The 57,671-nt window shown below is 67.1% G+C and carries 43 protein-coding genes and 5 pseudogenes (2 of these 48 only partly in view); 25 read left to right on the forward strand and 23 right to left on the reverse strand.

Annotation, left to right across the window (positions count from 1 at the left end):
* The 3 genes from grpE to dnaJ all read left to right on the forward strand — a co-directional run.
* A protein-coding gene (gene grpE, locus N4G47_RS06935; RefSeq protein WP_008267012.1) for a nucleotide exchange factor GrpE crosses the window boundary here: on the forward strand, window positions 1-227 show its 3' end. The gene continues 289 nt to the left of window position 1, outside the view; only the last 227 of its 516 coding nucleotides appear in the window; the start codon falls outside the window, past its left edge; the stop codon is at window positions 225-227.
* A gap of 181 nt (window positions 228-408) precedes the next feature.
* The gene (gene dnaK / locus N4G47_RS06940) at window positions 409-2,331 is read left to right on the forward strand and encodes a molecular chaperone DnaK (protein WP_107232718.1); all 1,923 of its coding nucleotides are present in this window, start codon (window positions 409-411) and stop codon (window positions 2,329-2,331) included.
* 154 nt (window positions 2,332-2,485) lie between these two features.
* Window positions 2,486-3,610: a molecular chaperone DnaJ gene (gene dnaJ, locus N4G47_RS06945; protein WP_107232717.1), complete on the forward strand. Its 1,125-nt coding sequence runs from the start codon at window positions 2,486-2,488 to the stop codon at window positions 3,608-3,610.
* A 59-nt stretch (window positions 3,611-3,669) separates the two neighbouring features.
* Here dnaJ and N4G47_RS06950 read toward each other — a convergent pair.
* Window positions 3,670-4,466, reverse strand: a pseudogene (locus tag N4G47_RS06950) (AraC family transcriptional regulator).
* 71 nt (window positions 4,467-4,537) lie between these two features.
* Between N4G47_RS06950 and N4G47_RS06955 the strand changes: the two are divergent.
* From N4G47_RS06955 to N4G47_RS06965, 3 genes are all read left to right on the forward strand, one after another.
* Window positions 4,538-5,737, forward strand: a complete 1,200-nt coding sequence (locus N4G47_RS06955; RefSeq protein ID WP_475286055.1) for an MFS transporter — start codon at window positions 4,538-4,540, stop codon at window positions 5,735-5,737.
* Between the two features lie 509 nt (window positions 5,738-6,246).
* Window positions 6,247-7,155 (forward strand): pyridoxal kinase, encoded by a 909-nt coding sequence (pdxY, locus tag N4G47_RS06960; RefSeq protein WP_475286057.1) that lies wholly within the window; start codon window positions 6,247-6,249, stop codon window positions 7,153-7,155.
* Window positions 7,152-8,276 (forward strand): prephenate dehydrogenase, encoded by a 1,125-nt coding sequence (locus N4G47_RS06965; protein ID WP_475286059.1) that lies wholly within the window; start codon window positions 7,152-7,154, stop codon window positions 8,274-8,276. The genes pdxY and N4G47_RS06965 overlap by 4 nt, the downstream gene beginning before the upstream one ends.
* Before the next feature lie 322 nt (window positions 8,277-8,598).
* Here the strand turns inward: N4G47_RS06965 and N4G47_RS06970 are convergent, their stop codons facing one another.
* The 5 genes and pseudogenes from N4G47_RS06970 to N4G47_RS06990 form a co-directional block, all read right to left on the reverse strand.
* On the reverse strand, window positions 8,599-8,793 hold the full coding sequence (locus N4G47_RS06970; protein WP_100441541.1) for a hypothetical protein: 195 nt from the start codon (window positions 8,791-8,793) through the stop codon (window positions 8,599-8,601).
* A 70-nt stretch (window positions 8,794-8,863) separates the two neighbouring features.
* A complete protein-coding gene (locus N4G47_RS06975) occupies window positions 8,864-10,636 on the reverse strand; it encodes an ABC transporter transmembrane domain-containing protein (RefSeq protein ID WP_475286061.1) in 1,773 nt (590 codons plus the stop codon).
* A complete protein-coding gene (locus N4G47_RS06980) occupies window positions 10,629-11,225 on the reverse strand; it encodes an IMPACT family protein (protein ID WP_249844293.1) in 597 nt (198 codons plus the stop codon). The genes N4G47_RS06975 and N4G47_RS06980 overlap by 8 nt, the downstream gene beginning before the upstream one ends.
* Before the next feature lie 40 nt (window positions 11,226-11,265).
* Window positions 11,266-12,236: pseudogene (locus N4G47_RS06985) on the reverse strand (hypothetical protein).
* Window positions 12,233-12,751, reverse strand: coding sequence for an RNA polymerase sigma factor (locus N4G47_RS06990; protein ID WP_475289903.1), 519 nt, complete (start codon window positions 12,749-12,751; stop codon window positions 12,233-12,235). The pseudogene N4G47_RS06985 and the gene N4G47_RS06990 overlap by 4 nt, the downstream one beginning before the upstream one ends.
* A 247-nt stretch (window positions 12,752-12,998) precedes the next feature.
* On the opposite strand from N4G47_RS06990, the gene N4G47_RS06995 reads away from it, so the two are divergent.
* Complete coding sequence (locus tag N4G47_RS06995) at window positions 12,999-15,839, forward strand: bifunctional diguanylate cyclase/phosphodiesterase (RefSeq protein WP_475286064.1); 2,841 nt, start codon at window positions 12,999-13,001, stop codon at window positions 15,837-15,839.
* Between the two features lie 19 nt (window positions 15,840-15,858).
* Here the strand turns inward: N4G47_RS06995 and N4G47_RS07000 are convergent, their stop codons facing one another.
* Together N4G47_RS07000 and N4G47_RS07005 are read right to left on the reverse strand one after the other, a co-directional pair.
* Window positions 15,859-16,452, reverse strand: a complete 594-nt coding sequence (locus N4G47_RS07000; RefSeq protein ID WP_057498086.1) for an LOG family protein — start codon at window positions 16,450-16,452, stop codon at window positions 15,859-15,861.
* A 178-nt stretch (window positions 16,453-16,630) separates the two neighbouring features.
* Window positions 16,631-18,133, reverse strand: coding sequence for an aminotransferase class III-fold pyridoxal phosphate-dependent enzyme (locus N4G47_RS07005; RefSeq protein WP_475289904.1), 1,503 nt, complete (start codon window positions 18,131-18,133; stop codon window positions 16,631-16,633).
* 203 nt (window positions 18,134-18,336) lie between these two features.
* On the opposite strand from N4G47_RS07005, the gene queA reads away from it, so the two are divergent.
* From queA to fabV, 6 genes are all read left to right on the forward strand, one after another.
* On the forward strand, window positions 18,337-19,404 hold the full coding sequence (gene queA / locus N4G47_RS07010) for a tRNA preQ1(34) S-adenosylmethionine ribosyltransferase-isomerase QueA (RefSeq protein ID WP_475286066.1): 1,068 nt from the start codon (window positions 18,337-18,339) through the stop codon (window positions 19,402-19,404).
* Between the two features lie 230 nt (window positions 19,405-19,634).
* Window positions 19,635-20,765, forward strand: a complete 1,131-nt coding sequence (gene tgt / locus N4G47_RS07015) for a tRNA guanosine(34) transglycosylase Tgt (protein WP_006434331.1) — start codon at window positions 19,635-19,637, stop codon at window positions 20,763-20,765.
* Between the two features lie 134 nt (window positions 20,766-20,899).
* Window positions 20,900-21,244: a preprotein translocase subunit YajC gene (gene yajC / locus N4G47_RS07020; RefSeq protein ID WP_006434333.1), complete on the forward strand. Its 345-nt coding sequence runs from the start codon at window positions 20,900-20,902 to the stop codon at window positions 21,242-21,244.
* Window positions 21,245-21,305: 61 nt separating this feature from the next.
* Window positions 21,306-23,162 carry a protein translocase subunit SecD gene (gene secD, locus N4G47_RS07025; protein ID WP_249844288.1) on the forward strand — a complete coding sequence of 619 codons (1,857 nt, stop codon included), beginning with the start codon at window positions 21,306-21,308 and terminating at the stop codon, window positions 23,160-23,162.
* Between the two features lie 16 nt (window positions 23,163-23,178).
* Window positions 23,179-24,159: a protein translocase subunit SecF gene (secF, locus tag N4G47_RS07030; RefSeq protein ID WP_107232703.1), complete on the forward strand. Its 981-nt coding sequence runs from the start codon at window positions 23,179-23,181 to the stop codon at window positions 24,157-24,159.
* 695 nt (window positions 24,160-24,854) lie between these two features.
* Window positions 24,855-26,114 carry an enoyl-ACP reductase FabV gene (gene fabV, locus N4G47_RS07035; protein WP_475286069.1) on the forward strand — a complete coding sequence of 420 codons (1,260 nt, stop codon included), beginning with the start codon at window positions 24,855-24,857 and terminating at the stop codon, window positions 26,112-26,114.
* Window positions 26,115-26,228: 114 nt separating this feature from the next.
* Here fabV and N4G47_RS07040 read toward each other — a convergent pair whose 3' ends face one another.
* From N4G47_RS07040 to N4G47_RS07050, 3 genes are all read right to left on the reverse strand, one after another.
* Window positions 26,229-28,298 carry an EAL domain-containing response regulator gene (locus N4G47_RS07040; RefSeq protein WP_475286071.1) on the reverse strand — a complete coding sequence of 690 codons (2,070 nt, stop codon included), beginning with the start codon at window positions 28,296-28,298 and terminating at the stop codon, window positions 26,229-26,231.
* A gap of 91 nt (window positions 28,299-28,389) precedes the next feature.
* A complete protein-coding gene (locus N4G47_RS07045; protein ID WP_475286073.1) occupies window positions 28,390-29,574 on the reverse strand; it encodes a BaiN/RdsA family NAD(P)/FAD-dependent oxidoreductase in 1,185 nt (394 codons plus the stop codon).
* Window positions 29,571-30,119, reverse strand: coding sequence for a YaeQ family protein (locus N4G47_RS07050; protein WP_475286075.1), 549 nt, complete (start codon window positions 30,117-30,119; stop codon window positions 29,571-29,573). Before N4G47_RS07050 ends, N4G47_RS07045 begins: the two co-directional genes overlap by 4 nt.
* 124 nt (window positions 30,120-30,243) lie before the next feature.
* Between N4G47_RS07050 and N4G47_RS07055 the strand changes: the two are divergent.
* Window positions 30,244-31,120, forward strand: a pseudogene (locus N4G47_RS07055) (pseudouridine synthase).
* Window positions 31,121-31,126: 6 nt separating this feature from the next.
* Here the strand turns inward: N4G47_RS07055 and N4G47_RS07060 are convergent.
* Window positions 31,127-31,567, reverse strand: coding sequence for a YaiI/YqxD family protein (locus N4G47_RS07060; protein WP_253146067.1), 441 nt, complete (start codon window positions 31,565-31,567; stop codon window positions 31,127-31,129).
* Between the two features lie 349 nt (window positions 31,568-31,916).
* On the opposite strand from N4G47_RS07060, the gene N4G47_RS07065 reads away from it, so the two are divergent.
* The 4 genes and pseudogenes from N4G47_RS07065 to N4G47_RS07080 all read left to right on the forward strand — a co-directional run bounded on the left by N4G47_RS07065 (window position 31,917) and on the right by N4G47_RS07080 (window position 35,717).
* Complete coding sequence (locus N4G47_RS07065; protein ID WP_005416210.1) at window positions 31,917-32,126, forward strand: cold-shock protein; 210 nt, start codon at window positions 31,917-31,919, stop codon at window positions 32,124-32,126.
* Window positions 32,127-32,296: 170 nt separating this feature from the next.
* Window positions 32,297-32,986, forward strand: coding sequence for a glutathione S-transferase family protein (locus N4G47_RS07070; protein ID WP_475286078.1), 690 nt, complete (start codon window positions 32,297-32,299; stop codon window positions 32,984-32,986).
* Between the two features lie 31 nt (window positions 32,987-33,017).
* Window positions 33,018-34,582 (forward strand): annotated as a pseudogene (locus N4G47_RS07075) (protein adenylyltransferase SelO).
* Window positions 34,583-35,180: 598 nt separating this feature from the next.
* Complete coding sequence (locus N4G47_RS07080) at window positions 35,181-35,717, forward strand: adenine phosphoribosyltransferase (protein WP_107232694.1); 537 nt, start codon at window positions 35,181-35,183, stop codon at window positions 35,715-35,717.
* 78 nt (window positions 35,718-35,795) lie between these two features.
* Here the strand turns inward: N4G47_RS07080 and dbpA are convergent, their stop codons facing one another.
* Entirely contained in the window at window positions 35,796-37,172 is a 1,377-nt protein-coding gene (gene dbpA / locus N4G47_RS07085; RefSeq protein WP_309340158.1) for an ATP-dependent RNA helicase DbpA, read from the reverse strand.
* Between the two features lie 135 nt (window positions 37,173-37,307).
* On the reverse strand, window positions 37,308-38,387 hold the full coding sequence (locus N4G47_RS07090) for a YeiH family protein (RefSeq protein WP_475286081.1): 1,080 nt from the start codon (window positions 38,385-38,387) through the stop codon (window positions 37,308-37,310).
* Window positions 38,388-38,489: 102 nt separating this feature from the next.
* Here N4G47_RS07090 and N4G47_RS07095 point away from each other — a divergent pair.
* Window positions 38,490-39,361, forward strand: a pseudogene (locus tag N4G47_RS07095) (LysR family transcriptional regulator); the annotation flags it as partial.
* A 148-nt stretch (window positions 39,362-39,509) separates the two neighbouring features.
* The gene (locus N4G47_RS07100) at window positions 39,510-41,393 is read left to right on the forward strand and encodes an ATP-binding cassette domain-containing protein (protein ID WP_475286083.1); all 1,884 of its coding nucleotides are present in this window, start codon (window positions 39,510-39,512) and stop codon (window positions 41,391-41,393) included.
* A gap of 214 nt (window positions 41,394-41,607) precedes the next feature.
* Here the strand turns inward: N4G47_RS07100 and N4G47_RS07105 are convergent, their stop codons facing one another.
* Both N4G47_RS07105 and N4G47_RS07110 read right to left on the reverse strand, forming a co-directional pair.
* Window positions 41,608-42,069 (reverse strand): c-type cytochrome, encoded by a 462-nt coding sequence (locus N4G47_RS07105; protein WP_019661289.1) that lies wholly within the window; start codon window positions 42,067-42,069, stop codon window positions 41,608-41,610.
* Between the two features lie 9 nt (window positions 42,070-42,078).
* The gene (locus N4G47_RS07110; RefSeq protein WP_475286086.1) at window positions 42,079-42,468 is read right to left on the reverse strand and encodes a c-type cytochrome; all 390 of its coding nucleotides are present in this window, start codon (window positions 42,466-42,468) and stop codon (window positions 42,079-42,081) included.
* 205 nt (window positions 42,469-42,673) lie between these two features.
* Here N4G47_RS07110 and N4G47_RS07115 point away from each other — a divergent pair, with 205 nt between their 5' ends.
* Genes N4G47_RS07115 through N4G47_RS07125 form a run of 3 tightly spaced genes read left to right on the forward strand, consistent with a single transcriptional unit; the run spans window position 42,674 to window position 50,426 of the window.
* On the forward strand, window positions 42,674-43,831 hold the full coding sequence (locus N4G47_RS07115) for an efflux RND transporter periplasmic adaptor subunit (RefSeq protein WP_475286088.1): 1,158 nt from the start codon (window positions 42,674-42,676) through the stop codon (window positions 43,829-43,831).
* 56 nt (window positions 43,832-43,887) lie between these two features.
* On the forward strand, window positions 43,888-47,349 hold the full coding sequence (locus N4G47_RS07120; protein WP_475289905.1) for an efflux RND transporter permease subunit: 3,462 nt from the start codon (window positions 43,888-43,890) through the stop codon (window positions 47,347-47,349).
* On the forward strand, window positions 47,346-50,426 hold the full coding sequence (locus N4G47_RS07125) for an efflux RND transporter permease subunit (protein ID WP_475286090.1): 3,081 nt from the start codon (window positions 47,346-47,348) through the stop codon (window positions 50,424-50,426). The genes N4G47_RS07120 and N4G47_RS07125 overlap by 4 nt, the downstream gene beginning before the upstream one ends.
* 81 nt (window positions 50,427-50,507) lie before the next feature.
* Here N4G47_RS07125 and N4G47_RS07130 read toward each other — a convergent pair whose 3' ends face one another.
* From N4G47_RS07130 to ykgO, 7 genes are all read right to left on the reverse strand, one after another.
* The gene (locus tag N4G47_RS07130; protein WP_475286092.1) at window positions 50,508-51,353 is read right to left on the reverse strand and encodes a phytanoyl-CoA dioxygenase family protein; all 846 of its coding nucleotides are present in this window, start codon (window positions 51,351-51,353) and stop codon (window positions 50,508-50,510) included.
* Window positions 51,354-51,441: 88 nt separating this feature from the next.
* Entirely contained in the window at window positions 51,442-52,674 is a 1,233-nt protein-coding gene (locus tag N4G47_RS07135; RefSeq protein WP_475286094.1) for a TraB/GumN family protein, read from the reverse strand.
* A complete protein-coding gene (locus N4G47_RS07140; RefSeq protein ID WP_249844269.1) occupies window positions 52,667-53,197 on the reverse strand; it encodes a GNAT family N-acetyltransferase in 531 nt (176 codons plus the stop codon). Before N4G47_RS07140 ends, N4G47_RS07135 begins: the two co-directional genes overlap by 8 nt.
* A 14-nt stretch (window positions 53,198-53,211) precedes the next feature.
* Window positions 53,212-54,099, reverse strand: a complete 888-nt coding sequence (locus N4G47_RS07145; protein WP_006430958.1) for a carbon-nitrogen hydrolase — start codon at window positions 54,097-54,099, stop codon at window positions 53,212-53,214.
* A 246-nt stretch (window positions 54,100-54,345) separates the two neighbouring features.
* A complete protein-coding gene (locus tag N4G47_RS07150; RefSeq protein ID WP_475286098.1) occupies window positions 54,346-55,383 on the reverse strand; it encodes an agmatine deiminase family protein in 1,038 nt (345 codons plus the stop codon).
* A 39-nt stretch (window positions 55,384-55,422) separates the two neighbouring features.
* Window positions 55,423-55,752 carry a hypothetical protein gene (locus N4G47_RS07155; protein WP_475286100.1) on the reverse strand — a complete coding sequence of 110 codons (330 nt, stop codon included), beginning with the start codon at window positions 55,750-55,752 and terminating at the stop codon, window positions 55,423-55,425.
* A 145-nt stretch (window positions 55,753-55,897) separates the two neighbouring features.
* The gene (gene ykgO, locus N4G47_RS07160) at window positions 55,898-56,023 is read right to left on the reverse strand and encodes a type B 50S ribosomal protein L36 (protein WP_005409283.1); all 126 of its coding nucleotides are present in this window, start codon (window positions 56,021-56,023) and stop codon (window positions 55,898-55,900) included.
* A gap of 197 nt (window positions 56,024-56,220) precedes the next feature.
* Between ykgO and cmk the strand changes: the two genes are divergently transcribed.
* Both cmk and rpsA read left to right on the forward strand, forming a co-directional pair.
* A complete protein-coding gene (gene cmk, locus N4G47_RS07165; protein ID WP_475286102.1) occupies window positions 56,221-56,898 on the forward strand; it encodes a (d)CMP kinase in 678 nt (225 codons plus the stop codon).
* Window positions 56,899-57,096: 198 nt separating this feature from the next.
* Window positions 57,097-57,671, forward strand: partial view of a 30S ribosomal protein S1 gene (gene rpsA, locus N4G47_RS07170; RefSeq protein WP_057498113.1) — the 5' end (the start) only. It continues 1,111 nt past the right edge of the window; only the first 575 of its 1,686 coding nucleotides appear in the window; its start codon is at window positions 57,097-57,099; its stop codon lies beyond the right edge, outside the window.

Here is a 57,671-nt window from a genome sequence, read left to right on the forward strand (position 1 = left end):
AGGGCCTGGAGCTGACCTACAAGCAGCTGCTGAAGGTCGCCGCCGACAATGGGCTGGTCCTGCTCGACCCGACCGGCCAGCCGTTCAACCCGGAACACCACCAGGCGATCAGCCAGGTGCCGACCCCGGGTGCGGCTCCGGGCACCGTGGTGACCGTGTTCCAGAAGGGCTACCTGCTCAACGAGCGCCTGCTGCGGCCGGCGCTGGTGGTGGTGGCCGCCGACTGACCCCGCCGGGCCGGGCGGCGGGAAGGACCCGCGACCCGGCCCGACGCTGAACGCGCCGGGCGACCGGAAACACAGCGTTCGGGAGATGGCTTGAATGTTCCACGAGCCTCCCCCACATCGTATTCATCCACCGGCCGAACGGCCGGACTGACCCCAACAAGCATCCTCAGGAGTCTCCCCCATGGGCAAGATCATTGGTATCGACCTCGGCACCACCAACTCGTGCGTGGCGATCATGGACGGCGGCAAGGCCCGCGTCATCGAGAATTCGGAAGGCGATCGCACCACCCCGTCGATCGTCGCCTACACCAAGGACGGCGAAGTCCTGGTCGGCGCCTCGGCCAAGCGCCAGGCCGTGACCAACCCGAAGAACACCTTCTACGCGGTGAAGCGCCTGATCGGCCGCAAGTTCACCGACGCCGAAGTGCAGAAGGACATCGCGCACGTCCCGTACAGCATCCTGGCCCATGACAATGGCGACGCCTGGGTGGCCACCAGCGACGGCAAGAAGATGGCGCCGCAGGAAATCTCGGCCAAGGTGCTGGAGAAGATGAAGAAGACCGCCGAGGACTTCCTCGGTGAGAAGGTCACCGAAGCGGTCATCACCGTGCCGGCCTACTTCAACGACAGCCAGCGCCAGGCCACCAAGGACGCCGGCCGCATCGCCGGCCTGGACGTCAAGCGCATCATCAACGAGCCGACCGCGGCCGCGCTGGCCTATGGCCTGGACAAGGGTGACAACAAGGATCGCAAGATCGTGGTGTACGACCTGGGCGGCGGCACCTTCGACGTCTCGGTGATCGAGATCGCCAACGTCGATGGTGAAAAGCAGTTCGAAGTGCTGGCCACCAACGGCGACACCTTCCTGGGCGGCGAAGACTTCGACAACCGCGTCATCGAGTACCTGGTTGAAGAGTTCAACAAGGACCAGGGCATCGACCTGCGCAAGGATCCGCTGGCCCTGCAGCGCCTGAAGGACGCCGCCGAGCGCGCCAAGATCGAGCTGTCCAGCGCCCAGCAGACCGAAGTGAACCTGCCGTACGTCACGGCCGACGCCTCGGGTCCGAAGCACCTGAACATCAAGCTGACCCGCGCCAAGCTGGAAGCGCTGGTGGAAGACCTGATCAAGAAGTCGATCGAGCCGTGCCGCGTGGCCCTGAACGATGCCGGCCTGCGTTCGAGCGACATCAGCGAAGTGATCCTGGTCGGTGGCCAGACCCGCATGCCGAAGGTGCAGCAGGCGGTGACCGAGTTCTTCGGCAAGGAACCGCGCAAGGACGTCAACCCGGACGAAGCCGTGGCACTGGGTGCGGCGATCCAGGGCGGCGTGCTGGGCGGCGACGTGAAGGACGTGCTGCTGCTGGACGTGACCCCGCTGTCGCTGGGCATCGAAACCATGGGCGGCGTGTTCACCAAGATCATCGAAAAGAACACCACCATTCCGACCAAGGCTTCGCAGGTGTTCTCCACCGCCGAAGACAACCAGTCGGCCGTGACCGTGCACGTGCTGCAGGGTGAGCGCGAGCAGGCCCGCTTCAACAAGTCGCTGGCCAAGTTCGACCTGTCCGGCATCGAGCCGGCCCCGCGCGGCCTGCCGCAGGTGGAAGTGTCCTTCGACATCGACGCCAACGGCATCCTGCACGTGTCGGCCAAGGACAAGAAGACCAACAAGGAACAGAAGGTCGAGATCAAGGCCGGTTCGGGTCTGTCCGAGGAAGAAATCGCGCGCATGGTGGCGGACGCCGAAGCCAACCGCGAAGAAGACAAGAAGTTCCAGGAGCTGGTGCAGGCCCGCAACCAGGCCGACGCTCTGATCCACGGCACCCGCAGCGCCATCACCGAGCACGGCAGCAAGGTCGGCGGCGACGTCATCGGCAAGGTCGAAGCGGCCCTGGCCGATCTGGAAACCGCGATGAAGGGTGACGACAAGGCACAGATCGAAGCCAAGTCGAAGGTGCTGGAAGAAGCCGGCCAGTCGCTGTTCGCTGCCGCCTCGGCCGACCAGGGCGGTGCCCCGGGTGCCGACGCCGGCAACGCTGGCAAGGGCAACGACGACGTGGTGGATGCCGAGTTCACCGAAGTCAAGGACGACAAGAAGTCCTGATCCGGACCGACGCGGGACGCTGCCTGGCAGCGTCCCGTTGTCGCATCAGGGTCCTGACCGCCACCCGGCGTGTCGGGGCGCCCGACGCAAGAGCGGACCTGGTTCCGCTCTTCCGCTTTGACGAATCCCGACTTTCCGGAATGCGATCCACGATATGAGCAAGCGCGATTACTACGAAGTGCTGGGCGTTGCCCGCACCGCCAACGACGAAGAACTGAAGAAGGCCTACCGTCGCTGCGCGATGAAGTTCCACCCGGACCGCAACCCGGGCGATACGGCCGCCGAAGCCTCCTTCAAGGAGTGCAAGGAAGCCTACGAAGTGCTGTCCGACGGCAACAAGCGCCGCATGTACGACAGCCATGGCCACGCCGCGTTCGAGCACGGCATGGGCGGTGGCGGTCCGGGCGGCCCGGACATGAACGATATCTTCGGCGATATCTTCGGCAACATCTTTGGCGGTGCCGGCGGCGGTCCGCGCCAGGCGCGCCGTGGTGCCGACATCGGTTACGTGATGGAGCTGGACCTGGAAGAAGCGGTGCGTGGCGTCGAGCGCCGCATCGAGATTCCAACCCTGGCCGAGTGCGGCGACTGCGATGGCAGTGGCTCGGAAGACGGCAAGGTCGAGACCTGCAATGTGTGCCATGGCCGTGGCCAGGTGCGCATCCAGCGCGGCATCTTCGCCATGCAGCAGGCCTGCCACAACTGCAACGGCCGTGGCCAGATCATCGCCAAGCCCTGCAAGACCTGCCACGGCAATGGCCGTGTCGAGGAAGACAAGGTGCTGTCGGTGAAGGTGCCGGCCGGCGTCGATACCGGCGACCGCATCCGCCTGCAGGGCGAGGGCGAAGCCGGTCCGGCCGGTACGCCGCCGGGTGACCTGTACGTGGAAGTGCGCGTGCGCGAGCACGCCATCTTCCAGCGCGATGGCGACGACCTGCACTGCGAAGTGCCGATCCGCATCTCGCAGGCGGCATTGGGAGACACCGTGCGCGTGGCCACGCTCGGCGGCGAAGCGGAGATCCGCATCCCGGCCGAAACCCAGACCGGCAAGCTGTTCCGCCTGCGCGGCAAGGGCGTGCGTTCGGTGCGCAGCCGCAGCGAAGGCGACCTGTACTGCCGCGTGGTGGTGGAGACCCCGGTCAACCTCACCAACGAGCAGCGCAAGCTGCTGGAGCAGTTCGAAGCCACCTTCGTCGGCGAGGAAGCGCGCAAGCATTCGCCGAAGTCGGCGACCTTCATGGATGGCGTGAAGGGCTTCTGGGACCGGATGACGTCCTGAGTTTTCAACGCAAGCGTTGAACGGTAGCGCCGGGCCATGCCCGGCGTTTTCGTATGCGCTCAGCGGAAAAACGCCGCCGGCGTCTGCCCCAGCTGACGTTTGAACATGCTGGTGAACGCACTCGGGCTGTCATACCCCATCGCCAACGCGACATCGATGACCTTGTCGCCGACCGCCAGCCGTTCCAGCGCGGCCAGCAACCGTGCCTGCTGCCGCCACTGGCCGAAGGTCATGCCCAGTTCGCTGCCGAAATGCCGCTGGATGGTCTTCACGTCCACCTCCAGTGCCTGCGCCCAGTCCTGCAGCGTGGCGTCATCGCCAGGGTGCTTCTGGATGTGCTGGCAGATCCGCTGCAGGCGCGGGTCGGTGGCGGCGGGCAGATGCAGCGGCAGTACATCCATCCGATGCAGCTCGTCCAGCAGCAGGCGCACCACGCGGCCATCGCGGCTGTCTTCGATGTGCTCGCCCTTGATCAGCGTGGCGGCCTGCAACAGCTCGCGCAGCAGGGGGCCACCTGTACCGCGAACGGTTCGGCCGGCAACTGCGGCGCGAACGACGGATCGATGTACAGGCTGCGCATGTGCACGGCGGCAATGCAGTCCACCGCGTGCACCATGCCGGCCGGCATCCAGATCGCACGGGTGGAGGGCACGACCCAGCGACCGACTTCCGAGCGCACCACCATCAGCCCCGAGATGGCGTAGACCAGCTGGTGGCGCTGATGCTTGTGGCCTGCGATGTGGGTGCCGGCCGGGTATTGGGTAACCCGGTAGGTGACCGGGCGGTGCAGCGGCACCTCCCGCCACGGTGCGGCCGGGTCGACATCGCTGGCAATGTCCTTTTTGCGATAGGCCATGACCCGAACGCGGCAGAAGGGAGGGAGGGCAACCGTAGCATGCGGGGCTCGCCCCCAACCTGACTGCGTCCATGTCCGCCCTGGCTTCTCCTGCAATGACCTCACGCCCGGTGGCTCCCGGCGTGCTGGCTGCCATTTCCACCTCGCACGTGGTCAACGACATGATGCAGTCGTTGATCCTGGCCATCTATCCGGTGATCAAGGGCGGCTTCAACCTCAGCTTCACCCAGATCGGCCTGATCACGCTGACCTACCAGCTCACCGCGTCGATCTTCCAGCCGTTGGTCGGCATGGCCACCGATCGGCGCCCGGCGCCGTACTCGCTGCCGATCGGCATGGCTTCGACCCTGTGCGGCATGCTGCTGCTCGGCTTCGCGTCGAGTTATGCCGTGGTCCTTCTGGCCGCGGCGATGGTCGGTATTGGTTCGGCGATCTTCCATCCGGAGGCCTCGCGCATCGCGCGGCTGGCCTCGGGCGGCCGCCATGGCTTCGCGCAGTCGGTGTTCCAGGTCGGCGGCAACTTCGGTACCGCGCTCGGCCCGCTGATTGCTGCAGCGGTGATCGTGCCGTATGGCCAGCATGCCGCGTCGTGGTTTGCTGGCGCCGCACTGATCGGCATCGCGTTGTTGACCTATGTCGGCCGCTGGTATGCACTGCACCTGGGTACGCCGCGTCCGGCCAGCACTGCATCGATGGCGCCGCGTCATCCGCCGCGCACCGTCGCCAAGGTATTGGCGATCCTGCTGGTGCTGATCTTCAGCAAGTACTTCTACATGGCCAGCATCGGCAGCTACTTCACCTTCTACCTGATCCACCATTTCGGCATTCCGGTGGCGCAGGCGCAGCTGCACCTGTTCGCGTTCCTGGTGGCGTCCGCTGCCGGCGGCTTCCTGGGTGGCCCGTTGGGCGATCGCATCGGCCGCAAGCCGATCATCTGGACTTCGATCCTGGGTGTGGCGCCATTCGCGCTGATGCTGCCGCATGCCGATCTGCTGTGGACCACGGTGCTGGCGGTGCTGATCGGCTTCGTGTTGTCCTCGGCGTTCTCGGCCATCGTGGTGTATGCGCAGGAAATGATGCCGCACCGCATCGGCATGGTCTCCGGTCTGTTCTTCGGCTTTGCCTTCGGCATGGGCGGGTTGGGTGCAGCCGTGCTCGGCCTGCTGGCGGACAAGACCAGCATCGAGTACGTGTACCACCTGACCGCGTTCCTGCCGCTGCTGGGCATCGTGGCGGCCTGGCTGCCGCCGTCGCGGCCTGCCGTTCACTGAGGGAGGGTGGGTTTGCAGGGCTGGTAGTGCCGGCCGCTGGCCGGCAACTTCAACAGCAACAGCAACAGCAACAGCTGGCTATCCGTGGCATGGCGGGCTGGCTCCGATTGCGGACACCCCCGCAACCGGCCCCGCCCCGCCTTCGACAGTTTTTCGCGATCTGTTCGGACAGCTCGCGGGGTCAGATCCGTTTTCCGAAGGAAAACGGATCTGACCCCATTTTTGTGTATCGATATCTGACAGATTTCATCCACGCATGGCGTGGATCTACCAACCGTCATTGGAAGTCTGTCAGGGGTGGGGCGGCGTGGGATGGCAGGACCGTTGGCGCCATGGATGGCGCCATCGAGCCCCCATGGATGGGTTTACGGCGTGTCCTGCCATCCCACACCGCCCCGCCAAGCACACAGACAACCCAGAGCCGGCTGTTGCCTTTGACGTTGATCTGGCCTGCAAGCAGGTGCAGGGCTGCAAGCCCTGCCGACCCCCACCGGGCGTAGAATGCGGGCATGAGCGAATCCCTTGACAACCACCTGGTCCACGGCCGCCGCCAGCGCCCCGATGGCCCATCGCCGATCGATGTCATCTCCGTCCAGTCGCAGCTTGTCTATGGCCATGCCGGCAACAGCGCCGCCGTGCCGCCGATGCGCGCATTGGGCGTGCGCGTGGCCGAAATCCCGACCGTGCTGCTCAGCAACGCGCCGTTCTACGACACCACGCGCGGCCGCGTGCTTCCCGCCGACTGGTTCGCCGACCTGCTGCTCGGCAGCCGCGAACGTGGCCTGCCGCAACGGGCGAAGATGCTGGTGTCCGGCTATTTCGGCAGTACCGCCAACGGTGCCGCCTTCGCCGACTGGCTGGACGAGATCCTGCCGGGCTGCCCGCAGCTGCGCTACTGCCTGGACCCGGTGATCGGCGATACCCACACCGGCCCCTATGTGGAGCCGGGCCTGGAAGCGATCTTCGCCCAGCGTCTGCTGCCGCATGCGTGGCTGGTCACGCCGAATGCATTCGAACTCAATCGCCTCACCGGCATGCCGGCGTTGGCTGAAGCCGATGCCATTGCTGCCGCACGTACGTTGCTCGATCGTGGCCCGCACTGGGTGATCGCGCACAGCGTCGGCGGCAATCCGGGCGAACTGGTGACGCTGGCGGTCGGTCGCGAGGAAACCTGGCGCTGGACCTCGCCGCTGCTGCCGGTGGACGTGGCCGGCACCGGCGATGTGCTGATGTCGCTGGTGGTGTCGTTCCTGCTGCGTGGTGAATCGATGCAGCAGGCAATCTCGCGCGCGATCGCGGGCACGCATGCGGCATTGGAAGCGACCCTGGAGAGCGGGTTCGAAGAGTTCGATGTGATCGTCGCAGCACCTGCTGCGCTGGCCGATGGCGCACGCTTCCGCGCCGAACGCGTGGCATGAGCAATCTGCACACGCGCACGCCACGCACGGTTGGCATCGTTGGCAGTGCCGGCGCCTACGGGCGCTGGTTGACCCGCTTCTTCGAGCTGCACATGCAGCTGCAGGTGATCGGCCATGATCCGGCCGATCCGAACTCGCATGCGCCCGAACAGCTGCTGGCGCAGGCCGACGTGCTGGTGTTCTCGGCACCGATCCGGCACACGCCGGCGCTGATTGCCGGGTACGTACGGCAGTCCGCCGGCCGTGAACACGGGCGGCTGTGGCTGGACGTGACCTCGGTGAAGGAAGCGCCGGTGCAGGCGATGCTGGCCTCGCAGGCTGAAGTGGTCGGCCTGCATCCGATGACCGCGCCGCCGAAAGCACCGACGCTGAAGGGGCGGGTGATGGTGGTCTGCGAAGCGCGGCTGCGGCACTGGCAGCCGTGGGTCGATACGCTGTGCGCGGCGTTGCAGGCCGAATGCGTGCGGGCCACGCCGCAGCACCACGACCAGATGATGGCGCTGGTGCAGGCGATGGTGCACGCCACCCATCTGGCCCAGGCCGGCGTGCTGCGCCAGTACCAGCCACACCTGGGCGATCTGGCCGCGATGATGCCGTACCGCTCGGCGTCGTTCGAGCTGGACACCGCGATCATCTCGCGGATCCTGTCGCTGAACCCGGCGATCTACGAGGACATCCAGTTCGGCAACCCGTATGTGGCGCCGATGCTGGAGCGCCTGGTCGGCCAACTGCAGGCATTGCAGGCCCAGGTCGGGCAGGGCGACGACAGCGCGCGCGACGCGTTCCGTGAGCAGCTGTTGTCGGCCAACCGCAGTGCCTTCGGCGAACGCGCACTGGCCGAGGGCAACTACACCTTCGAGCGGGTGGGGTACCTGCTGGCCGACCTGACCGAGCGCAACGCGTTGTCGGTGCATCTGCCGGAAGACCGGCCGGGTTCGCTGCGCGAGCTGCTGAACGTGTTCGAGCAGCATCGTATCAGCCTGGCCTCGATCCATTCTTCGCGCACGCCGGGCGGCGAAGTGCATTTCCGTATCGGTTTCGTCGCCGGCAGCGACCGGGCCGCGATTGCGCTGGCGGCGGCCGAGGTCGATGCCAGCGGCATCGGGCGTGTGCTTGGCTGAGAACATTCATCCACAGGTGGTGTGGATGGCTTCTGCGCAAACATGTGGATAACCGCGCGCAGGCCTTGGCAGCCAAGGCTGTCAAGATGGTTGGTCAAAAATTGACCATGCCATTCCTGTAGAGCCGAGCCATGCTCGGCTGCTTTTGGCCAAGGCGAGTGTCGACCAAGGTCGACAGCTACCAGAAGCGCTTCGGTGAGCCACCTTGTAGAGCCGAGCCATGCTCGGCTGCTTTTGGCCAAAGCGTGTGTCGACCAAGGTCGACACCTACCAGAGCGGGGCGATCAGGAATCCGGTAGCACCGGGCCATGCCCGGCAAACCTCAGATCGTCAGCCTCAACTCGCCACCGCTGGTGGTGAACTCGCGGCCATTGCGCACCAGTAGGCGCCCATCGTCCAGCTCATAGCGCGGGGTGGCTTCGGAATGATGCCCGCTGCCATTCGCCTCGGGCTTGAACTCGATGATGATGTGGCTTTCGCCCTGGCTGTCGACGGCGGGGAACTGACGGAACGACATCGTGCACCTCCTCCAATGGATGCTGTTGATGCGCCGCCAGCTTCGCCCCGCCGATGTTAGGTGGCCGTCATCAATCGATGAACTGCAGTCGTGCCAGTTCAGCGTACAGACCGCCTTCGGCCAGCAGCTGTGCATGCGTGCCTTCGGCCACGATGCGGCCCTGGTCCATCACCACGATGCGGTCGGCCTTGAGCACGGTGGCCAGGCGGTGGGCGATGACCAGCGTGGTGCGACCGGCCATCAGCCGCTCCAGCGCCTGCTGCACGCCGTATTCACTCTGCGCATCCAGTGCACTGGTGGCTTCGTCCAGCAGCAGGATCGGTGCGTCCTTCAAGAGTGCGCGGGCAATCGCCACGCGCTGCTGCTGCCCGCCGGACAGGCGCGCGCCGCGCTCGCCCAGTTCGCTGTCATAGCCGTGCGGCAACGCGCGCAGGAAGCCATCGGCCTCGGCGGCACGTGCGGCGTCTTCGACCTCGGCGTCGCTGGCCTGCAGGCGGCCATAGCGGATGTTGTCACGCGCGCTGGCGGCGAACAGCGTCGGCTGCTGCGGCACCAGTGCCAGCTGCGCGCGCAGCTCGGCCGGGTCGACCTGGCGCACGTCGATGCCATCCACGCAGATGCGGCCGCCGGCCGGATCGTGGAAGCGCAGCAGCATCGACAGCACCGTGCTCTTGCCCGCGCCCGACGGGCCGACCAGGGCCACGGTCTCGCCCGGGCGCACGTGCAGGTTGAAGTGGTCCAGCGCGGCCTGGTCCGGTCGCTGCGGATAGTGGAACACCACATCCTCGAACTGGATCTCGCCCCGCAGCGGCTGCGGCAGCACGTGCGGCTGCGCCGGCGCGCGGATCTCGATGTCTTCCTGCAGCAGTTCACCGATGCGGCCCATGCCGCCGGCCGCGCGCTGCAGTTCGTTCCAGACTTCCGCCAGCGCACCGACCGAGCCGCCGCCAATGAGCGCGTACAGCACGAACTGGCCCAGGGTGCCGGCGCTGAGGCGGCCATCGATGACATCGTGCGCGCCCAGCCACAGCACGCCGACGATGGCGCCGAATACCAGCAGGATGGCGCTGGCGGTGACCAGCGACTGCGCGCCGATGCGACGGCGGGCGGCCTTGATCGCATCGCCCAGCGCGTGGTCGAAGCGGCCACGCTCGTAGGGCTCGCGTGCGTGGGCCTGCACCGTGCGCACCGCGCCCAGGGTCTCGCTGGCCAGGCTGTTGGCGTCGGCGATGCGGTCCTGGCTGCTGCGCGCAACGGTGCGCAGCTTGCGTGCGCCGATGATGATCGGCAGCACCGCCAGCGGAATGCCCAGCAGTGACCACGCGGCCAGGCGCGGGCTGGTCACGAACAGCATCGCCAGGCTGCCGACCACGGTGACGCTGCTGCGCAGGGCCACCGACATGGTGGAGCCGACCACGCTGCGCAGCAGCTCGCTGTCGGCGGTCAGGCGCGAGACCAGCTCGCCGCTGCGGCTGCGGTCATGGAAGCCGGCGCCCAGCTGGATCAGGTGTGCGTACAGGCGGCTGCGCAGGTCGGCCACGACCTTTTCGCCCAGCAGCGAGACGAAGTAGAAGCGCGCGGCGGTGGCCAGCGCCAGCACCACGGCGACCAGCATCAACAGGGCAAAGGCGCGGTTGATCTGGCCGCCGCTGCTGAAGCCGTGATCGATCATCTGCTTCACCGCCGGCGGCAGGCTCAGCGTGGCCGCCGAAGACACCGCCAGGGCCAGCAGCCAGGCACTGAACAGGCCGCTGTGGCGGCGCACGAACGGCCACAACGTGCGCAGGCTGCCGAGGCGGCGCAATGGCGGGGTCGAGGCGGGGGCGCCGTCCTTGTCAGTCATCCTGGTCGTCGTCTTGTATGCGGATACGGTCACGGGTGGCGTCGCGCAGGCGGATTTTCAATGCGTCGGCCTGATCGGCGGGCAATTCGACCCGCAGGCACACGCCGTTGGCATCGAACTGTTCATCGCGTTTTTCGGCGCCGAAAGCGGGCAGGGCGGCATGCAGGGTACCCAGGTCCTCGAAACCGGCCAGCAGCTGCAACCGGGTCATGGCCACCAGCGGCAGCCGCGGCGCGGTACGCAGGCACTCGGCGGCGGCGCCCCCATAGGCGCGCACCAGGCCGCCGGCACCGAGCTTGATGCCGCCGTACCAGCGCGTCACCACCACCATCACCCGGTCGAAGCCCTGGCCGTCGATCGCGGCCAGGATCGGCCGCCCGGCGGTGCCTGCAGGCTCGCCGTCGTCGCTGGAGCGATAGTCCTGGCCGTGCCGGTAGGCCCAGCAGTTGTGCGTGGCATCGGCCACCGCCACCTGCTGCAGGAACGCCAGTGCCGCCGTGGCACCGTCGATTGCCGTGGCGTGGGCGATGAAGCGGCTGTGCTTGACGTCCAGTGTGTGGCTGGCCGGCTGGGCGAGAGTATCGGGCATCCCGCTCATTCTACGGGGTTGCCGGCCGTGGCCGCTGCTTTCACTCGTCCAGCAGCGGGCGCAGGTCACGCGGCAGGCGTGCTTCCGGATACTGCTGCACATAGCGCTCCAGGCTGGCGCGGGCAAGATCGCGCTGGCCCTGGTCGCGGCGTTCGCGGATCTTCTGCAGCCATTGCCGGCGCGGCAGGCGGGCGTCGGCGTTCACTTCGGCCTGAACTGCGTCCGCGCTGAGACCCGCATTGCCGCTGCGGCGCATGACGCCGGGCGCCGACCGGCTGGTGGCCACGCGCTTGCTCGCGGTGACCTCGACGCGATCCAGTGCCGGCGCCTGTTCGACGCTCGCCGCGCTGGCCATGGGGGCCGCATCGTTGTCTGCCTTCATGGCCGCGGCCGCAGCCGGTGCGGAGGCCGGCATCGGCGCCGAATAGGCAACGGGTGCAGGAGGCGCGGGCGGCGCCGGCGGCGGCAGCGCTGCAAAAGACGTGTCGGCGGCCGGTTCCGCGGTGCGTGCGCGGGCGGCCTCTGCCTTCGCCGGTGCCGGCGGTGGCGCTGGCGTGGCTTCTGCGGGCGCGGGTCTGGCTGTGCGGGCGATGGCCGGGGCCGGAGCTGCCATGGGCGCCGCCTGCGGGGCTGCCGGTGCTGCAGCGGCCGCTTCGGGGGCGCCATCGCTGCGTCCGCTGCACGGTTTTCAGTGGTCTGATCGGCGGCAGCCGGTGCTGTCGCCACCGCGGCTTCGCTGGCCGGGATCGGCGGAGGCTCGGGACGCAGCTGCCAGGCGATGCCGATGGCGAAGACCATCGACGCGGCGATGCCGAACACCGCTGGCCAGCGTGGCCGCCTGCGCGGCGTGCGCGACGCCGCAGCGGTATCGACGGCCGGTGCGTCCACCGCTGCACGGGCAGCGGCCAGGATGGCAGCATCCAGCGCGGCCGGCGGTGCCTGTTCAGCACGACGGCCGAGCAGGCGTGCCAGTTCGCGTTCTTCCGGCGTCAGCGGTTCGTCTCGGTTCATGCGTTCAATCCCGCACGCAGCTTGTCCATCGCATAGCGCAGCCGCGATTTCACGGTTTCCCGGCCTACGCCGGTGATCTGGCCGATTTCCTCCAGGCTCAGTTCCTGATCCAGCCGCAGTTGCAGCACTTCGCGCTGCTCGGGCGGCAGTTCTTCCATCGCCCGTTGGATGCGGCGACGCTGTTCGAATTCGGACAGTTCAGCTTCCGGGGTCTGCCCGTCTTCAAGCGCGGCCAGGCGCAGGTCGGCGTCGGCCGGTGCTGCCGGGCGATGGCGGGCGGCACGCCAGTGGTCGTTCAGGCGGTTGTGCGCGATACGGAACAGCCAGGTGCTGAACGCGGCCTCAGGTTGCCAGCCGGCGCGGGCACTGATGACCCGTTGCCACACATCCTGGAAGATCTCCTCGGCCAGCGCGTTGTCGCGCAGGTGCCGCAGCAGAAAGCCGAACAGGCGCTTGCGGTGGCGCGCATACAGGCTCTCGAACGCATGCAGATCGCCACCGGCCCAGGCCAGCATCAAGGCTTCATCGGTTGGCAGTGCGCTGGCTTCCACGGCATACAGGGTAAGGCCTGGAGGCGATGGCGCATAGCCGGTGGGGAGGGCGGCAAGGGCGAGGGTCATGGCGGCGAAGGGGAGGCGGGCAACAGGAAAAACGTACGGGCGCACGATTCGGGGTTCGCGGGCTTCCATTGCCCCCCGGGTGGCGCGCTATGCTCGTCGGCTCAGGGGAGGTGCCGCTCAGACGGTGCCAAGAGATTGTCATTTGTCCACGCATGTTGAACCGGCGGAAGAGCCACCACACGAGGCCGTGCTGAGCACGGCGCTGGTGCGCGCATTGCATGGGCTGTTGCCCGATCCGGCCGTGGTCCGCGTGGGCTGGGACGATCCGCAGCTGGGCAGCGGCCAAGCCGGCTGGCCGCCCGTTGCCGTAACCGCAGGCGCCGCGATCCAGGGCGGCGACGACGGCAGCCACGGCTGGGTGCACGATGGCGCGCGCCTGCGTTTGTCGGTGGAGGGCGCGGTACCTTCCGCAGCATGGTGGGGGCTGGCCCGGCAGGCCATGGAGCTGGCCCTGCAGCGCGGCCGCCAGGCCGGCCAGATCAAGGCGCTGGAAGAAGCCGAACGCCTGCAGCAGGCACTGTTCCAGATCGCCGACCTGGCCGGCGCCGACCTGGAAATGGCCGAGATGCTGCGCCATGTGCACGGCGTGCTGGGCACGCTGATGTACGCGGAGAACTGCTACATCGTCGAGTACGACGACGTACGCGACCAGATCCGCTTCCTGTATTTCGCAGACCAGGTGGATGACTTCGTGGCTGATCCATCGCAGAGCCACGACGCCAGCGAGATGCCGCGCAGCCTGACCGTGGCACTGTTGCGCCATGGCAAGCCGCTCAGTGGCCCTTCGCGTGAGCTGCTGGCCCGCGTGGTCGAGCAGGAGCACGATCCGCAGCGGGGGCCGGAAAGCCTGGACTGGCTGGGCGTACCGATGCTGCGCGATGGCCGGGTGTGCGGCGCCATCGTGGTGCAGAGCTATGAACGGGCGGCCCGCTATGGTGAAGCCGAGCGTGCCCTGCTGGGCTTCGTTGCCCAGCACGTGCAGACCGCGATGGACCGGCGCCAGGCCCAGGTGCGGCTGGAGCAGCAGGTGGAGCGGCGCACGCAGGAGCTGCAGCGCGCCAACCGCAGCCTGCAGGACGAAGTGGCCGAGCGGCGTCGCGCCGAGCAGCTGCAGACCGCGCTGTACAACATCGCCGAAATGGCGATGTCGGCCGACAGCCTGGCCCAGTTCTACGGCCAGGTGCACGGCGTGGTCGGGCGCCTGCTCGACGCCCGCAACTTCTACATCGCACTGGTCAATGCCGCCGGCAATGGGCTGGACTTCGTCTACTCGGTGGATGAACACAACGCCAGCCGCGCACCGCGGCCGTTCAGTCGCGGGCTGACCGAGTACGTGGTGCGCAACCGACGGCCGTTGCTGGCCTCACGTGCGCAGATCGATGCGCTGCTGGCCGCCGGCGAGGTGCGTGAACACGGCGCCCGCTCGCACTGCTGGCTGGGCGTGCCGCTGCTGCGCGACGACGAGGTGGTGGGTGCGATCGTGGTGCAGAGCTACAGCCAGAACAGCACGTTCAGCGTGCATGACCAGCGCCTGCTGACGTTCGTCGCGCAGAACATTGGTACCGGTCTGGCCCGCCAGCGCGACCAGCAGCGGCTGCGTTCTGCGCACGCCGAACTTGAAAAGCGCGTGGAAGAGCGCACCCGCGAGCTGGCCGAGGTCAACGAGAAGCTGCTCGGCCAGATTGGCGAGCGCCTGCGCGCCGAACAGCGCTTGACCCACCAGGCGATGCACGACGCGTTGACCGGCCTGCCCAATCGCCTGCATCTGCTCGATCGGCTGCAGGACGCGCTGGCGCTGGCCCGGCGCGAGGGCGGCCCGGTGTTCGCCGTGCTGTTCCTCGACCTGGACCGGTTCAAGCTGGTCAACGACAGCATCGGCCATGCTGCGGGCGACCGCATGCTGGTGGAAGTGGCCAAGCGCATCGTATCGATGGCTGGTTCCGGTGACGTGGTGGCGCGGCTGGGCGGCGACGAGTTCGCGGTGCTGCTGCAATGCCCGCAGGGGCTGGCACAGGCACTGGACTTCGGCCAGCGGTTGCTGCTGGCCCTGCAGGAATCGATGTGGATCGCTGGGCGCGAACTGTTCCCGTCCGGAAGCCTGGGCATTGCCTTGTGGAACCCGCGCTATCGCACCGGCGAGGAGCTGCTGCGCGATGCGGACGCGGCCATGTACCGGGCCAAGGCGCAGGGCCATGATCGTTGCGCGATCTTCGATGAGGACATGCGCGAGCAGGCCATGCGCAGCCTCGATCTGGAGGCCGATCTGCGCCGTGCCATCAACAACCGCGACTTCGTGCCGTTCTACCAGCCAATCGTGCGCCTGTGCGACGGCGAGGTGGTCGGCCACGAAGCGCTGCTGCGCTGGCAGCATGAGCGCCGCGGCCTGCTGCTGCCCGGCGCGTTCCTCGAGCTGGGCGAGGAGAGTGGCCTGATCGAGCAGGTTGACTGGCTGATCTACGAACAGGTCATCGCTGGCCTGGCCGAAGGCGGGCAGGGCTACGTCTCGGTGAACGTATCGCCGCGCCATTTCCGCTCGGCCGGTTTCAGCACCCGCCTGTTCGGCCTGCTCGATGCCTGCGGCGCCGACCCGCGCCGGCTGCGGCTGGAGATCACCGAGGTGGCGCTGCTGGACGATGGCCCGCACACGCTGCGCATCCTGCAGGGCCTGCGCGAGCGTGGCATCCAGGTGCAGCTGGACGATTTCGGTACCGGCTTCTCGGCGCTGTCCTACCTGCACCGTTTCCCGATCAGCACGTTGAAGATCGACCAGAGCTTCATTGCCGGGCTGCACGGCCCGGAAGTGCACAGCACGCGCGCGCTGGTGGAAGGTGTGCTGTCACTGGCACGAACGCTGGGCATTGAAACCATCGGTGAAGGCATCGAAACCGAGGCGCAGCGGCAGACCCTGTGCGAACTCGGCTGTGACTACGGGCAGGGCTACCTGTTGGGCCGGCCCGCACCGTGGGCGCACGCGGCAGCCTGAGCGGCCGCGTGTTGCCATCTCAGCGCAGGGCGGCGCGGCGCTTCTCGTCGATCCACTTGGACGCCTGGGCCGGCTGGTAATTGCGCATCCAGGCCAGCATCGCGTCGATGTCCGAGCCGTACCACAGATCCTGGCGCTGGTCCGGGTGCAGGAAGCGCTCTTCCACCATGCGATCGATCATGCCGATCAGCGGCGCGTAGAAGCCGTCCACATCGAGGAAGGCGCACGGCTTGTTGCCGATGCCCAGCTGGCGCCAGGTCAGCATCTCGAAGATCTCTTCCAGGGTGCCGAAACCGCCGGGCAGGGCGACGAAGCCATCGGCCAGATCGAACATGCGCGACTTGCGCTCATGCATCGAGCCGACGATCTCCAGTTCGGTCAGGCCGCGATGGGCCACTTCCCAGTCGGCCAGCTGGCGCGGAATCACGCCGGTCACTTCGCCGCCGGCGGCCAGCACGGCATTGGCCACGGTGCCCATCAGGCCGACGTTGCCGCCGCCGTACACCAGGCGCAGGCCATCGCGGGCGATGCGGTCACCCAGCGCAATGGCGCGTTCGGTATAGGCCGGCTTGCTGCCAGCGTTGGAGCCACAGTACACACAGATCGATTTCATGGATATTCCTGTTTCTTGGCCGGAAACGAAAACGCCCCGTCGCCGACCGAAGGACGGTCAGCGACGGGGTGTGCGTAGAGTATGAGGCTTTCCGTAGCGTCGAGCTTGCTCGACGGCTCTTCATTCAGATCCCGGCAACGGCCCAGTCGAGCAAGCTCGACTCTACAAAAGCGGGGGCTTACGCTGCTGCGGCCTGCTCCCGGCGCGGGCCTTCACGCAGGGCGCGGCCGACCATGCCCACCAGCAGGTCCAGCTCCTCGCTGTCCATGCCGAAGTGCGGGGTGAAGCGCAGCGAGTTCTCGCCACCGTGGATCACGTTGATGCCGTGCTGGCGCAGCCATTCCTCGGTGGAGTGGGTGCCGTAGCACTTGAACTGTGGGGCCAGCTCACAGGAGAACAGCAGGCCGGTACCCTGCACCTTGGTGATCAGGCCGCCCAGCTCGCTCCTGAGCTGCTCCAGCTTGCGCACCGCTTCGGCGCCGCGCTCGGCGATGTTGGCGCGCACCTGCGGGGTCAGCTGCGCCAGCGTGGCGCAGGCCACGTCCAGTGCACGCGGGTTGCTGGTCATGGTGTTGCCATAGATGCCCTTGCGGTACAGCTGTGCGGCATGGTCGGTCACCGCCAGCACCGACAGCGGGAACTGCGCGGCGTTGAGCGCCTTGGAGTAGGTCTCCATGTCCGGCGGGTCCAGGCCTTCAAAGCCTGGATAGTCGACCACCGACAGCACGCCATGCGCACGCAGGCCGGCCTGGATCGAGTCGAGCAGCAGCAGGCTGCCGTGCGCGCGGGTCAGCTCACGGGCAACGGCATAGAAGGACGGCGGCACCGAACGGCCCGGGTCGCCTTCGCCCATCACCGGCTCCAGGAACACCGCCTCGATGAACCACTGGTTGCGCGCGGCATCCTCGAACACCTTGCGCAGGCCGGCCTCGTCGTACGGCGCCACGGTGATCACCGAGTCCTCGCCGCGGTAGCTGGCCAGGTGCTGCAGGTAGCTCTTGCGGCTGGAATCGGAGTACAGCGCCGGCCGATCGGTGCGGCCATGGAAACTGCCCTTGACCACCACGCGCTTGATCGCGGCGCCGGCGTGGCGTGCGCCCGGGTCGGTCTGCAGCTTGGCGTTGACGTCGGCGATGCGCGCGGCCAGGCCGACCGCCTCGGAGCCGGAGTTCAGGCACATGAAGCGGGTGAACGGGCAGCCGCCACGGCGGTGGCCGATCTCCGCACGCAGGGCGCTGATGAAGCGCTGCTGCGACAGGCTGGGGGTCATGATGTTGGCCATCACCTGCGGACGCGCCATCGCCTCCAGCACCACGTCCGGGGTGTGCCCGAAGCCGAGCATGCCGTAGCCACCGGCGTCGTACAGCACCGCGCCCTTCAGGGTGACCACCCACGGGCCGCGCGCGGCCAGCGCCACGTACGGGGTCACCGCGTCATCGGCATAGAAGTTGACGAAACCGTCCTGCATCGCATCGATCTGCGCCTGTTCGTCCTGCGCCAGCAGCGGCCCCAGGTCGGCCTGCACGCGCGCGAATTCCTCGGCGGCCGCGTCCACGGCGGCGATCAGCTGCGGGTGGTTGGCGGACAGAGCGGTCAGGGTCGCGTCGTCCAGGCCGGTGGTGAGACGAGTGCCGGGCTGGCTGCGCAGGGGGCGAGGCGTTCGATGAAGCTCATTGCAGATCTCCTGAAACGTTGGGTCGCACGGGCCTTCAAAAGCAAAACGCGCGTCATCACGCGCGCTTGGGGCAGGCTCGTGCAGCGGACTTCCAACTCGATGCTAGCACTTGTTTTTTTGCGCGATAACCCCGCAAAAACCTGCTGCATAGCAGCATTTTGCGCGACGTTCGCCGCGAAGCACGCCGGCTCGCAGACGCTGGCCGTACAATGCGCGCCATTGTCGACCTGTTGCCGCCCACTGCCTTGAAGAAGTCCGATTTCCATTACGACCTGCCGGCTGAACTGATCGCGCAGGCGCCCCTGGCCGAACGCTCCGCCAGCCGTCTGATGCTGGTGCCCGCAGCGCCGGCCGCCTTCACCGACCTGCAGGTGCGCGATCTGCCGTCGCTGCTGCAGCCGGGCGACCTGCTGGTGTTCAACGATACCCGGGTGATCCCGGCGCGCCTGTTCGGGCAGAAGGCCAGTGGTGGCCGCGTGGAGATCCTGATCGAGCGCCTGCTCGGTGGCCAGCAGGCCCGCGCGCAGGTCGGTGCCAGCAAGTCGCCGAAGGCCGGCAGCCGCATCGCGCTGGACGCGGGCGGCGAAGCGGAAGTGCTGGGCCGTGATGGCGAGTTCTACGTGCTGCAGTTCCATGTGCCGGAGTCGCTGGAGCAGTGGCTGCTGCATGCCGGCCGCCTGCCGCTGCCGCCGTACATCCAGCGCGAACCGGGCGTGGACGACCGCGAGCGCTACCAGACCGTGTTCGCGCGCGAAGTGGGCGCGGTGGCCGCGCCAACGGCCGGCCTGCACTTCGACGAACCGCTACTGGCCGCGCTGAAGGACAAGGGCGTGGACTTCGGCCACGTCACCCTGCACGTGGGTGCCGGCACCTTCCAGCCGGTCCGTGCCGATGACCTGAAGGACCACGTGATGCACCGCGAGTGGCTGAACGTCGGCGCCGAACTGGTGCAGCAGGTGCGGCGTACGCGCGCGGCCGGCGGCCGGGTGATCGGCGTCGGCACCACCGTGGTGCGCGCGCTGGAAAGCGCGATGCGCGATGGCGAACTGCTGCCGTTCGCCGGCGAGACCCAGATCTTCATCACCCCGGGCTATCGCATCCGCAGCGTCGACGCGATGGTGACCAACTTCCACCTGCCGGAAAGCACGCTGTTGATGATGATTTCCGCGTTTGCCGGCAAGGAGCGCGTATTCGAGGCCTACCAGCACGCGATCGAGCAGCGCTACCGCTTCTTCAGCTACGGCGACGCCATGCTGCTGTTCCCGCAGGCGGGGTAGGGGGCTGACCTCTGCCTGCTTGTGGTGGGGGCGCGCCGTTGGTGCGCACGGGTCGCGCCCGGAACATCGAATCCACGCATGGCGTGGCTCTACTACCGCCATGCGTGGATGAATTCGGCAGCCCCGGCCATCCCGGGCGGACCGCTCCGCCGGGCACCGCCCGGCGCCGCCGGAGCAGGAAGGGCGGTTTTGGGAGACAATAGGCGACTATTTGCCTGAACGACCGCTCCATGTCCCGACTGCAGTTCCAGCTCAAGACCCGCGACGGCCGTGCCCGTCGTGGCCGCCTGACCTTCCCGCGTGGCACGGTGGAAACGCCGGCTTTCATGCCGGTGGGTACCTATGGCTCGGTCAAGGGCATCCTGCCGGACCAGGTGCGCGCGCTGGGCGCTGAGATCATCCTCGGCAACACCTTCCACCTGTACCTGCGCCCGGGCCTGGACATCATCGCCGACCACGGCGGCCTGCATGGCTTCTGCCGCTGGGATGGCCCGATCCTGACCGACTCCGGCGGCTTCCAGGTGTTCTCGCTGGCCCATCGCCGCAAGATCACCGAGCAGGGCGTGACCTTCGCCTCGCCGACCGACGGTGCCCGCGTGTTCCTGGGTCCGGAGGAGAGCATGAAGATTCAGAAGGTGCTCGATTCGGACGTGGTGATGATCTTCGATGAGTGCACCCCGTACCCGGCCACCGAGGACGTCGCCCGTCGTTCGATGGAGCTGAGCCTGCGCTGGGCCCAGCGCAGCCGCAACGCGCATGACGAGCTGGGCAACGACGCGGCCCTGTTCGGCATCGTGCAGGGCGGGGTGCATACCGACCTGCGTAGCCGCTCGGCCGAGGCCCTGCAGGCGATCGGCTTCGACGGCTACGCCATCGGCGGCCTGGCCGTGGGCGAGCCCGAGCACGAGCGCAATGCCATGCTCGACCACCTGGACCCGGAGCTGCCCGGCGACCGCCCGCGCTACCTGATGGGCGTGGGCCGGCCGGAGGACCTGGTGGAGGGCGTGGCCCGCGGCGTGGACATGTTCGATTGCGTGATGCCGACCCGCAATGCGCGCAACGGCCACTATTTCACCTCGTTCGGCACCGTTCGCATCCGCAACTCCCAGTACGCGCGCGACATGGACCCGATCGAGCCGGGCTGCGGATGCGTGGCCTGCACCGGCGGCTATACCCGCTCCTACCTGCGCCACCTGGACCGCTGCAACGAGATGCTGGCGCCGATGCTGGGCACCCTGCACAACCTGTTCTATTACGAAAAGCTGATGGCCGACATCCGGGCCGCGATCGAGGCGGGAACCTTCCTGGCCTTCCGCGAGTCCTTCTACGCGGCACGTGGGGCGGTGGCCCCGCCCCTGTAACTCCGGATGCCCCCTGCCGAACGGCCCAAGGACGAACGCCTGGGGCCGTGGCATACTTCAAGGCTGACCCAGATCCGCGGTCGACACCCCCGCCCCTGAAGGGACGGGAGCGCCGCCCAACCAAAGGACCAACGATGAACCTGCTTGCCTTCCTGATTCCCGCCGCCCACGCCCAGGCCGCCGGCGGCCAACCGCAGGGCATGGGCCTGACCACGCTGCTGTTCCCGATCATCCTGATCGCCATCATGTACTTCCTGATGATCCGCCCGCAGATGAAGCGGCAGAAGGAGCACAAGGCCATGCTGGAGAAGATCAAGCGTGGCGACGAAGTGCTGACCAACGGCGGCATCGCCGGCATCGTCACCGACATCGGCGACAACTTCATCACCATCGAAGTGGCCGACAACGTGCGCATCCGCGTGCAGAAGGGCGCCGTCGGCAACGTGCTGCCGGCCGGCACCCTGAAGTCGGCCCAGTAAGCCACTCCCTTTCCGATGCACAACCGCGGCGCCGGGGATGGCGCCGCGCGGGACCCAAGCAATGCTCGAATTTCCACGCTGGAAGTACGTCGTCATCCTGATCGTACTGGCGCTCAGCGCGCTGTACGCGCTGCCCAACATCTACCAGAAGGACCCGGCCATCCAGATCACCGCCAACCGTGGCGGGCAGATCGACGATGCGCTGCGCGACCGTGTGCTGGCCGACCTGAAGACGGCCGGTGTCACCACCCTTGGTGCCGAGAAGGAAGGGGAAAGCCTGATCGTCCGCCTGCCGGACCTGAAGGCGCAGTCCGCGGCCAGCGATGCGCTGCGTGACACCGTCGGTGAAAAGTACACCGTGGCCCTGAACCTGGCCTCGACCGTGCCGGACTGGCTGTCCAAGCTCGGCGGCCGCCCGATGGTGCTGGGCCTGGACCTGCAGGGTGGCGTGCACTTCGTGCTGCAGGTCGACCAGAAGGCTGCGCTGGACAAGCGCCTGGATGCCTATACCGAAGACGTGCGCAGCACCCTGCGTGACGCCCGCATCGCCTACCAGTCGGTGGAGCGCCGTGCGGACAACAGCATCGTGGCCAACCTGAGCCCGTCCGCCGGCGATGACGCCGCGCAGCGTGCCCGCGCCGCCCTGGTCAAGGCGCAGCCGACCCTCGGCTATGACGTCAGTGGCAGCCGCATCACGGTGACCGTGCCGGAAGCCGAGATCGCACAGATCGCCAACGGTGCCATCGAGCAGAACATCAACACCCTGCGCAACCGCGTGAACCAGCTCGGCGTGGCCGAGCCGATCATCCAGCGCCAGGGTGCCGACCGCGTGGTCGTGCAGCTGCCGGGCGTGCAGGACACCGCCGAAGCCAAGCGCATGATCGGCGCCACCGCCACCCTGGAATACCGCGCGGTGGTGGAAGGCAACGCACAGGACGCGATCAGCTCCGGGCGCATCCCGCCGGAAGCCAAGGTCTACCAGCGCCGTGACGGTGGCGGCCCGATCCTGCTGAACAAGCGCGTGATCGTCACCGGCGACCAGATGGTCGGCGCGCAGGCGGTGACCGACTCCAACAGCGGCTCGCCGGCGGTCAGCGTGACGCTGAACAATGTCGGTGGCCAGCGCATGTTCGACTTCACCAGCGCCAACGTGAACAAGCCGATGGCGGTGGTCTACACCGAGCGCGTGCCGACCGTGACCGTGGTTGACGGCCAGGAAGTGCGTGGCTTCAAGGTCAACGAGGAAGTGATCTCGGTGGCCAACATCAACGGCGTGTTCGGCAAGAACTTCCAGACCACCGGCCTGCAGAAGAAGGAAGCCGAAGACCTGGCCAAGCTGCTGAAGTCCGGCTCGCTGGCCGCGCCGATGGACTTCGTCGAAGAGCGTGTGGTCGGCCCGAGCCTCGGTGCCGAGAACGTCAAGAACGGCATGCGCGCGGTGGTGTTCGCGTTCCTGTTCACCCTGGTGTTCTTCAGCGTGTACTACCGCATGTTCGGTGTGATCACCTCGGCGGCGATGCTGTTCAACCTGCTGATCGTGGTGGCGGTGATGTCGCTGTTCGGCGCGACCATGACCCTGCCGGGCTTCGCCGGCCTGGCGTTGTCGGTTGGCCTGTCGGTGGACGCCAACGTGCTGATCAACGAGCGTATCCGTGAAGAGCTGCGTGCCGGCGTGCCGGGCAAGACCGCGATCGTGACCGGTTACGAGCGAGCCTCGGGCACCATTCTCGACGCCAACCTGACCGGCCTGATCGTCGGTGTGGCGCTGTTCGCATTCGGTACCGGTCCGCTGAAGGGCTTCGCGCTGACCATGATCATCGGTATTTTCGCCTCCATGTTCACTGCGATCACCGTGTCGCGTGCGCTGGCGACGCTGATCTACGGCCGCCGCAAGAAGCTCCAGAACGTGGCCATCTGACGGGACGACACGCACAATGAAACTGTTTCCGCTGCACATCCTCCCGAACGACACCAAGATCGACTTCATGCGTTGGCGCCATGTCGCCATGGCAGTCACCATCGTGGTGTTCCTGGCGTCGATCAGCATCATCGCGTTCAAGGGCTTCAACTACGCGCTGGACTTCACCGGCGGCACCCTGATCGAAGCCCGCTTCGACAAGCCGGTGGACGTCGAGCAGGTCCGTACCAAGCTCGAGCAGAATGGCTTTGATGGCGCCCAGGTGCAGAGTGTCGGTGGCAACACCGACCTGCTGATCCGCCTGGCTCCGCACGGCGAGCACGCCCCGGGCACCGGCGCTGCCGCCACCGAAGACAAGGCGACCGCTGCGGCTGTGGTGAAGGCTCTGTCGTCGGCCGACAACCAGGCCACGGTGTTGCGTAACGAGTTCGTGGGTCCGCAGATCGGCAAGGATCTGGCGATGAATGGCCTGTACGCCACCATCTTCATGCTGGCCGGCTTCCTGATCTACATCGCGGTGCGCTTCGAATGGAAGTTCGCGGTCACCGCCAGCATCGTGGCCATGTTCGACCTGATCGTGACGGTGGCTTACGTGTCCCTGCTGGGCCGTGAGTTCGACCTGACCGTGCTGGCCGGCCTGTTGTCGGTGATGGGCTTTGCGATCAACGACATCATCGTGGTCTTCGACCGCGTCCGCGAGAACTTCCGCAGCCTGCGCGTGGACTCGATGGAAGTGCTGAACCGTTCGATCAACCAGACGCTGTCGCGTACGGTGATCACCGCGGTGATGTTCTTCCTCTCGGCGCTGGCCCTGTACATGTACGGCGGCAGCTCGATGGAAGGCCTGGCCGAGACACACATGATTGGTGCGGTGATCGTGGTGCTGTCCTCGATCCTGGTGGCGGTGCCGATGCTGACGATCGGTTTCCTGCGCGTCAGCAAGCAGGACCTGCTGCCCAAGGCAAAGGATGTCGAGGCTCTGGCCCGTCGCCCGTAAGCGTTCGCGCTGCCCGCAACACACAGAGAACCCCGCGCAAGCGGGGTTCTTTGCTGGCAGGGCTTGCAGCCCTGCACCCGCCGAAACCAGAGCAACGTCAACGTCCAAAGCGGAGCTGGCTTTCTGCTGGTTGGGCGGGGCCCTGTGGGTTGGCAGGACACGCCGTAAACCCATCCATGGGGGCTCGATGGCGCCATCCATGGCGCCAACGGTCCTGCCAACCCACAGGGCCCCACCTCTGACAGATTCCTGCGGCTGTTGGTAGGTGTCGACCTTGGTCGACACGTCTGTCAGATATCGAATGAATTCAATCGTGTCGACCAAGGTCGACACCCACCAGAGCAGAATGCGGTTCCGACAGATCGCAGAGAACTGTCGAAGGCGGGGTGGGTCCGGTTGCGGGGGTGTCCGCGGCATGGATGCCGCGGCCAAGCCTACAAGGACGTACTTGCGGCGTCCCCCGCAACCGGACCCACCCCGCCATCCTTCAGGAACCGGCTTTAGCTGTTGCCTCGGCTCTGGCCGTTGCTTCGGCGGGTGCAGGGTGCAACCCTGCAGAACAAACCCCACCCTACGCCAGCGTCGGTTGTGCAATCGGCCCCCGCGCACTACGATCCTGCGGTTCGCGCGCGCAGGCGCGCGCCCGTACTCCTGCTGAGCGCCCCGCGCGCCGCATCTGCCAACCCGAGGTATCCATGGTCATCAAACCGCGCGTCCGCGGCTTCATCTGCGTCACCACCCACCCGACCGGCTGCGAGGCCGCGGTCAAGCAGCAGATCGACTACATCCGCGCGCGTCCGCCGATCCAGAATGGCCCCAAGCGCGTGCTGGTGATCGGCGCCTCCACCGGCTACGGCCTGGCCGCGCGCATCACCGCTGCCTTCGGCAGCGGCGCCGCGACCCTGGGCATCTTCTTCGAGCGCCCGGGCAGCGAGACCAAGCCGGGCACGGCGGGCTGGTACAACTCGGCGGCGTTCCACAAGTATGCCGACGAAGCGGGTCTGTACGCCAAGAGCATCAACGGCGATGCCTTCTCCGATGAAGTGAAGGCGAAGACCATCGAAATGATCAAGGCTGATCTCGGCCAGGTCGACCAGGTCGTCTACAGCCTGGCCGCGCCGCGCCGCAAGCATCCCAAGACCGGCGAGATCATCAGCTCCACGCTGAAGCCGATCGGCGAGCCGATCACCCTGCGTGGCCTGGATACCGACAAGGAAGTGCTGACCGAGACCCATCTGCAGCCGGCTTCCCCGGAAGAAATCGCCGGTACCGTTGCGGTGATGGGTGGTGAAGACTGGCAGATGTGGATCGACGCGCTGGCCGATGCCGGCGTGCTGGCCAACGGCTGCACCACCACCGCCTTCACCTACGTGGGCGAGGAGATCACCCAGGCCATCTACTGGAATGGCTCCATCGGTGCCGCCAAGAAGGACCTGGACAACAAGGTGCTGGGCCTGCGCGAGAAGCTGGCCAAGATCGGCGGCGACGCGCGTGTATCGGTGCTCAAGGCCGTGGTCACCCAGGCCAGCTCGGCCATTCCGACCATGCCGCTGTACCTGTCGCTGCTGTTCAAGGTGATGAAGGAAAAGGGCACCCACGAAGGCTGCATCGAGCAGTTGGACGTGCTGTACGACATCCTCTACGGCGGCAAGGCCGACGGCGTGGCGATCGATCGCCTGCGCCACGACCTGGTCGATGGCGACGGCCATAGCGTCGCGCTGATCGATGAGGAAGGCCGCCTGCGCGCCGACTACAAGGAAATGGCCGCCGATGTGCAGGGCAAGGTCGTCGCGCTGTGGCCGCAGGTGACCAACGAGAATCTGTACGAGATCAGCGATCTGGCCGGCTACAAGGCCGACTTCCTGCGCCTGTTCGGCTTTGGCGTGGAGGGCGTGGACTACGAGGCCGACGTCAACCCGGACGTGAAGATCGACAACCTGGTCGACATGACCTGATCACCGAAAAGGCCGGCGAACGCCGGCCTTTTTGTTTCTGTAGAGCCGAGCCATGCTCGGCTACGCTTTGCCTGGGCCCGGCAGCCGAGCATGGCTCGGCTCTACAGGCAGGGATCACCCGAATTCGAAGCCCATCTCCGGCAGCGCCGGGCCGACAAAATCGCCCTGCACGTAATCCACGCCGGCACTGAACAGCAGCGTCATCGAATTGGCATCGCTGACGAACTCGGCGATGGTGCGGATGCCGGCTTCCTGCGCGCGTGCGGTGATCTGGCTGATGCGGTCGATGTTCTCGCGGGTGGCCGCCAGATCACTGGTGAAGCCGCGGTCCAGCTTCAGGAACTGCGGCTGGAAGTGCGCCAGCAGCTGGAACGAATCCAGCCCTGAACCGAACTGCTCCAGGCCGATGCGGCAGCCCAGCGGCGCCACGTCGGCCAGGAACTGCTGGGCGCTGCGCAGGTGGGTGAACACCTTGGCTTCCGGCGAATGCAGCCACAGCCGTTCGCCGGGCACGCCGCGTGCCTGCAGTTCACGGCGCAGGGTGGCCACCATCTGCGGGTCGTCAAACGACTCCGGCGTCACTTTCACCAGGACCTGGGTGGCATGGCCCTCGGCTGCGCGCTGGCCCAGTACCGAAATGGCCTGGGTGACCACCCAGCGGTTGATGTCGGCCAGCAGCCCATGCTCCTCGGCAATGCCAAGGAAGGCGGTCGGACTCAACAGCTCGCCGTTGTGTTCCAGGCGCAGATAGGCCTCGTACAGTTCCAGCGGCTCGCCCTGCAGGTTCAGCACCGGCTGGTAGTGCAGCTGGAAACCGTCGCCGGCAAGCGCCTCGCGGATGCGTGCAACCCAGCGCAGCACGCGCTCCTGCTCAACACGGTCGACCGCGGCCGGATCGAAGATGCGGCAGGTGTTGCCCAGTTCGGCCGCGGCCTGTGTGCACTCGCTGGCGCGTGCCAGCACCTGGCCGATGCTGGCGATCTTCTCGCCCACCTGCACGCCGCCGATGCTGACGGTTACTGTGGCCGAGCGCGCGCCGATGCTGAACACATGCGCGGCATAGGCCTCGCGGATACGCTCGGCCAGTGCCACGGTCTGTGCGTACGGGCCGGCCTGCAGCACGGCGAAGCTGTGCTCGCCGAAGCGCGCCAGCTGTGCCTGTTCGCCCACCACCTCGGTGAGCAGGGCGGCCAGGGCGCCAATCAGCGTGTCGGCCGAGGCCAGGCCGATATCCGGCAGCAGGCGTGCGTAATGGTCCGGCTCGATCAGCAGCAGGCCGAACTGGCCTTCGCTGCGGCCGGCCTGGGCCACTGCGCTTTCCAGCTGCAGCATGAAGGTGGGACGGTTGAGCAGGCCGGTGACCTGGTCGCGCTGGCGCAGGTCCTCGACCTCGCGCGCCAGCTCCGGATCGAACTCCATGCGGCGGCGGAGCACGACCTGCAGGCAGGATTCACCTTCGTAGGTGGCAGCGGTGAACTCCATCGTCGCCGGGAACGCGCTGCCATCTTCATGGCGGGCATCGAGCTGGTACTGCGGCGGCGGCGCCTCGCCACGGCTCAGGCCCTTCAGCAGCTGCTTGAAGCCCTCCACATGCTGGGCCGCGACCATGTCCAGCAGCGAGATGCCTTCGATGTCGTCGAACTGTTCATAGCCGAACATCTCCAGGTAGGCCTCGTTGGCGCGGATGTGCATGCCTTCATGCACATAGGCGATGGGGTCGCGCGAGGAGGCGATCAGTGCATCGCAGCGGCGCTCGGTCTCGCGCATCTGTGCCTCGATGCGTCGCAGGCCGCGGCGGGCCTGCAGATCGACCCACTGGTCGCGGACCACGGCCAACAGATGCTCGGCACGCTGGCGCAGGGCGAGGGCGCGGATGCCGTGGCTGCTGGCCTGCACCAGTTCGTCCTCGTCGATGCGTTCGGCCAGCAGCACCAGCGGGATGTCCTTGCCGCTGGCGGCAATGTGCTGGGCGACCAAGGGCAGCGGAATACCCTGCGACGGCGAGGCCAGGACCAGATCGATGGCCTGGCTGGCCAGCACCTGGGCCAGCTCGGCGGCATCCTGTGGGCGCCAGGGGCGCACCGCAATGCCGCTGTTGCGCAGGGTGCTGACGATGGCTTCGGCATTCTCGCCGCTGTCATCGATGATCAGCAGGCGGATGGTGATGTCGTTCGCGTTCTGCATGCACTGCTCCCCAATCTGCGAACCTAGATACACGATGCGCGGCGAACCGTCCATGCGCGGCCCCCTTGTGCGCGCCGAACGGCGAAGTGGTTCACACCACGCCGCCGGCTGCGTGGCCGCTGGCCCAGGCCCATTGGAAGTTGTAGCCGCCCAGCCAGCCGGTCACATCCAGCACCTCGCCGACAAAATGCAGGCCGGGCACGCGCTTGGATTCCATCGTCGAAGAGGACACCTCAGCGGTGTCCACGCCGCCCAGGGTGACCTCGGCGGTGCGATAGCCTTCGGTTCCGCTGGCCACCAGCGGGAACGCGCCCAGCAGCTGCGCCGCCTGGCGCAGCACCGGCTCATCCAGCTGGCGCACCGGGCGGTCGGGCAACCAGTGTTCGCACAGGCGCTGCGCAAAGCGCTTGGGCAGCACTTCGCCCAGTACCGTGCGCAGCTCGGCAGCGGGGCGCTCGCGCTTCATCTGGCGCAGCCACTCGCCGGCATCCTGACCGGGCAGCAGGTCCAGCTCCAGCGCATCGCCGGGTTGCCAGAACGAAGAGATCTGCAGGATCGCCGGGCCACTCACGCCACGGTGGGTCAGCAGCATGAAGTTCTGGAAACGCTTGCCGTTGCAACGTGCCTCGATCGGCAGCGCCACGCCGCTGAGGTCGGCCAACCGCTCCTGGTGCGTGCCGCTGAGCGTGAGCGGCACCAGGCCGGCGCGGGTCGGCAGCACCTGGTGGCCGAACTGGCGCGCGATCTCATAGCCGAAGCCGGTGGCGCCCATGCTCGGAATCGACAGGCCGCCGGTGGCCACCACCAGCGAAGCACAATGGAACAGACCCTGAGTGGTGTGGACGCGGAAGCCATCACTGCCGTGCTCGATGCGCTGCACGCTGCACCCGGTGCGGATCTGCGCGCCGGCGGCCTGGCACTCATCCACCAGCATTTTCACGATCTGCTTGGACGACTCGTCACAGAACAGCTGGCCCAGCTCTTTTTCGTGATACGCGATGCCGTGCTTGTGCACCAGCTCGATGAAATGCCAGGGCGTGTAGCGTGCCAGCGCCGATTTGCAGAAGTGCGGATTGGCCGACAGGAAGTTGGCCGGGGTGGTGCCGGTGTTGGTGAAGTTGCAGCGCCCGCCGCCGGACATCAGGATCTTCTTGCCGACCTTGTTGGCGTGGTCGATCACCTGCACCTGGCGGCCGCGCTGGCCGGCGGTGATTGCGGTCATCAGCCCGGCCGCGCCGGCGCCGATGACCACCACGTCGCAACGGATGGTGCTCATGCCTTGGCGCGCTTGCGCCAGTTCGGGATCACGTCGAGCTGCATCTGATCGTTGAGCAGCTGCACCTCGCCGTCCTGGATCAGCACGCTCCAGCGCATCGCACGCTGGATCTGCTGGCCCCACTGTTCAACGAAGGCGCCGTCGAGGTCGACCACCGAGAGGTTGTCGAAGCGCGCCAGGCCCTTGCCCTGCTTGCCCCACCAGATCTCCGAGGCGTTGCCACCATAGTTGATCACCTGCACCTGGCGGCTGCGGTTGCTGGCCTTCCGGATGCGTGATTCGTCCGGATGGCCCAGGTCGATCCACTGCAGGATGTCGCCGGTGTAATCGTGTTCCCACAGGTCCGGCTCGTCATCGGTGCTCAGGCCGCGGCCGAACTCCAGGCGGTCGCCGGCATTGAGGGCGAAGGCCAGCAGGCGCACCATCAGGCGCTCGTCGGTCTCGGACGGGTGCTGGGCCAGGGTCAGGTTGTGGGTCGCGTAGTAGCCGCGATCCATGTCGCTGATCTGCAGTTCGGCCTTGCGGATGGTGGCGGTGAGGGCCATGGAGGATCCGTCGACTAAAGACGACAATGATAGAGGTTTGCTTGAGGGGTGTCCGTGGCCGTGCTGTGTGCGTGCCGTCGACGAGGGTCCCCTTGCGCTCATTTCCAGCAGCGGAGCCGATGCGATGACGATGCCCAGCCGATTGCAGCTGCCGCCGGGGCACTGGCCCAGCCTGCTTGACGGCCTGTGCGCGCGCTTTCCGCGCATCGACCGCGCGCAGTGGCTGGACCGCTTCGCCCGTGGCCGCGTGCAGGATGCCCACGGCAGGGCGCTGGCGCCGGACCAGCCGTGGCGGGTCGGGCTGGAAATCCGCTACTTCCGCGAAGTGGCCGACGAAGCGGTGATTCCGCATGCCGAGCACATCCTGCATCTGGACGACAATCTGCTGGTGGCCGACAAGCCGCACTTCCTGCCGGTGACCCCGGCCGGCGGGCATGTGCGGCAGACCCTGCTGGCGCGGCTGGTGGCGCGCACCGGCAATACGGAACTGGTGCCGCTGCACCGGCTGGATCGGCTCACCGCCGGGCTGGTGCTGTTCTCGACCCGGCTGGCCACCCGCGATGCCTATCAGCGGCTGTTTCGCGAGCGTCGTATCGAAAAGACCTATGAGGCGCTGGCGCCGGCACTGCCGGGCATGGCCTTCCCGCTGCAGCGGCACAGCCGCCTGGTGCCGGGCGAGCCGTTCTTCCGCATGGCTGAAGTGCCCGGTGAGCCCAATGCGCGCAGCCGCATCGAACTGATCGAAGCCGACGGGCCGGTCTGGCGCTACCGGCTGCTGCCGGACACCGGGCGCAAGCACCAGCTGCGCGTGCATATGGCGATGCTGGGGGCGCCGATCATCGGCGATGACCTGTACCCGCAGTTGCAGGCGCGGCTACAGGGGGCGGTTGAGCCCCCTGCAGCTGCTGGCGCAGGGGTTGGCCTTCGACGATCCTTTGAGCGGGGAGCCGCGGCGGTTCAGCAGCCAGCGCTGCCTGTGCCTGCCCGGCCAGGGCGAATAAGGCCGTTCAGCGAACCGGGCGCCGCGCCAGCCAGCGGTCCAGCTCTGCGGCGAACAGTTGCCGGTCGCGCGGCCCAAGCGGCGGCGGGCCACCGGTCTGGACCCCGGCACCGCGCAGCTCTTCCATGAAATTGCGCATCGACAGCCGCTCGGCCATGTTGTTGGGGGTGTACAGCTGGCCGCGCGGGTTCAGTGCCACTGCCTTCTTTTCCAGCACCAGGGCTGCCAGCGGGATGTCCTGGGTTACCACCAGGTCGCCGGCCGCGACCCGCTCGACGATCGCACTGTCGGCCACGTCCAGCCCTTGGGGTACCTGGATCGAGCGCAGCCAGCGCGAGGGCGGGGTGCGGATCCACTGGTTGGCGACCAGGGTCAGCTCGATCCCGACCCGTTCGGCGGCGCGGAACAGGATGTCGCGGATGACGGTAGGGCAGGCGTCCGCATCCACCCAGATACGGGGAGGGCCGGTTCAGCGTGGGTTTCAGCTTCAGTCATTTACCCAGTGTAGGGTAGGAAAAACCTGAATGGGGACTCGGAGTTAGCCCCGACAAGCTGCCAGCCCTTGTCACACCTAGGGGCCGGCCTGTTCCCATGAACGTGCGGGCTATCGCTTTTTGCAGAAAACACGCGTATCGTGCGACCCACTGTGTTTGCTAGGGTCACCGTGAATCGTGGCCTGGTGCAGTTGATCTCACGATCCGCTCATCGATCCGCTTTACCAACGCCTGCAACTCAGTCTCGGCCCCGATACCCGGCGGCTGCGATTTTTTTCAACATGTGTTTCAGGAGTTAGTAAAATGTCGGAACGTCAGACCGGTACCGTCAAGTGGTTCAACGATGCCAAGGGCTTCGGCTTCATCACCCCGGAAAGCGGCCCGGACCTGTTCGTGCACTTCCGTGCCATCCAGGGCACCGGCTTCAAGACCCTGCAGGAAGGCCAGAAGGTTACCTTCATCGCCGTCCAGGGTCAGAAGGGCATGCAGGCTGATCAGGTGCAGGCGGTCTAATCCGTCTGCTACCGCTTGGTAGCCAGAACGCCGGAAGCGAAAGCTTCCGGCGTTTTTTGTTGCCCACCGTTCCGTAGAGTCGAGCTTGCTCGACTGCCGTGCAGAAGCAGTCGAGCAAGCTCGACTCTACCGGGCGCGGTAGGATGAACCTCCCGCCAAGGATCATCCCCATGCGCATCGTCCACCACCTGGAAAACTCCCGCTCACTGCGTGTTCTGTGGATGCTGGAGGAGCTGGGCCTGGACTACGAGCTTCGCCGCTACCCGCGCGATCCGAAGACGTTGCTGGCGCCGCCGGAGCTGCGCACGGTGCATCCGCTGGGCAAGTCCCCGGTGTTGCAGGACGGTGAACGGGTGCTGGCGGAATCCGGTGCGATTCTCGATTACCTGGCCGACCGCTACGACACCCAGCGCCAGTTGTCGCCGCCGCCGATGCCGGCCGACGGGGCCGAACGCATGGCCTACCGTTACTGGCTGCACTACGCCGAAGGCTCGGCGATGCCGCCGTTGCTGCTGACCCTGGTGATGGGGCGCATCCGCAGCGCGCCGATGCCGTTCTTCGCGCGCCCGATCGCACGCAGCATCGCCGACAAGGCCGAGCGCGGCTTCATCGGCCCGCAGCGCCGCCTGCACCTGGACTGGATGGAGCGGCGCCTGGCTGAAAGCCCGTGGTTTGCCGGCGAGCGCTTCAGTGCCGCCGACATCCAGATGAGTTTCCCGATCCAGGCCGCGGCCGCACGTGGCGGTGGCCTGGACGACAAACCTGCATTGCGTGGTTTCCTCAAGCGCATCGGCGAGCGCCCGGCGTACCAGCGTGCCGAGGCCCACGGTGGCCACCTGCAGGCGCTCAGCGGCAATTGAGGCGGGCGGCAGTCGCCCCCATTTCAAGCCCATGGATACCGACAGCCCCCGTTTCGACAACCGCCTGCTGAACGTACTGCCGGGCGACCCTGAATCCGGACCGCGCCGCCGTGAGGTCCGCGGCGCCGCGTGGTCGCCGGTCATGCCGACCCCGGTGGCCGCGCCCACGCTGCTGGCTTGGTCGCCGGAGGTGGCCGCCATGCTCGGCTTCGATGCCGATGAGGTGGCAAGCGAAGGCTTCGCGCGCGTATTGGGCGGCAATGCGCTGTACGCCGGCATGCAGCCGTGGGCGGCCAACTACGGCGGGCATCAGTTCGGCCATTGGGCCGGGCAGTTGGGCGATGGCCGCGCGATCTCGCTGGGTGAACTGCTGGCGCCGGATGGGCGTCACTGGGAGCTGCAGCTGAAGGGCGCCGGCCCGACCCCCTACTCGCGCGGCGCCGATGGGCGTGCAGTGCTGCGTTCGTCGATCCGTGAGTTCCTGTGCAGCGAGGCGATGCATCACCTGGGTGTGCCGACCACGCGTGCGCTGTCGCTGGTCGGGACCGGCGAAGAGGTGGTGCGCGACATGTTCTATGACGGCCATCCGCGTGCCGAGCCCGGCGCCATCGTGTGCCGGGTGTCGCCCTCGTTCCTGCGTTTCGGCTCGTTCGAGCTGCCGGCATCACGAGGTGAAACCGCCCTGCTGCAGCAACTGGTGGATGCCTGTATCGCTCGTGATTTCCCCAACTCGAAGGGCAGGGCGAGGCGCTGTATGGCGACTGGTTCGCGCAGATCGCGGTGCTCACCGCCGAGATGATCGCGCACTGGATGCGTGTCGGCTTCGTGCACGGGGTGATGAACACCGACAACCTGTCCGTGCTCGGCCTCACGCTGGATTACGGCCCGTATGGCTGGGTCGAGGACTTCGATCCAGACTGGACACCGAACACCACCGACGCGCAGGGGCGGCGCTATCGTTTCGGTACCCAGCCGCAGGTGGCGTACTGGAACCTGGGGCGGCTGGCGCAGGCGCTGTCACCGCTGTTCGCCGACGTGGCACCGTTGCAGGCGGGGCTGGCGGCATACCAGTCCACCTTCGTGGCCTGCACACGTCGCGATGCCGCCGCCAAGCTGGGCCTGGCCGCCGCCGACGATGACGACCTGCAGCTCTATCAGCGGTGGCAGCAGCTGATGCAGGATGGCGCGATGGACATGACCCTGGCCTGGCGCGCGCTGATGCGCATCGATCCGGCCGTGCCGGATGTGGCCGTGCTGGACGCGGTGTTCTACGACGACGCGCGCAGGCAGGCGGTGCAGGCGCCGCTGCAGCAGTGGCTGCAGGACTACGCCACGCGGCTGCGCGCCGACCCGCTGTCGGCCAGCGAACGCACCGCGAAGATGGCGGCGGCCAACCCGCTGTACGTGCTGCGCAACTGGCTGGCACAGGAGGCCATCGACCGCGCCGAGCAGGGCGACCTCGGCGGTGTTCATGCATTGCAGGACGTACTGCGCGACCCGTACACCGAGCGCCCGGGGCTCGAGCACTTCGCCGGCAAGCGCCCGGCGTGGGCCGACAATCGCGCCGGCTGCTCGATGCTGTCCTGCAGTTCCTGAGGGTGGGGTTCGGCAGGGCTGCGCCCTGCGCCCGCAGAGGCCAGGTCAACAGCCAGAGCAAAAGCTGGATTCCGTGGTTTGGCGGGGCGGTTTCGGAGTGCGGGGACGCCGCAAATACGTCCGTGTAGGCTTGGCAGCCGCATCCATGCGGCTGACACCCCGCACTCCGACACCGCCCCACCTCCGACAGACTCCCGCTGCTGTGGGTAGGTGTCGACCTTGGTCGACACGGTAGATCCACGCCATGCGTGGATGCTCTTCGTTCAATTCTCGAAATATTCGATTTCGATGGAGATTCATCCGCGCATGGCGTGGATCTACGACAGACCGCAGGAACCTGTCGAAGGCGGGGTGGGGCCGGTGGCAGGAGTGTCCGCGGCATGGATGCCGCAGCGAAGCCCCCATGGACGGGTTTACGGCGTCTCCCGCCATCAGACCCACCCCGCCATCCCACAGGAAGCCAGATTCTGCCGTTGCCGTTGCCGTTGCCGTTGCTTGAAGCCTCTGCAGGTGCCGGGCGCAGCCCGGCCGAACACCCCAACAGGCAGGCGACGCCCGGAACGGGTACCCTATGCCGCCATCAGATAGCCAACCTGACATGACCGACGCCATCGTCGCTCCGCAGTGGGCCTCGCGCCTGCGCGACATCGCCGACTTCCCCAAGCCCGGCATCCTGTTCAAGGACATCATGCCGCTGCTCGCCCACGGCGAGGACTTCCGCGGCGCGATCAGCGCGATGGCCGACCGTTGGCGCGACCAGAAGCTGGACGCGGTGGTGGGCATCGAATCGCGCGGCTTCATCCTCGGTGCCGCGATGGCACTGGAACTGGGCGTGGGCTTCGTGCCGGTGCGCAAGCCGGGCAAGCTGCCCGGCCAGGTGCTGCGCGAGGAATACACGCTGGAATACCGCAGCGACTGCATCGAAGTGCACGCCGATGCGCTGCCGGCCGGTGCGCGCGTGGCGATCATCGACGACGTGCTGGCCACCGGCGGCACGCTGGGCGCCGCGCTGTCGCTGGTGCGCCGCCTGGGTGTTGAGGTGGTGGGTGCCGGCGTGCTGGTCGAGCTGGACGGCCTCGGTGGCCGTGCGCGCTGGGAAGCGGGCCTGCCGCTGCACACCGAACTGGTGTTCTGATCGAAGGGTGGGGGCCAACCAAGGTTGGCCGCTACCAGGTCAGATCGTTGCCAGCCGGGGTTGGCAACGCTGCGTCAATCACATCATCCGCACGCGGAAACGACGGCCCTTGATCTTGCCGGCTTCCAGTTTGGCCACGGCCTTGTTGGCCTGCTCACGGGCGATCGCCACGTAGGAGCGGGTCGGGAAGATCGCAATCTTGCCGATGAACTTGCTCGACAGGCCGGCGTCGCCGGTTAATGCGCCGAGGATGTCGCCGGGGCGCAGCTTGTCGGTCTTGCCGCCGTCGATGCGCAACGTGCGCATTGCCGCTTGCGGCAGCTCGGCCGGGCGCGAGGTCGCCAGCGGCGTCTTCTGCCAGTCCAGCGGCTGCCCCATCTGCGCTTCGATCGCTTCGGCACGGGTCTTTTCGCGACCGGCCACCAGGCTGATCGCCAGGCCGCTGGCACCGGCACGGCCGGTGCGGCCCACGCGGTGCTGGTAGCTCTCCACGTCGGTCGGCAGCTCGTAGTTGATCACCGCCGCCAGTTCTTCCACGTCCAGGCCACGCGCGGCCACGTCGCTGGCCACCAGCACGTTGCAGCTGCGGTTGGCCAGCAGCAGCAGCACTTCCTCGCGATCGCGCTGCTCCATGTCGCCATGCAGGGCCAGCGCGGAGAAGCCGAACTGCTGCAGCGAATTGGCAACCTCGTCCACGTCCTTGCGGGTATTGCAGAACACCACCGCCGATTCCGGCGTGTACTTCAGCAGCAGGCCGGCCAGTGCCTTCTGACGGTGGGCCGGTTCCACCTCGCAGAACATATGGCGGATTGCCGGTGCCTGGTCGGCGCCTTCCACGGTCACTTCCACCGCCTCGCGCAGCAGGTCACGCGCCATGGCGCGGATGCTGTCGGGGAAGGTGGCCGAGAACAGCAGGCTCTGGCGGTCCTTGTGGGTGCGGCCGGCAATCTCGCGGATCGGCTCCTCGAAGCCCATGTCGAGCATGCGGTCGGCTTCGTCCAGCACCAGCGTGCGCACTGCGCCCAGGTTCAGTGCACGCTTGCGCGCCAGTTCCTGCACGCGGCCGGGCGTGCCGACCACCACATGCGGGTCGTGGCCCTCCAGCGAGGCCAGCTGCGGACCCAGCGGCACGCCACCGACCAGCAGCAACAGCTTCAGATTCGGAATGCCGGTAGCCAGCTTGCGGATCTGCTTGCCGACCTGGTCGGCCAGCTCACGGGTCGGGCACAGCACCAGCGCCTGCACGCGGATCAGGCTGGGGTCGATGGACTGCAGCAGGCCCAGGCCGAAGGCGGCGGTCTTGCCACTGCCGGTGGGTGCCTGTGCGATCACATCGCGGCCATCGAGGATGGCCGGCAGGCTCTGCGCCTGCACGGGGGTAAGAGTGGTGTAGCCGAGGGCATCCAGGCCGGGCTGCAGGGCCGGGCTCAGCGGCAGGGTCGAGAAGTCAGTCATGGCGCATTGTACCTGCCCGCGCGGCCGGTCCCGCCTAATGGGGCGGGGTCGGATGCCTTTCCGCAGGAAAGGGCTCTGACCCCCAACTGGAGCCGCCACCCACTGGTGGGTGCCGACCGTTGGTCGGCACTGCCCTCAGCCCAGCACCGCCAGCACGCCCTGGTGGATCGCCAGGCCACCGAACAACAGCCAGGCAAACAGGATCGACGCCAGCAGCAGCGGCTTCAGGCCGGCCTGGCGCAGCGCCGAGACGTGGGTGGTCAGGCCCAGCGCGGCCATCGCCATTGCCAGCAGCACCGTGTCCAGCTGCACCAGCCCGGCCTGCAGGCCAGCCGGCAGCAGATGCAGCGAGTTGAAACCGGCCACTGCCACGAAACCGAACGCGAACCACGGCACCACGATGCGTGCCTTGCCGCCGTCGGCGCTGGGCTTGCCGCTCCGCGCCAGCCACAGCGACAGCACCACCAGGAACGGTGCCAGCAGCATCACCCGTACCATCTTGGTGATCACTGCGGTATCAGCCGCCGCTTCGTTGACCGCACGGCCCGCGGCCACCACCTGTGCCACTTCATGCACCGTCGCACCGGTGAACAACCCGTACTGCCGTGCATCCATCGCCAGCCAGCCATGCGACTGCACCAGTGCGTACAACGCCGGGTACAGGAACATCGCCAACGTGCCGAACACCACCACCGTCGACACCGCCACGGTGACCTGCACCGCGCGTCCGCGAACCACCGGTTCGGCGGCCATCACCGCCGCCGCGCCGCAGATCGCGCTGCCGGCACCGATCAGCATCGCGGCCTCGCGTTCCATCCGGAACACGCGTACGCCCAGCCAGCAGGCCAGGCCGAAGGTGCTGGCGACCACCAGCACGTCCATCAGCACACCGGCCACGCCGACATGGCCGATGTCCTGGAAGGTCAGGCGCAGGCCGTACAGCACGATGCCGGCGCGCAACAGCCAATGCTTGGAGAACCCGACACCGGCCGCACTGCTTGGCGCCAACCGCGGGTAGAAGGTGTTGCCAACCACGATGCCGGCCACGATGGCCACGGTCAGCGCGCTCAGGCCGTGGGCCTGCAACCAGGGCAGCTCGGCCAGGTACAGCGACGCGGCCGCCACCATGCCGACCAGCAGCAGGCCGGGCAGGCGCGGCTGCCAGCGTTGGCGCAGGGCGGGCAGGGACCAGGGTGACAGGGCAGGGGCGTTCATGGCGAGGGCAGGGCTGAAGTGACGGTGCAAGCGTGCGCCCGCACTGTTGACCTGTAAAACGAATAATATGGGTGAAACCTACCTATCAAGCGGGTAATCGCCATGCGCCTGACCTTGCGCCAGTTGCAGGTGTTCGTCGCCATCGCCGACCACGGCAGCACCACCGCGGCGGGCCAGGCCATCGCGCTCTCGCAGTCGGCCAGCAGTGCGGCCCTGCAGGAACTCGAAGCGCACTTCGGCACGCCGCTGTTCGACCGCATCGGGCGCCGCCTGGCTCTGAACGGGCACGGCCGCGCGCTGCTGGAGCCGGCGCGTACGCTGCTGGTCAACGCTGCCGACCTCGAGCGGCAGCTGGCTGCGGGCGGCGACCCGGCACAGGGCGCCCCCTGCGGCTGGTACTGGCCGCCAGTACCACCATCGGCAACTACCTGTTGCCGCCGCGCATCGCCGAGCTGCTGCGCCAGGCACCGCAGGCCGAGGTCGATCTGCGCATCGACAACAGCGCCGGCGTGGTCGCCGCGGTGCAGCGCCTGGATGTGGACGCCGGGCTGATCGAAGGCCCCTGCCACGAGCGCGGCCTGCAGGTGACCGCCTGGCAGCAGGACCCGCTGGTGATCGTGGCTGCCGCCGATGCCCCGGCGCGCTGGTCGCTGCAGCAGCTGCGCGGCGCACGTTGGCTGCTGCGTGAACCCGGCTCCGGTACCCGCGAGGCGGTGGAACAAGCCCTGCTGCCGCACCTGCGCGGCTTCGCGCAGACCCTGCAGCTGGGCAACACCGAAGCGATCAAGCAGGCCGCGATCGCCGGCCTCGGCCTGGCCTGCCTGTCCCGTCATGCGCTGGAGGAGCCACTGGCGCTCGGCCGCCTGCGCATACTCCAGACCCCGCTGCCTGCCCTGCAGCGCACGCTGTGGCTGGTACGGCATCCCGGCAAGCAATGGCTGCCGGGGTTGCAGGCGTTGTTGGGGGACGTGGAGGGTAGGCGCGCCTTTTTGTGGCGTCGACCGTTGGTCGACTATCGCGCGCAGCGCGGGCTGTTCGCGGGCGTAAGGGAAGCGCAGTCGACCAGCGGTCGACTCTACCGGGTGCAACCCGGCCGACGCCCCCAACCCGTACAATAGCCGGATGCCTCTGATTACTCTGCAGAACGTCGACTTCAGCGTCGGCGGCCCGTTGTTGCTGGAAAAGGCCGAACTGTCGATCGAGCCGGGCGAACGCATCGCCCTGATCGGCCGCAACGGCGCCGGCAAATCCACCCTGCTCAAGCTGCTGTCCGGCGACCACAAGCCCGATGACGGCGAAGTCCGCGTGCAGCAGGGCGTGCGTGTCACCCGCCTGGAGCAGGAAGTGCCACACGGCGCCGCCGGTTCGGTGTTCGACGTCGTCGCCGACGGCCTGGGCGAACTGGGCCAGTGGCTGGCCGAATTCCACCACCTCAGCCACGCCGAGGAATTCGACGGCGAAGCGCTGGGCAACGTGCAGGCCAAGATCGACGCCGCCAACGGCTGGGGCCTGGACCAGCGCGTCAGCGAAACCCTGACCAAGCTCGACCTGGACGGCGAGGCCGAGTTCGGCCGCCTGTCCGGCGGCATGAAGCGTCGCGTGCTGCTGGCCCGCGCGCTGGTGTCCAGCCCGGACGTGCTGCTGCTGGACGAACCGACCAACCACCTCGACATCGAAGCCATCGACTGGCTCGAAGCCTTCCTGAAGGGCTGGAGCGGCAGCGTGGTGTTCGTCACCCATGACCGCCGCTTCCTGCGCGCGCTGGCCACCCGCATCGTCGAAATCGACCGTGGCCAGGTCACCAGCTGGCCGGGCGACTGGGCCAACTACGAGCGCCGCCGCGAGGAACGCCTGAACGCGCAGGCGCAGGAAAACGCCCGCTTCGACAAGCTGCTGGCGCAGGAAGAAGTCTGGATCCGGCAGGGCATCAAGGCGCGCCGCACCCGTGATGAAGGCCGTGTGCGCCGCCTGAAGGCGATGCGCACCGAGCGCTCGCAGCGCCGCGACCTCAGCGGCAACGTCAAGATGGAAGCCGCGCAGGGCGTCAGCTCCGGCAAGAAGGTCATCGACGTCAAGGACATTTCGTTCGCCTTCGGCGAGCGCAGCATGGTCCGCGACTTCACCACCACCATCCTGCGTGGCGACCGCATCGGCCTGATCGGCCCCAATGGCAGTGGCAAGACCACGCTGCTGAAGCTGCTGCTGGGTGAGCTGCAGCCGGCCAAGGGCGAAGTCAACGCCGGCACCAATCTGCAGATCGCCTACTTCGACCAGTACCGCGCGGTGCTGCGCGAAGACTGGAGCGCGATCGAGAACGTGGCCGAAGGCCGCGATTTCCTTGAGTTCAACGGCAAGCGCAAGCACGTGCATGCCTACCTGCAGGATTTCATGTTCACCCCGGAACGTGCGCGTGCGCCGATCACCCGCCTGTCCGGTGGCGAGCGCAACCGCCTCCTGCTGGCCAAGCTGTTCGCACAGCCGTCCAACCTGCTGGTGATGGACGAACCGACCAACGATCTGGACGTGGAAACCCTGGAGCTGCTGGAAGAACTGCTGGGCGAATACACCGGCACGCTGCTGCTGGTCAGCCATGACCGTGACTTCATCGACAACGTGGTGACCTCTACGCTGGTGATGGAAGGCGACGGCGTGATCGGCGAGTACGTGGGCGGTTACAGCGACTGGCAGCGCTATGCGGCCAGTGTGGCGCCGGCACCGACGGTAGCGGCTGCGGCCAAGCCGGCAACGGCCGCACCGGCTGCTGCGGCGGCCGCGCCTGCCGCGCCCAAGCGCAAGCTGGCCTACAAGGAAGCGCGCGAGCTGGAGCAGCTGCCGAAGACCATCGAGAAGCTGGAAGGCGATGTCGAAGGGTTGACCTCGGCGATGAACGACCCGTCGTTCTACACCCGCAGCAGCGCCGAAGTGACCGCGCACACCCAGCAGCTGGCCAAGGTGCAGGCCGAGCTGGATGCCGCCTACGCACGCTGGGAAGAGCTGGAAGGCTGAGCGCTGGTCGGCGCCAGCGGCGAGCCTATTACTGTAGAGCCGAGCCCATGCTCGGCTCATCGCGACCTGGCCGGAGAGCAGCCGAGCGTAGGCTCGGCTCTACCGAGGTTGCCAGCAGGCGCTGTAGAGCCGAGCCCATGCTCGGCTGGTAGATCCACGCCATGCGTGGATCTCCGGATCTGTGCGGACCAACGGTCCGCACCCACCGGGGGCGTCATTTGACCCCGTGCAGATCCCGCAGCTGGCTCGGCCGGCTGCCGAAATACGCGGCCAGATCGGCGATGTCCTGATCACTCAGGTCCTTCGCCTGTGGCGTCATCAGCATGTGCTGGCGGTCGCCGGCGCGGTAGGCCTGCAGGGCGTGCGCCAGGTAGTCACCGTACTGCCCACCCAGCTTGGGGTAGGTCGGGTCGATGGGCGCGTTGCCGTCGGCGCCGTGGCAATCGATGCAGCTCTGGTTGGTGGCCTTGCCCTTCACCTTGGCGCGGGCCTCGCCGGCGGCCTCGCGGCCTGCAGGCAGGCCGGCCGATGAAGAAGAGCCATGTTCGCCGCTGGCATGGCCCGGGTCGGCGGCGGATTTCTCGCTGTTTTCCACCTGCGACTGCGAACAGGCGGCCAGCAGCAGGGCAACGGACAGGGCGATGGCATGACGCATCGGATGCGCGGCTTTCGACATGGGCGGGCCTTACTTGACGGTGGACAGGTAAACAGAGAGATCGGCGATCTCCTGTTCGCTGAAACTCATCGACTGCGCCTGCATCGTCGGATGCCGGCGCTTGCCCTGGCGGTACTCGGTCAGGGCCTGGGCCAGGTACTGCTGGGTCTGGCCGCCGATCTTCGGCACCCGGTAACTGGGGTAGGCGTTCTTGTAGCCGGTGATGCCGTGGCACCCCTGGCAGGTGTAAGCCAGCACGCGGCCATTGTCGAAATTGCCGGTGGGGGCGGCGGCCGGTGGCGCAGCGGCGGGAGCCGCGGCCGGGGCCGGTGTGGCAGGAGCAGAAGCGGGCTGTGCGGCGGCCCCAAGGGGCAGGAGGACGGCCAGAGCGAGACAAGCGGCGAGCGGCTGCGGGCGCATGGTGTCGTTTCCGGGGATTCGGGTCTGGTCGTTCCGGCGTGGGGTACGGAACGACCCGAGTATAGCCTCAGGTTTCATCTAGCTGAAATGGGGTCGCGCCGACCAGCGGCGTGAAGACACCATGACCTTTGGGATATGGTGTTGCCGTGAAGTGGTGCATTACTTTGCTACCACACCTGCCCACGCATCCTCCAGGGATCTGACGATGTCGCACCCAACCTTCCTGTCCGGCCGTCGCAGCGGAATCTGCGCTGCCGCACTGCTGATCTCCACCTCCCTGCTGCTGGGCGGTTGCGCCGCAGGGCCCAATTCCGAAGCCAAGGCCGCCGAAAGCAAAGACGAGAAGAAGGTCGATGCGGTGCCGGTGGAAGTGGCCGTGGCCAGCCATCGCGCGGTGGCGGCCAGCTACACCGGTACCGCCGCATTGGAACCGCGCGCCGAATCGCAGGTGGTCGCCAAGACCTCCGGCGTGGCGCTGGCGGTGCTGGTGGAGGAGGGCCAGCGGGTCAGCGCCGGCCAGCCGCTGGTGCGCCTGGACCCGGATCGTGCACGTCTGGCCGTGGCGCAGAGCGAGGCGCAGATGCGCAAGCTGGAAAACAATTACCAGCGCGCGCAGAAGCTGGTGGGCCAGCAGATGGTCAGCGCGGCCGACGTCGACCAGCTGCGCTATGACCTGGAAAACGTCCGCGCGCAGTACCGCCTGGCGACGCTGGAACTGTCCTACACCACGGTGGTGGCGCCGATTTCCGGCGTGATTGCGTCGCGTTCGATCAAGACCGGCAACTTCGTGCAGATCAACACGCCGATCTTCCGCATCGTCGACAACTCGCGGCTGGAAGCCACGCTCAACGTGCCCGAGCGTGAGCTGGCCACCCTGCGCGCCGGCCAGCCGGTGACGCTGGCCGCCGACGCACTGCCGGGGCAGAGCTTCACCGGCACCGTTGATCGCATCGCACCGGTGGTCGATTCGGGTAGTGGCACGTTTCGCGTGGTCAGCGCCTTCGACGGCGCTGCGCATGCGTTGCAGCCGGGCATGTTCGGGCGCATCCGCATCGACTACGACCAGCGCGCAGATGCCCTGGTGGTGCCACGCCTGGCACTGCTCGACGACGGCGAACCTGCCGTGTTCCGGGTGCGCGCAGGCAAGGTCGCACGCGTTGCGGTCAAGCTGGGTTACGCCGAAGGGCCGTGGGTGGAGATCCGTGAGGGCCTGGCGGCCGGTGATCAGGTGGTCACCGCCGGCAAGGTCGCGCTGCGCGATGGCACCACGGTGCAGGTGATCGCTGATCCGAAGGCGAAGACGGTGGCAGCGGCAGGCACGCCGGCGGCCAAGCCGGCAGACAAGGCCGGGAGCACGCAATGACCACCCCGGGCCACGACCACGGTGCCTCGCCGGCGAGCGAGCGCGCCGCCTCCGGCATGCGCGGCGGCCTGGTGGAGTTCGCCACCCGCCGCCGCGTCACCATCGCCATGTGCACCGTCACGCTGCTGCTGTTCGGCCTGATCGCACTGGGCAACCTCAAGGTCAATCTGCTGCCGGATCTGAGCTATCCGACGCTGACCGTGCGTACCGAATACACCGGTGCCGCACCAACCGAAATCGAGACCCTGATCAGCCAGCCGGTGGAAGAAGCGGTGGGCGTGGTCAAGAACCTGCGCAAGCTGAAGTCGGTCTCGCGTACCGGCCAGAGCGACGTGGTGCTGGAGTTTGCCTGGGGCACCAACATGGACCAGGCCAGCCTGGAGGTGCGCGACAAGATGGAAGCGCTGAATCTGCCGCTGGAAGCCAAGGCGCCGGTGCTGCTGCGCTTCAATCCCTCCACCGAGCCGATCATGCGCCTGGTGCTGTCGAACAAGACCGCAGCGACCACCGACGCCGATGCGATCCGCGAGCTGACCGGCCTGCGCCGCTACGCCGATGAAGACCTGAAGAAGAAGCTCGAGCCGGTCACCGGTGTGGCTGCGGTGAAGGTCGGCGGCGGCCTGGAAGACGAAATCCAGGTCGACATCGACCAGCAGAAGCTGGCGCAGCTGAACCTGCCGATCGATACCGTCATCAAGCGCCTGAAGGACGAGAACATCAACATCTCCGGCGGCCGCCTGGAGGAAGGTTCGCAGCGCTTCCTGGTGCGCACCGTCAACCAGTTCGCCGACCTGGAGGAGATCCGCAACCTGCTGGTCACCACCCAGGCATCCAACGGCAGTGCGGCCGACTCGGCGCTGCAGCAGATGTTCAACATCGCCGCCTCGACCGGTTCGGCGGCGGCCATCGCGGCGGCGTCGGCGGCGCAGAGCGCTTCGTCCGGTGGCGCCTCCAGCGTGGTCGCCAATGGCGTGCCGGTACGTCTGAAGGACGTGGCCAGCGTGCGCCAGGGCTACAAGGAACGCGAAGCGATCATCCGCCTGGGCGGCAAGGAATCGGTCGAGCTGGCCATCTACAAGGAAGGCGACGCCAACACGGTTGCCACCGCCGAGGCGTTGCGCAAGCGGCTGGAGCAGATCAAGACCACCTTCCCCTCCGATGTCGAGCTGACCACCATCGAGGATCAGTCACGCTTCATCGAGCACGCCATCGCCGACGTCAAGAAGGATGCAGTGATCGGCGGCCTGCTGGCGATCCTGATCATCTTCCTGTTCCTGCGTGATGGCTGGAGCACGTTCGTGATCAGCCTGTCGCTGCCGGTCTCGATCATCGCCACCTTCTTCTTCATGGGCCAGCTCGGCCTGAGCTTGAACGTGATGTCGCTGGGCGGCCTGGCGCTGGCCACCGGCCTGGTGGTGGACGACTCGATCGTGGTGCTGGAGAGCATTGCCAAGGCCCGTGAGCGCGGGCTGGGGATCCTGCAGGCGGCCATTGCGGGAACCCGTGAGGTCAGCATGGCCGTGGTTGCCTCCACGTTGACCACCATCGCGGTGTTCCTGCCGCTGGTGTTCGTTGACGGTATCGCCGGCCAGCTGTTCCGCGACCAGGCGCTGACCGTGGCGATCGCCATTGCGATCTCGCTGCTGGTGTCGATGACGCTGATCCCGATGCTGAGCTCGCTGAAAGGACAGCCGCCGCTGGCGTTCCCCGAGGAAGCGCCGAATGCAGCGTGGCAGCCGCAGAACCGCTGGCAGAAGCCGGTCGCGCTGGGCCGTCGTGGCGTGGTCGCGACCGCGCGCTGGGGGTTCTATGCGCTGGCCTGGCTGGTGGTGCGGGTGTGGCGCGGCGTGGTGGCGGTGATCGGCCCGGTGATGCGCAAGGCCAGCGACCTGGCGATGAAGCCCTATGCCGGCGCCGAGCGCGGTTACCTGCGCCTGCTGCCGAGCGCGCTGGCGCATCCGGGCAAGGTGCTGGGCGTGGCCACCGTGATCTTCGTGGCGACCATGGCGCTGGTGCCGATGCTCGGTGCCGACCTGATTCCGCAGCTGGCGCAGGATCGCTTCGAGATGACCGTGAAGCTGCCGGCCGGCACCCCGCTGAAGCAGACCGACGCGCTGGTGCGTGAGCTGCAGCTGGCGCATGGCAAGGGCGAAGGTGTGGCCTCGCTGTACGGTGTCAGCGGCAGTGGCACCCGTCTGGATGCCAGCCCGACCGAAAGCGGCGAGAACATCGGCAAGCTGACCGTGGTGATGGAAGGTGGCGGCAACCCGCGTACCGAGGCGGCGATCACCGAGCGCCTGCGCGACACCATGACCCAGCACCCCGGTGCGCAGGTCGACTTCGCCCGGCCGGCACTGTTCAGCTTCTCCACACCGCTGGAAATCGAACTGCGCGGGCAGGACATGGCCACCCTGGAAGTGGCCGGCCAGCGCCTGGCGGCGATGCTGCGTGGCAATGCGCACTACGCCGACGTCAAGTCGACGGTGGAAGAAGGCTTCCCGGAAATCCAGATCCGTTTCGATCAGGAGCGCGCCGGTGCGTTGGGCCTGACCACGCGCCAGATCGCCGATGTGGTGGTGAAGAAGGTGCGTGGCGATGTGGCCACCCGCTACAGCTTCCGCGACCGCAAGATCGACGTGCTGGTGCGTGCGCAGGAAGGCGACCGTGCCAGCGTGGAGAGCATCCGGCGGCTGATCGTCAATCCGGGCAGCACCCGCCCGGTCACCCTGGACGCGGTGGCCGATGTGGTCGCCACCACCGGCCCGAGCGAGATCCATCGTGCCGACCAGACCCGCGTTGCGGTGGTCTCGGCCAACCTGCGCGACATCGACCTGGGCGCGGCCATGCGCGAAGTCCAGCAGATGGTGGCCGAGCAGCCACTGGGTGCGGGCGTCGGCCTGCACATCGGCGGCCAGGGTGAGGAACTGGCGCAGGCGGCCAAGTCGCTGATCTTCGCCTTCGGCCTGGCGATCTTCCTGGTCTACCTGGTGATGGCTTCGCAGTTCGAATCGCTGCTGCACCCGTTCGTGATCCTGTTCACCATCCCGCTGGCGCTGGTCGGTGCGATCCTGGCGCTGATGCTGACCGGCAAACCCATTTCGGTGGTGGTGTTCATTGGCCTGATCCTGCTGGTCGGCCTGGTCACCAAGAACGCGATCATCCTGATCGACAAGGTGAACCAGCTGCGCGAGGCCGGCGTGGCCAAGCACGAAGCACTGGTGGAAGGTGCGCGCTCGCGCTTGCGGCCGATCATCATGACCACCCTGTGCACGCTGTTCGGCTTCCTGCCGCTGGCGGTGGCGATGGGCGAGGGCGCCGAAGTGCGCGCGCCGATGGCGATCACCGTGATTGGTGGCCTGCTGGTGTCGACCCTGCTGACCCTGCTGGTGATTCCGGTGGTGTACGACCTGATGGACCGCCGCGGCGATGCCTACTACCGCGAGCGTGGCCGCAAGCACGCTGGTGAGATCGAGCCGGGTGCGGCGGGCAGTGCGGCGGGCGCGGAGGAACCGGCATGAGTGTTGCCGAGTTCTCCATCCGTCGTCCGGTGACCACCATCATGTGTTTCGTGTCACTGGTGGTGATCGGCCTGATCGCCTCGTTCCGGCTGCCGCTGGAGGCGCTGCCGGACATTTCCGCACCGTTCCTGTTCGTGCAGATTCCCTACACCGGTTCGACTCCGGAAGAAGTGGAGCGCACCATCATCCGGCCCGTCGAGGAATCGCTGGCGACGATGACCGGCATCAAGCGCATGCGCTCGTCGGCCACCTCCGAGGCGGCACTGATCTATATCGAGTTCAGCGACTGGGACCGCGATATCGCCATCGCCGCCTCCGATGCACGCGAACGCATCGACGCGATCCGCAGCGACCTGCCTGACGACCTGCAGCGCTACAACGTGTTCAAGTGGTCCAGCAGCGACCAGCCGGTGCTGAAGGTGCGCCTGGCCAGCACCACCGACCTGACCACCGCCTATGACATGCTGGACCGCGAGTTCAAGCGCCGGATCGAGCGCATTCCCGGCGTTGCACGGGTCGACATCACCGGCGCGCCGCCGAACGAGGTGGAGATCGCCATCGATCCCAACCGCCTCAACGCGCACGGGCTGAGCATCAACGAGCTCAGCGAACGCCTGCGCACGCTGAACTTCTCGATCTCGGCCGGGCAGATCGACGACAACGGCCAGCGCGTGCGCGTGCAGCCGGTGGGCGAGATCACCGACCTGCAGGAGATGCGTGACCTGGTGATCAACGCCAAGGGCCTGCGCCTGGGCGACATCGCCGACGTGCGCCTGAAGCCGGCACGCATGAACTATGGGCGCCGCCTGGACGGCAACCCGGCCGTCGGCCTGGACATCTTCAAGGAGCGCAGCGCCAACCTGGTGGATGTCTCGCGCGCGGCGCTGGCCGAAGTCGAGGCGATCCGCGCGCAGCCGTCGATGCGCGACGTGCAGATCAAGGTCATCGACAACCAGGGCAAGGCGGTGACCTCCTCGCTGCTGGAGCTGGCCGAGGCCGGCGCGGTCGGCCTGATCCTGTCGGTGACCGTGCTGTTCTTCTTCCTGCGCCACTGGCCATCGACGCTGATGGTGACCCTGGCCATTCCGATCTGCTTCACCATCACCCTGGGCTTCATGTACTTCGTCGGGGTGACGCTGAACATCCTGACCATGATGGGCCTGCTGCTGGCGGTGGGCATGCTGGTGGACAACGCCGTGGTGGTGGTGGAGAGCATCTACCAGGAACGCGAGCGCATGCCGGATCAGCCGCGCCTGGCCTCGATCATCGGCACCCGCAATGTGGCCATCGCCCTCAGTGCGGGCACCCTGTGCCACTGCATCGTGTTCGTGCCCAACCTGTTTGGCGAAACCAACAACATCAGCATCTTCATGGCGCAGATCGCCATCACCATCTCGGTCTCGCTGCTGGCGTCCTGGCTGGTGGCGGTCAGCCTGATTCCGATGCTCTCCGCACGCATGGCCACGCCCAAGCTGGTGCACTCGCAGACCGGCGTGATCGCACGGTTGCAGCGCCGCTATGCACACCTGCTGGACTGGTCGCTGCGCCATCGTGGCTGGAGTCTGCTTGGCATCGTGCTGGTGGTGCTGGTCAGCCTGGTGCCGATGAAGCTGACCAAGGTCGACATGTTTGGCGGTGAGGGCGGCAAGGACATCTTCATCGGCTACATGTGGAAGGGCGCCTACACCTACCGGCAGATGTCCGAGGAAGTGGCGCGGGTGGAGAACTGGATCGATGCCAACCGCGAGCGCCTGCACGTCAAGCAGGTGTACTCCTGGTACAGCGAGCAGGAAGGCAGCTCGACCGTGGTCACCCTGGACGAGAAGTACGCCAAGGACATCAAGGCGCTGCAGGAGGAACTGCGCAAGGGCCTGCCGAAGTCGGCGCGTACCGACTACTTCGTTGGCAACCAGGGCGGTGACGGCGGCGGTGGCGGCAACCAGGGTGTGCAGGTGCAGCTGGTCGGCGACTCCAGCAGCATGCTGCAGGAGATCGGCCAGGAGGTGGTGCCGCTGCTGGCGCAGCGCGCCGAGCTGCGCGATGTGCGCATCGACAACGGTGAAAAGGGTGGCGAGCTGAAGGTGCGCGTCGACCGCGAGCGTGCTGCGGCGTTCGGCTTCAACGCCGAACAGGTCGCCAGCTTCGTCGGCCTGGCCCTGCGCGGTGCACCGATGCGCGAGCTCCGCCGTGGTGACAACGAGGTGCCGGTGTGGGTGCGCTTCGCCGGGGCCGAGCAGAGCAGCCCGGAAGACCTGGCCGGCTTCAGCGTACGCACCGGCGATGGCCGCAGCGTGCCTCTGCTGAGCCTGGTCACGGTCGACGTCGGCTCGTCGGCCACCCAGATCGGCCGCACCAACCGCCAGACCACGCTGACCATCAAGGCCAACCTGGCCGAGAAGATCACCGCGCCGGATGGCCGCAAGGCGATCGAGGCGGTGCTCAAGCCGATGAACTTCCCGGCCGGCTATGGCTACACCTTCGACGGCGGCGATTACGGCAACGACGACGAGGCCATGCAGCAGATGGTGTTCAATCTGCTGATCGCGCTGGTGATGATCTACGTGGTGATGGCCGCGGTGTTCGAGTCGCTGCTGTTCCCGGCAGCGATCATGAGCGGCGTGCTGTTCTCGATCTTCGGCGTGTTCTGGCTGTTCTGGATCACCGGCACCTCGTTCGGGATCATGTCCTTCATCGGCATCCTGGTGCTGATGGGCGTGGTGGTGAACAACGGCATCGTGATGATCGAGCACATCAACAACCTGCGGCGCAGCGGCATGGGCCGCACCCAGGCACTGGTGGAAGGCTCACGCGAACGCCTGCGCCCGATCATGATGACCATGGGAACGGCGATCCTGGCGATGGTGCCGATCTCGCTGACCAACACGCAGATGTTCGGCGATGGCCCGGAGTACGCACCGATGGCCCGCGCCATTGCCGGTGGCCTGGCGTTCTCCACCGTGGTCAGCCTGCTGTTCCTGCCGACCATCTATGCGGTGCTGGATGACCTGCGCAATGCCGTGACGCGGCTGATCCGCCGTGCGCGCGGCCTGGAAAAGGTGGCGGCAACGGCCGCGTAGCGTCGAGCTTGCTCGACTGCCGGGGACGGCAACGTGTTGTGGTGTGGGGAGGCCGGTCGTAGTGGGGCGGCCTCCCCTTTTTCAGGCGCGCCGCAGGAACCAGGTGCGCCGTGTGTATTCATGGCCAAAATCGACCTGGCCGAAGCGGGCGATCTCGCGCTCGCCGCGCCGGTAGTAGCGCCAGGGTGCCTTGCTCTGTGCGGGCTTGGCGCCGTAGAACACGTCCATGTGCCCGACCGGCATCGATTTCGGAGTGACGTGCATGACCACACTGCGACGGGTGCCGGCAGAGGGATGCGGCGCACCGCCATGGAACAGCTGCGGGTGCCACACGATCACGTCGCCCGGCTGCACATGTACCGGCTGCGCCTGCAGCCCGGCCTCCTCGCATTGGCGGGCCACCGCATCCTGGTAAGCGGCCCAGCCTTCGCCGGACATCGGGCTGACCGGCCCGTCACCGAACACCTGCTGGCGCAGCGCCCGGACGTCGATGGCGGGCAGCAGATGGCTGCCCGGCACCACACGCAGGGGGCCGTTGCTGTCGTCCACCGCATCCAGCGCGGTCCAGACGCCCAGGTAGCGTTCGCCGGGCGATGTGCAGAACACCGGGGTGTCACGGTGCAGCGGCTGTTCCGAGCCGCGTTCGTAGTAGAGGCTGGTGTAGAGCGTGGTGGGCTCGCCGAGGAAACGGTCGCAGACATCGATGGCTGCGTTGTCGGTCAGCAGGCCGCTGATCGCATCGACCACCAGGTGCAGGTTGACCACCCGGTACAAGCGCTGGTGCGCATCGAGATTGCGGCTGACCGCCTTCGGATTGCGCTGCTTGAAGCGATCGATGCGCTGGTTGATGTCCTGCACCAGGGCCGGCGCAATGGCCTGGCGGACCACCACGAAACCGTCGCGCATCAGCGCGTCATATGCATCCATTGCTGGAATCCATCCGGGGAAGGACCGCAGTATAGCGGGGGCGCCGCCGGGCTGAGCCGGGCGGCGCCGTGGGTCGGCTGCAGCCGGCTCAGCCGGCGACCTTGCCCCACACGCGGCCGGCGGTCAGCCACAGGCCCAGCATGCTGCCCAGGTTGGTCAGCATGAAGGTCAGCACCACGCGCGTGACCCGATTGCGGTACCAGCCCTTCAGGCTCTGCGCATCGTCGCGCAGCTTGAGGAAGTCTTCGTAGGCCGGCTTGCGCAGGCGAGCCTCGACCAGCGCCGAGAACGCACCGGTGGGAATGCTCAGGCGGAACGGCTTGAACGGTGCAACCGCAATCGCGGTGAGGATGCTCAACGGATGGCTGCCGGCCAGCAGGCAACCGAGGCCGGCCAGGCCGCCGGTGTACATCGCCCAGGTCGCCAGCAGTTCGGTGCCCACGCCCAGCCCGCCGCGGTAGAAGCCGACCGCGATGCCGGTGATCACGATGGCCAGGATGCCCAGCGTGAACCAGGGGATGTTGCGCTTCTTCGGCACCGCTTCCAGCTCGGCGCGCAGCGGCGCGGGGGCGTCGGTGTCGGTTTCCAGGTAGCGCGCCAGCCCGGCCAGGTGGCCGGCGCCGACCACCGCCAGCACTTCGCGCTGGTCGGGATCATGCGCTTCGCGCAGGCGCGTGGCCATGTAGCGGTCGCGTTCGCCGATGATGGTTTCGTACAGCGCCGGGCTCTCGCTGGCGAACTCACCAAAGCTCGACTCCAGCATGTCGCCCTGCTTGAGCTTCTCGATCTCGTTCTCGCCCACTTCTTCGGACGAGAACAGGCCGGCGCCGAGCCCGGCCACCAGCTTCAGCTTGCCGAAGAAGCCCAGCCGCTGCGATGCGCGGCGGAAGGTCAGGCCCACTTCGCGGTCGATCAGGTGCACCGGCAGGTTGCGCGCGCGGGCCAGTTCCACCGCGCGCTTGAGCTCGGCACCCGGCTCGATGCCCAGCTGCTCGGCCAGGCGGCGCTGGTAGGCCGACAATGCCAGGTTGGCGGCGAACAGGGCGACGCGGCCCTTGCGGATCACCTCGACCAGATCGAGCTTGGCCAACGTATCCGGATCGCTCAGTGCCTGCAGGCGCTGCGGGTCCAGTTCCACCGCCACCGCATCGAAGCGGCCACTGTCGATGGCCTTTTCCACGGCCTCCACGCTGGCGTGTGAGACGTGGGCGGTGCCCAGCAGGGTGTAGCGCACACCGTCGCGTTCAACGACGCGCACCGGCTGCCCGGCGAACAGGTCGTCGCTGGTTTCGGTAAGGTTTTCGGTCATGGGTTCATTCATTGGAAGGTGCGGTGTCGGCGCCATCGCCGAGCGCGCGCTGCATCTGCACGGTATCCAGCCAGCGGCCATGCTTGCGGCCCAGGCCCTGGAACACGCCCACCAGGTGGAAGCCGAAGCGTTCGTGCAGCTTGATGGAGGCGGTGTTGGTGGGTTCGCCGATCACCGCCACCATCTGCCGGTAGCCGCGTGCGGTGCAGGCGTCGATCAATGCCTGCAGCAGGGCCGTACCCACGCCCTTGCCCTGGAACGTGGCATCGACATAGACCGAGTTCTCCACGGTCCACTGGTAGGCAATGCGGGTGCGGTAGGTGTTGGCGTAGGCATAGCCGGCCACCTGGCCATCGATCTCGGCGACCAGGTAGGGGAAGCCACGGTCGATGATGTCGCGCATGCGGCGCAGCATCTCGGTCGCGTCCGGGATGTCGTACTCGTAGGTGTTGACGAAGTCGGTCACTTCCACCGCGTAGATCGCGGTGATCGCGTCGATGTCGGCCGGGCCGGCATCACGGATGAGGACGGCCATGCGCGGGCTCCGGCTCAGTCGATGTAGCGCTTGAGCAGGTCGCCGTAGGCATCGATGCGGCGATCACGCAGGAACGGCCAGATCCGGCGCACATGCTCGCTGCGCTGCAGGTCGACATCGCACAGCAGCACGGTGGCATCGGTACCGGCTTCGGCCAGGAACTCGCCCTGCGGGCCGAGCACGTGGCTGTTGCCCCAGAACTGGATGCCCGACGCGCCCAGCGGCGAGGCTTCGTGGCCGACGCGGTTGCAGCTCAGCACCGGCAGGCCGTTGGCCACCGCATGGCCACGGTGGCTCAGTACCCACGCGTCGCGCTGGCGGGTCTTCTCGTCCTGCACGTCGTCCGGGTCCCAGCCGATCGCGGTCGGGTAGAGCAGCAGTTCGGCACCGGCCAGCGCCATCAGGCGCGCCGCTTCCGGATACCACTGGTCCCAGCACACCAGCACGCCCAGACGGCCCACCGAGGTATCGATCGGCGTGAAGCCGATGTCGCCCGGGGTGAAGTAGAACTTCTCGTAGAAGCCCGGGTCATCCGGGATGTGCATCTTGCGGTACTTGCCGAGCAGCGTGCCGTCCTTTTCGAACACCACGGCGGTGTTGTGGTACAGGCCGGCCGCGCGGCGTTCGAACAGCGAGCCGACCAGCACCACGCCATGCTGCTTCGCCAGTGCGCCGAGGCGCTCGGTGCTCGGGCCCGGGATCGGTTCGGCCAGGTCGAACTCATCGACCGACTCGTGCTGGCAGAAGTACGGACCGTTGTGCAGTTCCTGCAGCAGCACCAGCTTGGCACCCTGGGCAGCCGCCTCGGCCACGCGTGCTTCGATCACCGCCAGGTTGGCGGCGGCATCACCGTGGTTGCGCTCCTGGATCAGGGCGACGGTAAGGGGGCTGCGCGAGTTCATGCGGGGCGTTCCTGCGGGGGAAAACCTGCATGTTAGCGCGGATGACGGGCGCCAGCGTGTCGCGCGCTGAATGGGCCCGCTCCGTGCGCCTTGCGAACGGCCGTCGAGCAAGCTCGACGCTACCAAAGGCGCCGAAGCCGTAGAGTCGAGCTTGCTCGACTGCTCTCCGGTCAGATCGCGCGGAAAGGCAGTCGAGCATGGCTCGACTCTACAAAGCGGTGCCGGGCGGTGCCCGGCGCCAGGCCCTCAGGCCTTCAACAGCCCTGCCGGCAGCTGCATGGTGATGCAGTGCAGGCTGCCGTTCTGCCAGATCAGCGAGCGGCAGGGCACCTGCACGATCTCGCGGCCCGGGTGCGCCTGCGCCAGCACGTCGCGGGCCAGGTCATCGGCCGGGTCGCCATAGGCCGGCATCAGCACCGCACCATTGACGATCAGGTAGTTGGCGTACGACGCGGCCAGGCGGCGGCCTTCGTCGATCACCGGCTGTGCCCACGGCAGCGGGAACAGGCGGTACGGCTGGCCGTCCCGGGTGCGCAGCGCGGCCAGCTCATTGCCCATCGCCTGCAGCTCGGCATAGTGCGAGTCGCTCTCGTCGTCGCAGGCCTGGTAGACGATGCTGTCAGCCGAGGCGAAGCGGGCGAGGGTGTCGATGTGGGCGTCGGTGTCGTCGCCTTCCAGGTAGCCGTGGTCCAGCCACAGCACGCGGTCCTGCTGCAGCCAGTCGGCCAGGTCGGCGCTCAGGCTGGCGCGGTCGCGGTCCGGGTGGCGCTCGTGCAGGCACTTCCAGGTGGTCAGCAGGGTGCCTTCGCCGTCGGTCTCGATGCCGCCGCCTTCCAGCGCGAACGGGATGCTGCGCACCGGGGCGTTGTTGAACACCCCGGCCTGGTCGAGCACGCCCACCAGCTGGTCATCCAGGGTGGCGTCGAACTTGCCGCCCCAGCCGGTGAAGCGGAAATCCAGCAGCTGGAAGCTGCCATCGGCGCGGCGCAGGGTGATCGGGCCCGAATCGCGCAGCCAGGTATCGTCGTAGGCGGCCGTGGTGAAATGCACCTTGTCCATGTCGATGCGGTTGGAGCGCAGCCGCATTTCGGCATAGGTCTCCACATCGTCGTCGGCCACGCAGATCAGCACCGGCTGGAAGCGGGTGATGGCCGCAACCAGGGCGATGTAGGTCTCTTCCACCTGGCCCAGGCGGTCGGCCCAGTCGGTGTCGGCGGTGGGCCAGGCAATCAGGACGCCGCTCTGGGCTTCCCATTCGGCAGGAAAACGAAGGGTCTGGTTCATGGTCTCGCTACACAGGCCCGCCCACGGCGGGTAAGGGGATCAACGGATCGGCGGCTTCGGGCCGATTTCGTTCGGGTCCGCCTGGTTGGCCACCACGTCGATCACCTTCTGCTTCTCGAAGTAGACGGTGAACTGCGGGTACACCCAGCGGTTGATGGTCGGCCATTGCCGCTTCTGCCCGCCGCGCGGCTGCAGCTGTTCGCTCGGCACGCCGAACTGTGCCTGCACCTGCTGCATGCTCTGGCCGCGCACGGGCAGGGCACCGGCCGGCTTTTCGCGGGCGCGGTCGACAAGCAGGGTATCGGCCAGCGCCGGCGTGGCGGCGGCCAGGGTGGCCAGGACGGCCAATGCGGACAGGTAACGCTTCATCTCGATCTACTCCCCAGTGGTCAAGAAAGGCGATTACAGCAAAAACGGCAGGAAAAAGCCGCATAAACAAAAAACCGCCCGAAGGCGGTTTCTTGCATCGGGTCGGCCCCGCGCAGGGCCAGCCGCAGCCGGAAGGCTGTGAGGCTTAGCGCTGACGCGCCTTGAAACGCGGGTTCGACTTGCAGATGACGAAGATCTTGCCACGACGACGCACGACCTTGCAGTCACGGTGACGGGCCTTCGCCGACTTCAGGGAGGACAGGACTTTCATGGCATACCTCGGCGTAAACAGTAGTTGTTCGGGTGGAGCGTGGCCGCGATATGCGAAAGACAATCGGCAGTTGACGCTCGTTCAAGCCCGCCATTCTACCGGGCTTTTCCTCGTGGTTTCAAGTGGTTGCACAAAAGATCCCGCTGGGGGCGTCTGGCAGGGGCTAGAATGACCCCTTCACACGCTCTGGGACCCCCATGAATCCACTCGCTCCCGTCCTGACCATCGACGGCCCATCCGGGGCCGGCAAGGGTACCATCAGCCGCATCGTCGCGCGCCGGATGGGCTGGCATTACCTGGATTCGGGCGCGTTGTACCGGGCGGTGGGCGTGGCTGCCAGCTGGGCCGACATCGATACCTCCGACGCCTCGGCGCTGGTCCGCTGCACCTTCGACACCCATGTTCAGTTTGTCGAGCAGGGCGAGTCGATGCGGGTCATGGTCAACGGCACCGATGCCACCGATGAGCTGCGCCTGGAGACCACGGGCGCCCTGGCTTCGGCCATTGCCGCCATTCCGGAGGTCCGGGCCGCCCTGAAAGAGCGCCAGCGCGCATTCAGGGAGCTGCCGGGCCTGGTCGCCGACGGCCGCGACATGGGCACGGTGATCTTCCCGGACGCCCCCTACAAGGTGTTCCTGACCGCCAGTGCCGAGGAGCGCGCCGAGCGCCGGCATAAGCAGTTGAAAGACAAGGGGGTTTCTGTTAACTTTGATGACCTCCTGCGCGAGATCATGGCCCGCGACGCCCGTGATGCTCAGCGTACCGTGGCGCCCCTGAAGCCGGCAGACGATGCTGTCCTCATCGACACCACAGGCATCGGCATCGCAGATGTCGTTGCCAGAGTGATGGATCTGCTTCCGGTTCCGGCTGCCTGATCCGTTCGCGCAGGAGCACTGCCAGCAACACCGGCGGTGGTCGCGCACTGCAGTGCTGTACAAGCTCCGTCGCGCAATGATGCGTGGCGGTTTTCCTACTACACACGACCTGCGTTTCCGGGGTCGACCAACAGGCGGGCGGTCGCCATTCCCCTGAAGGGGACGCCACCGACCCATGTGTCCAACAGAGTAAATCTAATGACCGAATCATTTGCCGAACTGTTTGAAGCCAGCCAGGCCAATCTGGCCAAGCTGAAGCCGGGCGCCATCGTCAGCGGTACCGTTGTTGAAGTCCGCGGCGACGTCGTGGTGATCAACGCTGGCCTGAAGTCCGAAGGCATCGTGCCGATCGAACAGTTCCGTAACGACGCTGGCGAAATCGACGTCGCCGAAGGCGACATCGTCAAGGTCGCCCTCGACTCGATCGAGAACGGCTTCGGCGAAACCGTCCTGTCGCGCGAGAAGGCCAAGCGCGCGATGGTGTGGGACGAGCTGGAAGAAGCGTTGGAAAAGAACGAAACCATCACCGGCCGCATCAGCGGCAAGGTCAAGGGTGGTTTCACCGTGGACATCAAGGATGTCCGCGCCTTCCTGCCGGGTTCCCTGGTCGATGTGCGCCCGGTGCGCGATCCGGCCTACCTGGAAGGCAAGGAGCTGGAATTCAAGCTCATCAAGCTGGACCGCAAGCGTAACAACGTCGTGGTCTCGCGCCGCGCTGTCGTCGAAAGCGAGCACTCGGAAGAGCGCGAGCAGCTGATGGACAAGCTGCAGGA

The organism is Stenotrophomonas sp. GSD10 (assembly GCF_056172695.1).

What these genes read in the sequence shown, in the direction of transcription:
- cmk (WP_475286102.1), top strand. Translation starts at nt 56,221, where the DNA reads ATGAATCCACTCGCTCCCGTCCTGACCATCGACGGCCCATCCGGGGCC.
- N4G47_RS07145 (WP_006430958.1), bottom strand. Translation starts at nt 54,099, where the DNA reads ATGAACTCGCGCAGCCCCCTTACCGTCGCCCTGATCCAGGAGCGCAAC.
- N4G47_RS07040 (WP_475286071.1), bottom strand. Translation starts at nt 28,298, where the DNA reads ATGCAGAACGCGAACGACATCACCATCCGCCTGCTGATCATCGATGAC.
- secD (WP_249844288.1), top strand. Translation starts at nt 21,306, where the DNA reads ATGCTCGAATTTCCACGCTGGAAGTACGTCGTCATCCTGATCGTACTG.
- N4G47_RS07115 (WP_475286088.1), top strand. Translation starts at nt 42,674, where the DNA reads ATGTCGCACCCAACCTTCCTGTCCGGCCGTCGCAGCGGAATCTGCGCT.
- secF (WP_107232703.1), top strand. Translation starts at nt 23,179, where the DNA reads ATGAAACTGTTTCCGCTGCACATCCTCCCGAACGACACCAAGATCGAC.
- N4G47_RS07155 (WP_475286100.1), bottom strand. Translation starts at nt 55,752, where the DNA reads ATGAAGCGTTACCTGTCCGCATTGGCCGTCCTGGCCACCCTGGCCGCC.
- N4G47_RS06990 (WP_475289903.1), bottom strand. Translation starts at nt 12,751, where the DNA reads ATGCTGGCCTGGGCCGGTGGCGATCTGCATGCGTTCGAGAGCCTGTAT.
- N4G47_RS07045 (WP_475286073.1), bottom strand. Translation starts at nt 29,574, where the DNA reads ATGAGCACCATCCGTTGCGACGTGGTGGTCATCGGCGCCGGCGCGGCC.
- N4G47_RS07080 (WP_107232694.1), top strand. Translation starts at nt 35,181, where the DNA reads ATGACCGACGCCATCGTCGCTCCGCAGTGGGCCTCGCGCCTGCGCGAC.
- N4G47_RS07105 (WP_019661289.1), bottom strand. Translation starts at nt 42,069, where the DNA reads ATGTCGAAAGCCGCGCATCCGATGCGTCATGCCATCGCCCTGTCCGTT.
- N4G47_RS07065 (WP_005416210.1), top strand. Translation starts at nt 31,917, where the DNA reads ATGTCGGAACGTCAGACCGGTACCGTCAAGTGGTTCAACGATGCCAAG.
- N4G47_RS07110 (WP_475286086.1), bottom strand. Translation starts at nt 42,468, where the DNA reads ATGCGCCCGCAGCCGCTCGCCGCTTGTCTCGCTCTGGCCGTCCTCCTG.
- dnaK (WP_107232718.1), top strand. Translation starts at nt 409, where the DNA reads ATGGGCAAGATCATTGGTATCGACCTCGGCACCACCAACTCGTGCGTG.
- N4G47_RS07150 (WP_475286098.1), bottom strand. Translation starts at nt 55,383, where the DNA reads ATGAACCAGACCCTTCGTTTTCCTGCCGAATGGGAAGCCCAGAGCGGC.
- N4G47_RS07135 (WP_475286094.1), bottom strand. Translation starts at nt 52,674, where the DNA reads ATGAATGAACCCATGACCGAAAACCTTACCGAAACCAGCGACGACCTG.
- N4G47_RS07050 (WP_475286075.1), bottom strand. Translation starts at nt 30,119, where the DNA reads ATGGCCCTCACCGCCACCATCCGCAAGGCCGAACTGCAGATCAGCGAC.
- queA (WP_475286066.1), top strand. Translation starts at nt 18,337, where the DNA reads ATGCGCGCCATTGTCGACCTGTTGCCGCCCACTGCCTTGAAGAAGTCC.
- N4G47_RS06965 (WP_475286059.1), top strand. Translation starts at nt 7,152, where the DNA reads ATGAGCAATCTGCACACGCGCACGCCACGCACGGTTGGCATCGTTGGC.
- ykgO (WP_005409283.1), bottom strand. Translation starts at nt 56,023, where the DNA reads ATGAAAGTCCTGTCCTCCCTGAAGTCGGCGAAGGCCCGTCACCGTGAC.
- fabV (WP_475286069.1), top strand. Translation starts at nt 24,855, where the DNA reads ATGGTCATCAAACCGCGCGTCCGCGGCTTCATCTGCGTCACCACCCAC.
- N4G47_RS06975 (WP_475286061.1), bottom strand. Translation starts at nt 10,636, where the DNA reads ATGACTGACAAGGACGGCGCCCCCGCCTCGACCCCGCCATTGCGCCGC.
- N4G47_RS07090 (WP_475286081.1), bottom strand. Translation starts at nt 38,387, where the DNA reads ATGAACGCCCCTGCCCTGTCACCCTGGTCCCTGCCCGCCCTGCGCCAA.
- pdxY (WP_475286057.1), top strand. Translation starts at nt 6,247, where the DNA reads ATGAGCGAATCCCTTGACAACCACCTGGTCCACGGCCGCCGCCAGCGC.
- N4G47_RS07140 (WP_249844269.1), bottom strand. Translation starts at nt 53,197, where the DNA reads ATGGCCGTCCTCATCCGTGATGCCGGCCCGGCCGACATCGACGCGATC.
- tgt (WP_006434331.1), top strand. Translation starts at nt 19,635, where the DNA reads ATGTCCCGACTGCAGTTCCAGCTCAAGACCCGCGACGGCCGTGCCCGT.
- N4G47_RS07130 (WP_475286092.1), bottom strand. Translation starts at nt 51,353, where the DNA reads ATGGATGCATATGACGCGCTGATGCGCGACGGTTTCGTGGTGGTCCGC.
- dbpA (WP_309340158.1), bottom strand. Translation starts at nt 37,172, where the DNA reads ATGACTGACTTCTCGACCCTGCCGCTGAGCCCGGCCCTGCAGCCCGGC.
- N4G47_RS07000 (WP_057498086.1), bottom strand. Translation starts at nt 16,452, where the DNA reads ATGAAATCGATCTGTGTGTACTGTGGCTCCAACGCTGGCAGCAAGCCG.
- N4G47_RS07070 (WP_475286078.1), top strand. Translation starts at nt 32,297, where the DNA reads ATGCGCATCGTCCACCACCTGGAAAACTCCCGCTCACTGCGTGTTCTG.
- N4G47_RS07120 (WP_475289905.1), top strand. Translation starts at nt 43,888, where the DNA reads ATGCGCGGCGGCCTGGTGGAGTTCGCCACCCGCCGCCGCGTCACCATC.
- yajC (WP_006434333.1), top strand. Translation starts at nt 20,900, where the DNA reads ATGAACCTGCTTGCCTTCCTGATTCCCGCCGCCCACGCCCAGGCCGCC.
- N4G47_RS07125 (WP_475286090.1), top strand. Translation starts at nt 47,346, where the DNA reads ATGAGTGTTGCCGAGTTCTCCATCCGTCGTCCGGTGACCACCATCATG.
- dnaJ (WP_107232717.1), top strand. Translation starts at nt 2,486, where the DNA reads ATGAGCAAGCGCGATTACTACGAAGTGCTGGGCGTTGCCCGCACCGCC.
- N4G47_RS07100 (WP_475286083.1), top strand. Translation starts at nt 39,510, where the DNA reads ATGCCTCTGATTACTCTGCAGAACGTCGACTTCAGCGTCGGCGGCCCG.
- N4G47_RS06955 (WP_475286055.1), top strand. Translation starts at nt 4,538, where the DNA reads ATGTCCGCCCTGGCTTCTCCTGCAATGACCTCACGCCCGGTGGCTCCC.
- N4G47_RS06970 (WP_100441541.1), bottom strand. Translation starts at nt 8,793, where the DNA reads ATGTCGTTCCGTCAGTTCCCCGCCGTCGACAGCCAGGGCGAAAGCCAC.
- N4G47_RS06980 (WP_249844293.1), bottom strand. Translation starts at nt 11,225, where the DNA reads ATGCCCGATACTCTCGCCCAGCCGGCCAGCCACACACTGGACGTCAAG.